General features: G+C 74.7%; 55 protein-coding genes and 2 tRNA genes (1 of these 57 running past the window's edge). 13 read left to right on the plus strand and 44 right to left on the minus strand.

What is annotated here, in order from left to right; genetic code table 11:
• Positions 1-137 precede the first annotated feature (137 nt).
• A tRNA-Thr gene (locus DQ240_RS15020) sits at positions 138-210 on the minus strand.
• 133 nt (positions 211-343) lie between these two features.
• Between DQ240_RS15020 and DQ240_RS15025 the strand changes: the two genes are divergently transcribed.
• Positions 344-679: a DUF2695 domain-containing protein gene (locus DQ240_RS15025; protein ID WP_113840438.1), complete on the plus strand. Its 336-nt coding sequence runs from the start codon at positions 344-346 to the stop codon at positions 677-679.
• A gap of 4 nt (positions 680-683) precedes the next feature.
• Here DQ240_RS15025 and DQ240_RS15030 read toward each other — a convergent pair whose 3' ends face one another.
• On the minus strand, positions 684-1355 hold the full coding sequence (locus tag DQ240_RS15030) for a hypothetical protein (protein WP_147262002.1): 672 nt from the start codon (positions 1353-1355) through the stop codon (positions 684-686).
• Between the two features lie 266 nt (positions 1356-1621).
• Between DQ240_RS15030 and DQ240_RS15035 the strand changes: the two genes are divergently transcribed.
• Genes DQ240_RS15035 through DQ240_RS23330 form a run of 3 tightly spaced genes read left to right on the plus strand, consistent with a single transcriptional unit; the run spans position 1622 to position 4408 of the window.
• Positions 1622-2869 (plus strand): S1C family serine protease, encoded by a 1248-nt coding sequence (locus DQ240_RS15035; RefSeq protein ID WP_113840440.1) that lies wholly within the window; start codon positions 1622-1624, stop codon positions 2867-2869.
• Positions 2870-2913: 44 nt separating this feature from the next.
• Positions 2914-4194, plus strand: a complete 1281-nt coding sequence (locus DQ240_RS15040) for a DUF445 domain-containing protein (protein ID WP_113840441.1) — start codon at positions 2914-2916, stop codon at positions 4192-4194.
• A gap of 43 nt (positions 4195-4237) precedes the next feature.
• The gene (locus DQ240_RS23330; RefSeq protein ID WP_158548737.1) at positions 4238-4408 is read left to right on the plus strand and encodes a hypothetical protein; all 171 of its coding nucleotides are present in this window, start codon (positions 4238-4240) and stop codon (positions 4406-4408) included.
• A gap of 26 nt (positions 4409-4434) precedes the next feature.
• Here the strand turns inward: DQ240_RS23330 and rlmB are convergent, their stop codons facing one another.
• The 5 genes from rlmB to DQ240_RS15065 are packed head-to-tail and all read right to left on the minus strand — an operon-like array spanning position 4435 to position 8480.
• Positions 4435-5388, minus strand: coding sequence for a 23S rRNA (guanosine(2251)-2'-O)-methyltransferase RlmB (gene rlmB, locus DQ240_RS15045; protein WP_113840550.1), 954 nt, complete (start codon positions 5386-5388; stop codon positions 4435-4437).
• Positions 5388-6791: a cysteine--tRNA ligase gene (cysS, locus tag DQ240_RS15050; RefSeq protein WP_113840442.1), complete on the minus strand. Its 1404-nt coding sequence runs from the start codon at positions 6789-6791 to the stop codon at positions 5388-5390. Before cysS ends, rlmB begins: the two co-directional genes overlap by 1 nt.
• Positions 6788-7297 (minus strand): 2-C-methyl-D-erythritol 2,4-cyclodiphosphate synthase, encoded by a 510-nt coding sequence (ispF, locus tag DQ240_RS15055; RefSeq protein WP_113840443.1) that lies wholly within the window; start codon positions 7295-7297, stop codon positions 6788-6790. Before ispF ends, cysS begins: the two co-directional genes overlap by 4 nt.
• Positions 7294-7956 (minus strand): 2-C-methyl-D-erythritol 4-phosphate cytidylyltransferase, encoded by a 663-nt coding sequence (ispD, locus tag DQ240_RS15060; RefSeq protein ID WP_113840444.1) that lies wholly within the window; start codon positions 7954-7956, stop codon positions 7294-7296. Before ispD ends, ispF begins: the two co-directional genes overlap by 4 nt.
• 41 nt (positions 7957-7997) lie before the next feature.
• The gene (locus tag DQ240_RS15065) at positions 7998-8480 is read right to left on the minus strand and encodes a CarD family transcriptional regulator (protein WP_113840445.1); all 483 of its coding nucleotides are present in this window, start codon (positions 8478-8480) and stop codon (positions 7998-8000) included.
• Between the two features lie 156 nt (positions 8481-8636).
• Here DQ240_RS15065 and DQ240_RS15070 point away from each other — a divergent pair, with 156 nt between their 5' ends.
• Entirely contained in the window at positions 8637-9461 is an 825-nt protein-coding gene (locus DQ240_RS15070) for a UbiA family prenyltransferase (RefSeq protein WP_233498732.1), read from the plus strand.
• 17 nt (positions 9462-9478) lie between these two features.
• On the opposite strand, the gene DQ240_RS15075 is transcribed toward DQ240_RS15070, so the two are convergent.
• The 3 genes from DQ240_RS15075 to DQ240_RS15085 all read right to left on the minus strand — a co-directional run bounded on the left by DQ240_RS15075 (position 9479) and on the right by DQ240_RS15085 (position 12705).
• Positions 9479-10405 (minus strand): hypothetical protein, encoded by a 927-nt coding sequence (locus DQ240_RS15075; protein ID WP_233498733.1) that lies wholly within the window; start codon positions 10403-10405, stop codon positions 9479-9481.
• 8 nt (positions 10406-10413) lie between these two features.
• Entirely contained in the window at positions 10414-11043 is a 630-nt protein-coding gene (locus tag DQ240_RS15080) for an RNA polymerase sigma factor (RefSeq protein ID WP_113840447.1), read from the minus strand.
• 87 nt (positions 11044-11130) lie between these two features.
• Positions 11131-12705 carry a cryptochrome/photolyase family protein gene (locus tag DQ240_RS15085; RefSeq protein WP_113840448.1) on the minus strand — a complete coding sequence of 525 codons (1575 nt, stop codon included), beginning with the start codon at positions 12703-12705 and terminating at the stop codon, positions 11131-11133.
• A gap of 104 nt (positions 12706-12809) precedes the next feature.
• Here DQ240_RS15085 and DQ240_RS15090 point away from each other — a divergent pair, with 104 nt between their 5' ends.
• The 3 genes from DQ240_RS15090 to disA all read left to right on the plus strand — a co-directional run bounded on the left by DQ240_RS15090 (position 12810) and on the right by disA (position 16203).
• Entirely contained in the window at positions 12810-13631 is an 822-nt protein-coding gene (locus DQ240_RS15090) for a hypothetical protein (protein ID WP_113840449.1), read from the plus strand.
• A gap of 42 nt (positions 13632-13673) precedes the next feature.
• Positions 13674-15038: a DNA repair protein RadA gene (gene radA / locus DQ240_RS15095; RefSeq protein ID WP_113840450.1), complete on the plus strand. Its 1365-nt coding sequence runs from the start codon at positions 13674-13676 to the stop codon at positions 15036-15038.
• Positions 15039-15117: 79 nt separating this feature from the next.
• Complete coding sequence (gene disA / locus DQ240_RS15100; protein ID WP_113840451.1) at positions 15118-16203, plus strand: DNA integrity scanning diadenylate cyclase DisA; 1086 nt, start codon at positions 15118-15120, stop codon at positions 16201-16203.
• Positions 16204-16221: 18 nt separating this feature from the next.
• Here disA and DQ240_RS15105 read toward each other — a convergent pair whose 3' ends face one another.
• Positions 16222-16914, minus strand: a complete 693-nt coding sequence (locus tag DQ240_RS15105) for a MucR family transcriptional regulator (protein ID WP_113840452.1) — start codon at positions 16912-16914, stop codon at positions 16222-16224.
• A 77-nt stretch (positions 16915-16991) separates the two neighbouring features.
• Here DQ240_RS15105 and DQ240_RS15110 point away from each other — a divergent pair, with 77 nt between their 5' ends.
• Positions 16992-17903, plus strand: coding sequence for an A/G-specific adenine glycosylase (locus tag DQ240_RS15110; protein ID WP_304550445.1), 912 nt, complete (start codon positions 16992-16994; stop codon positions 17901-17903).
• A gap of 133 nt (positions 17904-18036) precedes the next feature.
• Here DQ240_RS15110 and DQ240_RS15115 read toward each other — a convergent pair whose 3' ends face one another.
• The 9 genes from DQ240_RS15115 to DQ240_RS15155 form a co-directional block, all read right to left on the minus strand.
• The gene (locus DQ240_RS15115; protein ID WP_113840453.1) at positions 18037-20574 is read right to left on the minus strand and encodes an ATP-dependent Clp protease ATP-binding subunit; all 2538 of its coding nucleotides are present in this window, start codon (positions 20572-20574) and stop codon (positions 18037-18039) included.
• A 375-nt stretch (positions 20575-20949) separates the two neighbouring features.
• Positions 20950-21303 (minus strand): Lsr2 family protein, encoded by a 354-nt coding sequence (locus DQ240_RS15120; protein ID WP_113840454.1) that lies wholly within the window; start codon positions 21301-21303, stop codon positions 20950-20952.
• Between the two features lie 157 nt (positions 21304-21460).
• Complete coding sequence (gene lysS, locus DQ240_RS15125; RefSeq protein ID WP_113840553.1) at positions 21461-22918, minus strand: lysine--tRNA ligase; 1458 nt, start codon at positions 22916-22918, stop codon at positions 21461-21463.
• A gap of 59 nt (positions 22919-22977) precedes the next feature.
• The gene (locus DQ240_RS15130; RefSeq protein WP_113840455.1) at positions 22978-23799 is read right to left on the minus strand and encodes a type III pantothenate kinase; all 822 of its coding nucleotides are present in this window, start codon (positions 23797-23799) and stop codon (positions 22978-22980) included.
• A 3-nt stretch (positions 23800-23802) separates the two neighbouring features.
• The gene (nadC, locus tag DQ240_RS15135) at positions 23803-24711 is read right to left on the minus strand and encodes a carboxylating nicotinate-nucleotide diphosphorylase (protein WP_233498735.1); all 909 of its coding nucleotides are present in this window, start codon (positions 24709-24711) and stop codon (positions 23803-23805) included.
• 52 nt (positions 24712-24763) lie between these two features.
• Positions 24764-26461: an L-aspartate oxidase gene (locus DQ240_RS15140; RefSeq protein ID WP_233498736.1), complete on the minus strand. Its 1698-nt coding sequence runs from the start codon at positions 26459-26461 to the stop codon at positions 24764-24766.
• Complete coding sequence (panD, locus tag DQ240_RS15145) at positions 26458-26883, minus strand: aspartate 1-decarboxylase (protein ID WP_113840457.1); 426 nt, start codon at positions 26881-26883, stop codon at positions 26458-26460. The genes DQ240_RS15140 and panD overlap by 4 nt, the downstream gene beginning before the upstream one ends.
• Positions 26880-27725, minus strand: a complete 846-nt coding sequence (panC, locus tag DQ240_RS15150; RefSeq protein ID WP_233498737.1) for a pantoate--beta-alanine ligase — start codon at positions 27723-27725, stop codon at positions 26880-26882. Before panC ends, panD begins: the two co-directional genes overlap by 4 nt.
• A gap of 37 nt (positions 27726-27762) precedes the next feature.
• Positions 27763-28731, minus strand: a complete 969-nt coding sequence (locus DQ240_RS15155) for a Rossmann-like and DUF2520 domain-containing protein (RefSeq protein ID WP_113840459.1) — start codon at positions 28729-28731, stop codon at positions 27763-27765.
• Positions 28732-29016: 285 nt separating this feature from the next.
• On the opposite strand from DQ240_RS15155, the gene DQ240_RS15160 reads away from it, so the two are divergent.
• A complete protein-coding gene (locus DQ240_RS15160) occupies positions 29017-29769 on the plus strand; it encodes an SDR family oxidoreductase (protein ID WP_113840460.1) in 753 nt (250 codons plus the stop codon).
• A gap of 21 nt (positions 29770-29790) precedes the next feature.
• Here DQ240_RS15160 and DQ240_RS15165 read toward each other — a convergent pair whose 3' ends face one another.
• The 4 genes from DQ240_RS15165 to DQ240_RS15180 all read right to left on the minus strand — a co-directional run bounded on the left by DQ240_RS15165 (position 29791) and on the right by DQ240_RS15180 (position 34018).
• Positions 29791-31233: a DUF6779 domain-containing protein gene (locus tag DQ240_RS15165; RefSeq protein WP_113840461.1), complete on the minus strand. Its 1443-nt coding sequence runs from the start codon at positions 31231-31233 to the stop codon at positions 29791-29793.
• A 168-nt stretch (positions 31234-31401) separates the two neighbouring features.
• Complete coding sequence (locus DQ240_RS15170) at positions 31402-32415, minus strand: glycine betaine ABC transporter substrate-binding protein (protein ID WP_113840462.1); 1014 nt, start codon at positions 32413-32415, stop codon at positions 31402-31404.
• 146 nt (positions 32416-32561) lie between these two features.
• Positions 32562-33299 carry an ABC transporter permease gene (locus tag DQ240_RS15175; protein ID WP_113840556.1) on the minus strand — a complete coding sequence of 246 codons (738 nt, stop codon included), beginning with the start codon at positions 33297-33299 and terminating at the stop codon, positions 32562-32564.
• Positions 33296-34018, minus strand: a complete 723-nt coding sequence (locus DQ240_RS15180; protein WP_233498738.1) for an ABC transporter permease — start codon at positions 34016-34018, stop codon at positions 33296-33298. The genes DQ240_RS15175 and DQ240_RS15180 overlap by 4 nt, the downstream gene beginning before the upstream one ends.
• Before the next feature lie 3 nt (positions 34019-34021).
• On the opposite strand from DQ240_RS15180, the gene DQ240_RS15185 reads away from it, so the two are divergent.
• Positions 34022-35188, plus strand: coding sequence for an ABC transporter ATP-binding protein (locus DQ240_RS15185; protein WP_113840463.1), 1167 nt, complete (start codon positions 34022-34024; stop codon positions 35186-35188).
• On the opposite strand, the gene DQ240_RS15190 is transcribed toward DQ240_RS15185, so the two are convergent.
• The 10 genes from DQ240_RS15190 to dacB form a co-directional block, all read right to left on the minus strand.
• The gene (locus DQ240_RS15190; protein WP_113840464.1) at positions 35189-35722 is read right to left on the minus strand and encodes a DUF3180 domain-containing protein; all 534 of its coding nucleotides are present in this window, start codon (positions 35720-35722) and stop codon (positions 35189-35191) included.
• Entirely contained in the window at positions 35719-36222 is a 504-nt protein-coding gene (gene folK / locus DQ240_RS15195; RefSeq protein ID WP_113840465.1) for a 2-amino-4-hydroxy-6-hydroxymethyldihydropteridine diphosphokinase, read from the minus strand. Before folK ends, DQ240_RS15190 begins: the two co-directional genes overlap by 4 nt.
• Positions 36219-36593: a dihydroneopterin aldolase gene (folB, locus tag DQ240_RS15200; RefSeq protein WP_113840466.1), complete on the minus strand. Its 375-nt coding sequence runs from the start codon at positions 36591-36593 to the stop codon at positions 36219-36221. Before folB ends, folK begins: the two co-directional genes overlap by 4 nt.
• Entirely contained in the window at positions 36586-37449 is an 864-nt protein-coding gene (folP, locus tag DQ240_RS15205) for a dihydropteroate synthase (RefSeq protein ID WP_233498739.1), read from the minus strand. The genes folB and folP overlap by 8 nt, the downstream gene beginning before the upstream one ends.
• Complete coding sequence (gene folE, locus DQ240_RS15210) at positions 37446-38054, minus strand: GTP cyclohydrolase I FolE (RefSeq protein WP_233498749.1); 609 nt, start codon at positions 38052-38054, stop codon at positions 37446-37448. The genes folP and folE overlap by 4 nt, the downstream gene beginning before the upstream one ends.
• A 40-nt stretch (positions 38055-38094) precedes the next feature.
• A complete protein-coding gene (ftsH, locus tag DQ240_RS15215) occupies positions 38095-40083 on the minus strand; it encodes an ATP-dependent zinc metalloprotease FtsH (RefSeq protein ID WP_113840468.1) in 1989 nt (662 codons plus the stop codon).
• A gap of 333 nt (positions 40084-40416) precedes the next feature.
• A complete protein-coding gene (hpt, locus tag DQ240_RS15220) occupies positions 40417-41004 on the minus strand; it encodes a hypoxanthine phosphoribosyltransferase (RefSeq protein WP_113840469.1) in 588 nt (195 codons plus the stop codon).
• A complete protein-coding gene (tilS, locus tag DQ240_RS15225; protein ID WP_113840470.1) occupies positions 41001-42029 on the minus strand; it encodes a tRNA lysidine(34) synthetase TilS in 1029 nt (342 codons plus the stop codon). The genes hpt and tilS overlap by 4 nt, the downstream gene beginning before the upstream one ends.
• 7 nt (positions 42030-42036) lie before the next feature.
• Positions 42037-43128 carry a zinc-dependent metalloprotease gene (locus DQ240_RS15230; protein ID WP_113840471.1) on the minus strand — a complete coding sequence of 364 codons (1092 nt, stop codon included), beginning with the start codon at positions 43126-43128 and terminating at the stop codon, positions 42037-42039.
• 39 nt (positions 43129-43167) lie between these two features.
• Positions 43168-44595 carry a D-alanyl-D-alanine carboxypeptidase/D-alanyl-D-alanine-endopeptidase gene (gene dacB, locus DQ240_RS15235; RefSeq protein ID WP_233498740.1) on the minus strand — a complete coding sequence of 476 codons (1428 nt, stop codon included), beginning with the start codon at positions 44593-44595 and terminating at the stop codon, positions 43168-43170.
• Between the two features lie 55 nt (positions 44596-44650).
• Here dacB and DQ240_RS15240 point away from each other — a divergent pair, with 55 nt between their 5' ends.
• Positions 44651-45145 (plus strand): inorganic diphosphatase, encoded by a 495-nt coding sequence (locus DQ240_RS15240; RefSeq protein ID WP_113840473.1) that lies wholly within the window; start codon positions 44651-44653, stop codon positions 45143-45145.
• 144 nt (positions 45146-45289) lie between these two features.
• Here the strand turns inward: DQ240_RS15240 and DQ240_RS15245 are convergent, their stop codons facing one another.
• The 6 genes from DQ240_RS15245 to tmk all read right to left on the minus strand — a co-directional run bounded on the left by DQ240_RS15245 (position 45290) and on the right by tmk (position 50344).
• Entirely contained in the window at positions 45290-45742 is a 453-nt protein-coding gene (locus DQ240_RS15245; protein ID WP_147262003.1) for a hypothetical protein, read from the minus strand.
• Between the two features lie 142 nt (positions 45743-45884).
• The gene (locus tag DQ240_RS15250; protein ID WP_113840475.1) at positions 45885-47156 is read right to left on the minus strand and encodes an amidohydrolase family protein; all 1272 of its coding nucleotides are present in this window, start codon (positions 47154-47156) and stop codon (positions 45885-45887) included.
• A gap of 73 nt (positions 47157-47229) precedes the next feature.
• Positions 47230-48099 carry an LLM class F420-dependent oxidoreductase gene (locus tag DQ240_RS15255; protein WP_113840476.1) on the minus strand — a complete coding sequence of 290 codons (870 nt, stop codon included), beginning with the start codon at positions 48097-48099 and terminating at the stop codon, positions 47230-47232.
• A gap of 234 nt (positions 48100-48333) precedes the next feature.
• Positions 48334-48406: transfer RNA gene (locus tag DQ240_RS15260), tRNA-Thr, on the minus strand.
• A 49-nt stretch (positions 48407-48455) separates the two neighbouring features.
• Positions 48456-49631 carry a DNA polymerase III subunit delta' gene (locus tag DQ240_RS15265; RefSeq protein ID WP_113840477.1) on the minus strand — a complete coding sequence of 392 codons (1176 nt, stop codon included), beginning with the start codon at positions 49629-49631 and terminating at the stop codon, positions 48456-48458.
• On the minus strand, positions 49628-50344 hold the full coding sequence (gene tmk / locus DQ240_RS15270; protein WP_113840478.1) for a dTMP kinase: 717 nt from the start codon (positions 50342-50344) through the stop codon (positions 49628-49630). The genes DQ240_RS15265 and tmk overlap by 4 nt, the downstream gene beginning before the upstream one ends.
• A 47-nt stretch (positions 50345-50391) precedes the next feature.
• Between tmk and DQ240_RS15275 the strand changes: the two genes are divergently transcribed.
• Positions 50392-51171, plus strand: a complete 780-nt coding sequence (locus tag DQ240_RS15275) for a methyltransferase domain-containing protein (protein WP_113840479.1) — start codon at positions 50392-50394, stop codon at positions 51169-51171.
• Between the two features lie 20 nt (positions 51172-51191).
• Here DQ240_RS15275 and topA read toward each other — a convergent pair whose 3' ends face one another.
• From topA to DQ240_RS15295, 4 genes are all read right to left on the minus strand, one after another.
• Entirely contained in the window at positions 51192-54038 is a 2847-nt protein-coding gene (topA, locus tag DQ240_RS15280; RefSeq protein WP_113840480.1) for a type I DNA topoisomerase, read from the minus strand.
• A gap of 186 nt (positions 54039-54224) precedes the next feature.
• Positions 54225-55751, minus strand: a complete 1527-nt coding sequence (locus tag DQ240_RS15285; protein ID WP_113840481.1) for an alpha/beta hydrolase — start codon at positions 55749-55751, stop codon at positions 54225-54227.
• Entirely contained in the window at positions 55748-56062 is a 315-nt protein-coding gene (locus tag DQ240_RS15290; RefSeq protein WP_113840482.1) for a hypothetical protein, read from the minus strand. The genes DQ240_RS15285 and DQ240_RS15290 overlap by 4 nt, the downstream gene beginning before the upstream one ends.
• Positions 56063-56230: 168 nt before the next feature.
• A protein-coding gene (locus DQ240_RS15295; RefSeq protein WP_113840483.1) for a sodium-translocating pyrophosphatase crosses the window boundary here: on the minus strand, positions 56231-56861 show its 3' portion. The gene runs 1631 nt beyond the window's last position; 631 of the gene's 2262 nt are visible here — the last part of the coding sequence; its start codon lies off the right edge, out of view; it ends in the stop codon at positions 56231-56233.

Genomic DNA, 56861 nt, shown 5'->3' on the forward strand with positions numbered 1-56861 from the left:
TCCGCCACGCTCAACTCCCTCATCGAGGGAGCGTCAAGGATCAGCCGAAACAGCTGTCAACCATCAACCGCAACACTGTCGCGCCTCACCCGAAGCCCCGTGGTCAAGCATCAGGCGAGACAACACAGCTTCGACTGAGCCGACGAGGGGACTCGAACCCCTAACCGCCCGATTACAAGTCGGGTGCGCTACCAATTGCGCCACGTCGGCGGGACGCGGGAGCCCGCGCCGGCACAAGGATAGGGACAGCCCCCTCGTCGACCCGCGGGCCGCCGACCACCGGCGTCGTCCGATCAGGCGATCCGCGTGGCGGGGCGCCGCGCCCCCGTCCCATGCTGCGCGGATGACGACGGAGGACGAGAAGGCCCGGCGCAAGCAGCTCAAGGACGACTACCTGCGCGCGGAGCAGGCCGCGAACGCCGCGCTCATGCCGATCGACCGCGACCAGCTGGAGTCGCTGCTCGACCACGTCGACGCGGCACTGGAGGAGGCGGGCGGGTGCGACGACAGCCCGCGCTTCACCGACGAGTGGGCCGAGCAGCACGGCGTCGACGTCGACCGGCTGCACGAGGGGCTGCTCGAGTGGGGCGGCGGCTGCGACTGCGAGGTCGTCGCTAACGTCGAGCCCGAGCTGGTCTTCGACCCGGTCCGCCAGCCGCGGGAGCGGCCGGACCGGTAGGCACTCAGGCGGCGTCGGTGCCCGTCGCGCCGGCGCGCAGGTACCGCGCCGGATCGGTGGCCGACAGCGGCCCCGCGGCGAGCCAGCGCGCGAAGCCGGCCGGGTCCCGCCGCTCCAGCTCGTCGAGCACCGCCTCGCGGCGGCGGACGATCGCCGCCCGCGACCGCGGGTCCAGCGTCAGGCCGAGCGCGGCCGACGTCGACGTCCACTCCTGCGCCAGCGCCTCGATGCGCAGCCCCGCCAGCGGAGTGGCCGGCGAGGAGCTCGCGGCGACGTTCCCCGTCACGACCGTCGGACGCGCCGCCGGGGCCGGCGAGGGCGAGGGCCGCGCGGGCGGAGCCGCCGCGACGGACGGCGACGGCTTCGCGGCCGGGCCGGTGCGCACCATCCAGTAGGCCAGACCGGCGACCCCGGCCGCCGCCCCGACCAGCGTCGTCACCAGCGCGCCGGCGATCGCGGCGACACCGGAGAGCACGAGCAGCACCGCCACGGTCGCGGCCGCGGTCTGCCAGGTGGCCTCCAGGGTGGCCCGCAGGTCGTCGTCGGAGGACTCCCGGGTGATGCCGGCCGCCAGGGCACCGGTGACGACGGCGGCGAGGCCGACCGCCAGGAGGCCGGCGGGTCGCAGCGACAGACCGCCCACGAGGGCGACCACGCCGACGACGACGAGCGCCACGCAGGCGAGGCAACGGACGAGCAGACCGCGGGACGACACGGGACGGCCTCCGGGACGGGCGGGTCGGGCAGGGGCGGCGCCACCGGGACGGTCGCTCGCCGCCGCCCCCTACCCACCACGTCCGGGGCCACACCGCGGCGGCGGCGTGTCGGGACCCTCGGCGTGTCGTCCCAGGGACCTCACAGCCGCCGTCCAGCCCGGCCCGAGCACGCGCGCCGACCGTGGTCCCCGGGCAGCGAACGGCTGCGTCGGAGGAGGAGACCGAGATGGACCAGCAGGACCCGCAGGACACGACCGGCCACGGCATGCAGCACCCGGGGACCCCGGGCCCCGTCCCGCCGGCGTGGGCCCCGCCCGCTCCCCCGCCCGTCTGGCAGCCGGCGCCCGCCCTCGCCACGGCCGTGCCCGCTCCGGACCGCCGGGCCGGGAAGCTGCGGATCGGCATCGCCGGCCTCGTCGCGGGGGCGCTGATCGGCGGCGGCGCGGGTGCCGGTGTGGTCGCGCTGACCGGCGACGACGGCGGCGCCGGCGGGACCACCCCCGTGGCCGCCCAGGCGGTCACCATCACCGATCCGGAGAACGCGACCGCGGTGACGGCGGCCGCCGCCAAGGCCAGCCCGAGCGTGGTCACCGTGTACGTGAGCAGCGGCTCGGCCGGCGGCAGCGGCTCGGGCGTCGTCCTCACCGACGACGGCTACGTCCTCACCAACGACCACGTGGTGTCGCTGGACGGCAGCACCACCACCGCGGAGGTCCAGGTGCGCACCTCCGACGGCACGTTGTACGACGCCACCGTCGTCGGCACCGACCCCACCTCGGACCTCGCGGTCCTCCGGCTGGACGGTGCGAGCGACCTGACGGCGGCCACGTTCGCCGACTCCGACGACGTCCAGGTCGGCGACCTCGCCGTGGCCATCGGCGCGCCCCTCGGCCTGTCCGACACGGTGACCGACGGCATCGTCAGCGCGACCGACCGCGCGGTCGCCACCGGCTCCACGCAGGACGACGCCACGGTCATCGACGCGCTGCAGACCGACGCGGCCATCAACCCCGGCAACTCCGGCGGGGCGCTGGTCGACGCGGCCGGCGAGGTCATCGGGATCAACACGGCGATCGCCACCGTGGCCTCGGGCGCGCCCGGGTCCAGCCAGAGCGGCAGCATCGGCGTCGGGTTCGCGATCCCCAGCAACACCGCGCAGCGGATCGCCGAGGAGATCATCGCCGACGGGACCGCCGACACGGCCTACCTCGGCGTGAGCGCCCGGACCGCCGGGGACGAGGAGGTCGGCACCGGCGCCCAGGTGGTCCAGGTCCAGCCCGGCTCACCGGCGGCCGAGGCGGGCCTGACGGCCGGCGACGTCGTCACCGCGGTCGGCGACCGGCCGGTCACCACCTCGACCGAGCTGACGGCGGCCGTGCGCAGCTACGCACCCGGCCAGGAGGTCGCGCTCACCGTCGAGCGCGACGGTCGGACGAGCACCGTCGATGTCACGCTGGCCACCGCCGCGGGCTGAGGGAGCGCGGCGCCGATCGGGCGGGGTGCCTAGGCTCGGGGACGATGCCGGCACCCCGCCCGACCGCACCCCTCACGGGCTCGCTCGACGACCCCCAGCGGGCGCGCGACCTCGCTCGGATGAAGCGGCTGGCGACCGGGCTCTTCCTGCTGGCCGCCGCCGTCTTCCTCGCGTGCGTGCTCATCGGCGAGGACGGCGGCGCCTGGGTCGGCTACGTGCGGGCCACCGCCGAGGCCTCGATGGTCGGCGCGCTGGCCGACTGGTTCGCCGTCACCGCGCTGTTCCGGCACCCGCTGCGGCTGCCGATCCCGCACACGGCGATCATCCCGCGCAAGAAGGACCAGATCGGCGCGAGCCTGGGCGCGTTCGTGCAGGAGAACTTCCTGACCCGGGCGGTGGTCGAGGAGAAGCTCGCCACCGTCGACGTCCCCGGCCGGCTGGGCGCGTTCCTGGCCGCCCCCGGCCGGGCCGAGCGCCTCGCCGGTGACGCCGCGGCCGCCCTGTCCGGTGTGACCGACCTGCTGCGCGACGAGGACATCCAGCCCGCGGTGGCCGCCCTGGTCGACCGCAAGCTGCACGAGACCCCGGCCGCCCCGGTCCTGGCCCGGGTGCTGGAGCTGGTCGTCGAGGGCGACCGGCACCAGGAGGTGCTGTCGGCGGCGCTGCGCTACATGGCCCGCTTCCTGGAGGAGAACCGGGTCGTCTTCCGCGCCCAGCTCGGCGATGCCTCCCCCGCCTGGGTGCCCGACTGGGTGGACGACCGGATCTTCACCCGCGCCTTCGCCGGCCTGCAGGAGTTCCTCGAGGAGGTCGGCGCCGACCGGCACCACGAGCTGCGCCGGGTGTACGACGCCCGGCTGCGGGACTACGTGCACCGGCTGCGCACCGACGAGGCGACGGCGGCGCGGGTCGAGGAGTTCAAGAAGGACCTGCTGGAGCACCCGGCGATCCGCACCTGGTCGGCGTCGCTGTGGACCAACGCCAAGGACTCGTTCCTCACCGCGGCCGCCGACCCCGACTCGGCGCTGCGGGCGCGGGTCACCGGGCTGATCCGCGACGGCGCCCAGCTGCTCCAGACCGACCCGACGGCCCGCGAGCTGGTGCAGCGGCAGACCCGCCGCGCGGTCGGCTACCTGGTGGAGCGGTTCTCCGGGGACCTCGCCGACGTCGTCGGCAGCACCGTCGCCCGGTGGGACACCGAGGAGACCAGCCGGCGCATCGAGCTCCAGGTCGGCCGGGACCTGCAGTTCATCCGGATCAACGGCACCGTCGTCGGCGGTCTGGCCGGCCTGGTCATCTACTCGGTCGCGCAGCTGCTCGGCTGAGTCGCGACTCGTCCGGTCCGGCCGGACCTGCCACGCTGGGGTCGTGGCCGAGTCCAGGTACCGCCTCCCCGAAGACGAGTTCCTCTCCGGCGCCCGGGTGCCGGTGGACGACCAGGTCGAGGTGCAGTCCGACCCGGTGCCACCACCCGCCGGCTGGCGCGCGGACACGGCCCCGTGGGCCGACGGCGCCGGCGCGGACACCGACGGCGACTGACCGGGCGCGGCCGGCAGCTGCGGCCGTCAGCGTCGGGCGGCGCCTGCGGCGTACAGCGCGATGCCGGCGGCGACGCTGACGTTGAGCGACTCGGTGTCGCGGGTGATCGGGATGCGGACGACGACGTCGCAGCGCTCCCGGACCAGCCGCGACAACCCGGTGCCCTCGGCGCCGACCACGAGCGCGACCGGGTCGGCGAAGCCGTCGTAGTCGTGCAGGTCGACGTCGCCGTCGCCGGCCAGGCCGACGGTCTGCAGGCCGGCGTCCTGGTAGGAGCCCAGCGCCCGGGCCAGGTTGACCGCGCGCGCCACCGGCAGGCGGGCGGCGGCACCGGCGCTGGTGCGCCAGGCCGAGGCCGTCATGCCCACCGAGCGCCGCTGCGGCACGACGACGCCGTGGGCGTCGAACGCCGCGGCCGAGCGGACCACGGCACCGAGGTTGCGCGGGTCGGTGACGCCGTCCATCGCGACCACCAGCGGTGGCCGGCCGGAGTTGCGGGCGAGGTCGAGCAGGTCGTCGGGGTGCGCGTACTCGTACGGCGGCACCTGCAGACCGATGCCCTGGTGCAGCGCGTGGTTGGACATGCGGTCGAACTCGGCCTTGCCCACCTCGAGCAGCGGCAGCCCGCGGTCGGCGGCGAGGGTGAGCGCCTCGGTGATCCTCTCGTCGGAGCGGCCGGCGTCGGTGACCACGTAGAGCGCGGTCGCGGGGATCTCCGCCCGCAGCGCCTCCACGACCGGGTTGCGGCCCAGCAGCAGCTCCGGCGCCTCCTCGGCGCGCTGGCGGCTGCGGTCGCGCTCGGTCCGGCGCCGGGCCTCGGCCTGGGCCTTGCGCTGGGCGGGGTGCCCGTAGCGCTGCTCGGCGGGGGGCGTGGCGCCCCGGCCGGCGAGCGAGCGGCGGTTCTTGCCGCCGGTGCCGGCGGTCGCGGTCTTCTTGCCGGCGCCGGTGGGCCGGCCGCGGCGCTGACTGTTGCCGGCCATCAGCGGCTCAGCTCCCATCGGGGTCCGGCCGGGGTGTCCTCGACCTGCACACCGAGGGCGGTGAGCTGGTCGCGGACCGCGTCGGCGGTGGTGAAGTCCTTGCGGGCGCGGGCAGCCTGCCGCTGCTCCAGCGCCAGGCGCACGAGGCCGTCGGTCACCTCGGCCAGCTGGTCGTCCGAGCTGCCGCCGCCGGCCCACTGGCGGTCGAGCGGGTCGAGCCCGAGGACGTCGAGCATCCCTCGCACCGCGCCCAGGGCGGTCCGGGTCGCGTCGTCGTCGGCACGGTCGAGGGCGCTGTTGCCGTCGCGCACGGTGTCGTGGACGACGCCCACCGCGGCGGAGGTCCGCAGGTCGTCGTCCATCGCCGCGTCGAACGCCTCCGGGCGCTCCCCCGGCGCGACGTCCCCGACCCGCTCGACGGCCCGGCGGACGAAGGACTCGATCCGCCGGTAGGCGACCCCGGCCTCCTGCAGCGCGGCGTCGGTGAACTCGATGGTCGACCGGTAGTGCGGCGTGACCAGGTAGTAGCGCAGCTCGACGGGGCGGACCCGCGTGACGACCTCGTCGACCAGGGCGGTGTTGCCCATCGACTTGCTCATCTTCTCGCCGCCGAGGGTGACCCAGCCGTTGTGCACCCAGTAGCGGGCGAAGGCGTCGCCGGCGGCCCGGGACTGCGCCTGCTCGTTCTCGTGGTGCGGGAAGCGCAGGTCCAGCCCGCCGCCGTGGATGTCGAACTCGGCACCCAGGTACTTCCCGGCCATCGCCGAGCACTCCAGGTGCCAGCCCGGGCGCCCGCGCCCCCAAGGGGTCGGCCAGGACGCCGTCGGCGGCTCGCCGGGCTTCTCGGCCTTCCACAGCGCGAAGTCGCGCGGGTCGCGCTTGCGGTCGTCGGTGTCGGTGTCGGCCGCCGGCTGCAGGTCGTCGACCCGCTGCCCGGTGAGCGCGCCGTAGTCGGGGAACGAGCGGACGTCGAAGTAGACGTCGCCGTCGACCGCGTAGGCGTGCCCGCGCTCGACGAGCCGCTGCATCAGCTCGACCATCTCGGGCACGTGCCCGGTCGCGCGCGGCTCGTACGTGGGCGGCAGCACGCCGAGGACGTCGTAGGCGCGGGTGCAGGCGAGCTCGTTCTCGTAGGCCCAGGCCCACCACGGCACACCGTTGGCCTCGGCCTTGGCGAGGATCTTGTCGTCGATGTCGGTGACGTTCCGGACCAGCGTCACCCGGTGCCCGGTGGCGGTCAGCCAGCGGCGCAGGACGTCGAAGTTCAGGGCGGCCCGGACGTGCCCGATGTGCGGCGGCCCCTGCACCGTGAGCCCGCAGACGTACATCGAGACCTCACCCGCGCGCAGGGGTGCGAAGTCGCGGACCGCACGGGCTGCGGTGTCGTGGAGGCGGAGGCTCACCGCGCGGAGTCTACGGAGGACGCCGGGGTGGCCGTCCTCACCACCAGCGCGGTCGCCATCGCGGCGCGCCCCTCGCCCCGCCCGACCAGGCCCAGCCCGTCGGTCGTCGTGCCCGAGACGCTGACCGGTGCGCCGAGCGCGGCCGACAGCACCGCCTCCGCCTCGGCCCGCCGCGGGCCCAGCTTCGGCATCGGCGCGATCAGCTGGACGGTGGCGTTGCCGACCTGCCAGCCGGCGGCGGCGAGCACCTCGCGGACGTGCTCCAGGACCGCCACCCCGCGGGCACCGGCCCAGCGCGGGTCGTCGGTGCCGAGGAGCCCGCCGATGTCGCCGAGCCCGGCCGCGGAGAGGACGGCGTCGGTCAGCGCGTGGGCGACGACGTCGCCGTCGGAGTGCCCGGCGCAGCCGTCGACACCGGGCCACTGCAGGCCGGCCAGCCAGCACTCGCGGCCGGGTTCGACGGGGTGGACGTCGACGCCGCTGCCCACCCGCGGCAGCTCGGTCACCGGGCCACCTGCAGCTCGGCGAGGGCCAGGTCGTGGGCCACGGTGACCTTCGCGCACCGCTCGTCACCGGCGACCGTGCCGACCGGGACGCCGGCGGCACGGACCACCGCGGCGTCGTCGGTGAGCTCGGCGCCGGCCGGGAGACGGTCGTACGCGGCGGCCAGCGTGGCGCGGTCGAAGCCCTGCGGGGTCTGCACGCGGCGGAGGGTGGCGCGGTCGGGCGCCGCGGCGACCACACCGGCGTCGTCCACCACGACGGTGGTGTCGACGACCGGGAGCACCGGGACGACCGCGGGGGCACCGGCGGCGAGCGCGGCGAGCACCCGCGCGACGACGTCGGGCGGGGTCAGCGGCCGGGCGGCGTCGTGCACGAGGACGGCGGTCGCGGCCGGGTCCACGGCGGCCAGCGCGGCGCGGACCGAGGCGGTGCGGGTGGCCCCGCCGTCGACCAGCCGGCTGCCGGCGGGGAGCGCCGCGGCGAACGCGTCACGCTCCTCGGCCGGGACGGCGACGACGACCTCGTCCACGCCGCCGTCGAGCAGTGTCGCCACCGCCCAGGCGACGAGCGGGCGCCCGCCGAGCGGGACCAGCGCCTTCGGGCGATCTGCCCCCAGACGCAGACCACTCCCGGCCGCTGCGACGATGCCGACAGCGTGCACGGGAGTGGTCCGGTGGTTCGGGGAGAGCGCGGGGCTGACGCTCAGCTGGCGAGGACCTCGTCGAGGAGGATCTCGGCCTTGTCCTCGTTGGTGCCCTCGGCGAGTGCGAGCTCGCTGACCAGGATCTGACGGGCCTTGGAGAGCATCCGCTTCTCGCCGGCGGACAGGCCGCGGTCCTTGTCGCGACGCCACAGGTCACGCACGACCTCGGCCACCTTGTTCACGTCGCCGGAGGCGAGCTTCTCGAGGTTGGCCTTGTACCGGCGGGACCAGTTGGTCGGCTCCTCGGTGTGCGGGGCGCGGAGGACCTCGAAGACCCGGTCCAGCCCCTCCTGACCGACGACGTCACGGACGCCGACGATCTCTGCGTTGTCGGCCGGCACGCGCACGGTCAGGTCGCCCTGGGCGACCTTCAGCACGAGGTAGGCACGCTCTTCGCCCTTGATGACGCGAGTCTCGATCGCCTCGATCAGAGCGGCACCGTGGTGCGGGTAGACGACGGTCTCGCCGACAGTGAAGCCCATGTGGATGTGACCCCTTTCGCTGTCCCCAGCCTACCACGGCAGACTGACTCCAGGGACCGTCCGCGAGTAGCAAAGGCGCAGGTCAGAAGGCACATGAGATACCCGGGAGGGGTTGACAGCGGCATGGTGGGTGTGCCTGCGGAGCCCCTCCGGAGGGTGCCGTCGGCCCGTGCGCTGGTGCTCGCGACGCACCCCGGTCCGGCGGTCGCGGTGACCACCGTGGCCACGCTCCTCGCCGTCGCCGCGGACGTGCCGGCGGGGCGCGTGGTGCTGGTGTGCCTGGCAGTCCTCGCAGGTCAGGCGTCCATCGGGTGGAGCAACGACTGGCTCGACGCCGACCGCGACCGGGCCGTCGCGCGGGCCGACAAGCCCGTCGTGCAGGGCGCGGTGGCCCCCTCCCTGCTCCGCTCCGCGGCGCTCGTGAGCGTCGTCCTGGCCGTCGTCCTGTCGCTGCTGCTGGGCCCGGCCGCCGGCACGCTCCTGCTCGTCCTGGTGGCCAGCGGATGGGCCTACAACGCCGGGCTGAAGCGCACCGCGGCGTCCGTGGTGCCCTACGTGACCGGGTTCGGGCTGCTGCCGGCCGGCGTCGTCGCCGCCGCGCCGGGCACCCCCGCGGCGCCCTGGTGGCTGATCGCCGCCGGCGGGGCGCTGGGAGCCGCGGCACACCTGGCCAACGTCGCGCCCGACATCGAGGAGGACCTGGCGACCGGGGTCCGGGGGCTGCCGCACCGGATCGGGGCGGCGGCGTCGGCGGTCACCGGCGCGGTGCTGCTGTTCGCCGGCTCCCTCGTGCTCGTCTTCGGACCGGCGGGACCCCCGTCGGCCGCGGCCTGGGTGGGGCTGGGCCTGGCGGCGCCGGCCGTCGTCGTCGCGGGCCTGTCGGGGTCGGAGCGGTCCCGGCGGCTGGCCTTCCCCGCCGTGATGCTCCTGACGGTGCTGGACGTCGTCCTGCTGCTGCTGGGCGGGGCCGCGCTCACCTGAGCGCGGCCCCGCACCCGTCAGCGGGGACCGCCGCCGTTCCCGTGGCCGTTGCCACCGCCGTTGCCGTTCCCGGAGCCGTTCCCGGCGCCGTTGCCGGAGCCGTTGCCACCGCCGTTGCCGTGGCCGCCCCCGGTCGTGGTGGTCGACGACGGAGCCACCGGAGCCGGGGCGGGCTCGGTGCCGGTCGTGTCGTCCTCGACCACGGGCATCGGCTGCTCGTGGACCGGGGCCGGAGCGACCGGCGCGCAGTCCTCGGCGGCCCGGTGGCCGTTGCGCACCTGCGCGAAGCAGCTCACGACCTCACCCCGGATGACCCCGGCCCCGGCACCTGCGCTCACCCACTGGCCGAAGCTCTGCGTGCCCTGCGGACCCTGCGCCCAGGTCTCGGCGGTGACGGGGACCTGCCCCGGGTCGGGGGTCGGCTCCTCGCCGGTCGCCTCCTCGTCGATCGCCTCCGCGCCGGTCGCCTCCTCGCCGCCGCCCGCCGGGAGGCCGTCGGTGGTGTCGTCCTCGTCCACCACGACGGCGCCCTCGTCGGCCGGCACCGGCTCGGAGGTGGCGCCGCTCGTGACGACGGCCGGGTCGTCGCCGGGCAGGGGCAGGACGTCGGTCGCCGCGCCGGTCAGGGCCAGGGCCGCGACGGCGCCCCCGGCGACGGACGCCTTGGCGACGGCGCCGGCGGCGGCGAACTTGGCGACGAGCGAGGTGAGGATCATGGGGCGTCTCTTCCGTGAGGCGGGTGCGGAGCGGCCGACCGTCGTCCGGGACGGATCGGCGAGCAGACCGGTCGCCAGCAGCTCGGCCAGGGCCGCGGTGGGCCGCCCGGGCGTGGTCGCCTCGGCCCGGAGCGCGTCGGTGAACGCGGTCAGGGCACGGGCGTCCGCGGATCCCGGGCGGCCGGCGAGGGCGGCCTCGAAGGCCTCCTCGGCGGCTCGGTCGTCCATCGGCGTGGTCATCTCGCTCCCGTCATCGCCGGACGGGCGGAAAGGGGTGCGCGGACCGGCCCGGTGCCACCCGCCGGGGTGGTCCCGGCCGGCGCCAGCTCCTCCCGCAGGCGGCGCAGACCTCGGCGCTGCAGCGCCTTGACCGAGCCGACCGACCGCCCCATCACCTCGGCCACCTGCTCGACGGTGAGGTCGGCGAGCACCCGCAGCAGCACGACCGACCGCTGGTCGGCCGGCAGCGCGGCGCACAGGCGGTGCACGGACTCGGTGCCCAGCCGCGTCAGGACGTCGTCCTCCACGTCGCCGCCGACCGAGTCGGCCGCCACGTCGCCGTCGTCGGCCAGCTGCGGACGACGGCCGCGCCGCCGCCAGTCGTCCACCAGCCGCCGGTGGGCGATCGTGAACACCCACGACCGCAGGCCCTGCTCGTCGCCGGTGAACCCGCCCAGTCCGCGGAAGACGTCCAGGAACGTCTCGCTCGCCAGGTCGTCGGGGTCGAGGGCGCCGTGCACGCGCAGGTAGCCGGTGACCGCCGGGGCGAGGTCGCGGTAGAGGACCTCGAAGGCCCACGCCGCACCCGCCCGGGCCGCCGCGAGGACCTCCTCGAACACCGGGCCCACACCTGGTCCCCTGGCCATCCGCACCTCCCGCCGCCTCCCCGTGGCAGGGAAGGCATCGGCAGGCCGACGCCGGAGCTGGACGACGTGTCGCCCGGACGGGGGCCGTCAGAGCGCGGTGGTGCCCCGGTCCCGCTCCTGCTCGACCACCAGCGGCAGGTCCTTCAGCCGGTCCAGGCCCTGCAGCGGGCGCCGCATCCGCTGGTTGCCGGCCAGCCGCTCGCGGTTGCGGTCGAGGAAGGCCCAGTACCCGGCGGTGTAGGGGCAGGCGTCCTCGCCGGTGCGCTTGCGCGGGTCGTAGCGGCAGCCGCCGCAGTAGTCGCTCATCCGGTCGATGTAGGCCCCGCCGGCGGCGTAGGGCTTCGTCGCGAGGACGCCGCCGTCGGCGTGCTGGCTCATCCCGACGACGTTGCCGACCATCACCCAGTCGTAGCCGTCGACGAACGAGCGGTGGAACCAGTCGGTCATCTCGAGCGGGTCGATCCCCCGCTGCAGCGCGTAGTTGCCGAGCACCATCAGCCGCGGGATGTGGTGCACCCAGCCGTCACGCCGCAGGTCGGTGAGGACGTCGGACATGCAGGCGGCGTCCACCGCGTCGCCGTCCAGGTCGGCCAACCAGTCCGGCACGCGCTCGGTGGCGGCGAGGGCGTTGTTGTGCCGGTAGTCACGGCCGAGGTACCAGTAGAGGTGCCAGATGTAGTCCCGCCAGCCCATGACCTGGCGGACGAAGCCCTCGACGCTGTTGAGCGGGAGCAGGTCCCCGGCGGCCGCGCGGTCGCGGGCGTGCTGCTCGGTGGCGACGACCACCTCCAGCGGGTCGAGCAGCCCGAGGTTGAGCGCGGGCGAGAGCAGCGAGTGCGCGAGCCAGCGGTCGCCGGCGAGCATCGCGTCCTCGTGCGGGCCGAAGGCCCCCAACCGGTGGTCCAGGAAGTCCTCGAGCCGGCGCAGCGCCTCGGCGCGGGTCGCCGGGAACAGCCGCGGGCCGTCGTCGCCGACGAAGGACACCAGCCCCTCGGCCTCCCACCGGTCGAGGTCGGCGCGGACCTCCGCGTCGATCTCGTCCTCCTCCGGCCACCACGGCTCGGGGACGCCGACCCGGCCGTCGGCCGGCGGGGGCTCCCGGTTCTCGGCGTCCAGGTTCCAGCGCCCGCCGACGGGCTCGGCGCCGTTCATGAGGACGTCGTGGCGCCGTCGCGAGTCCCGGTAGAAGTCCTCCATCAGCAGCCGTCTGCGCCGTCCACCCGCCCCGCCACCCCCGTCCGCCCTCCCGTCGGCCCAGGCGGCGAACTCCTCCTGGGTGGTCACGAAGCCGCGGGCGGCGAGCACCTGCAGGTCCCGACGGCGAAGGACGTAGTCGCGGCTGGACCAGGTCGTGGGCGCGCAGACCGACAGCGGCTCCCCCACCCGGTCCAGCGCCTCGGCGTACGTCGTCACCCGGTGCAGCTCGGCCTGCTCGCCCAGCTCGGCCGCGCGGTGCCGGAGCGCCGACAGCACCAGGTGCGCCTTCTGCCGGTGGAACCGGCGGCGCGCGAGGACCGCCCGCGACTCGATCAGCAGCACCGGCTGGTCGGGGTCGTCGAGGAAGTGCGGGCCGAGCTGGTCGGCGAAGCACCAGCGCCGCGTGTCCGGCGCGCGCGCCGGGAACGGGGCCAGCGCCGGGTCGACACCATCCCGGAGTGCCACGGCCTCACCTCCCGGCGGACATCGTGGGTCGACCGTTAGGCTCGGCGCGAATCAGGCCACCAACTCCCGGTGGCCGGCACGTGCTCCGCTGGAGGTCGACGGCTGTGAACCGCGCACTGCGCGCCGCCACGATGGGGGCCCTGCTGCTCACCCCGGTCGTCCTGACCGCCTGCAGCGCGGGACAGGTCAACCAGACCAGCTCGCAGGACCGCGACAAGGTCGGTCCCTCCGTGTCGGTCGGTGACCTGACGCTGCGCCAGGTGACCGTCGTCCACCCCTGCGAGGCGGGCGACGAGGAGGCGACGGCCTACGAGCAGGGCGACGATCCGGAGCTCGTGCTGACGATCGTCAACTCCGGCCGCGAGGACGACGTCCTCTCCGGCATCGAGGGCGAGCTGTTCGACGGCGTCTACGTCGACGAACTGCCCGACGAGACCCCCACCCCCACCGCGCAGCCGACGCCCGCCGCCCCGACGACGAGTGCCCCCGGCAGCGAGGCCGAGGAGACCGGCGCGCCCGGCACCAGCGGCGCGCCCGGCACGGGCACCGTCCCCACGCCCGCCGCTCCCGCCGCCCCCACGGCTGCGCAGCCGACGGCGACCGACAGCCCCGACATCGAGATCCCCGCCCAGTCGTCGATCACCATCGGCCTGCGGCAGTACGAGGAGGGCTCCCCCTGCGAGCCCGAGGTCGCGGCCGACACCCCGCGCCTGTTCCTCGCCGACCTCGACGTCGACGCGGACGCCCCGCTCACCCCGAGCCAGACGGTCGTCATGACGTTCACGTTCGAGAACGCCGGCGAGGTCTCGGTGGCGGCGCTGGTCTCCGGCCCGAGCGGCGAGCTGCCCCGCGGCGAGGCCTACGACTTCCACGAGGGTGAAGAGGGCGCCGAGTCCGGCAACGAGCAGGACACCGAGGCGGAGTAGCGCCTGCGCGGAATCGTCGTACCGCACGGTTAGCGTCGGGACGTGCCTCCCGCCGTCCGTACCGCCCGGCCCGCCCACCGCTGCACCGAGTGCGGGTACGCCTCGGCGAAGTGGGTGGGGCGCTGCCCGGAGTGCCAGGCCTGGGGCACCCTGCAGGAGGTCGGCGCCGCCCCCTCCGGCGGCCTCCGCGCCGTGAGCGCCGGGCCGGTGACCGCTCCCGCGCGGCCGATCGCCCAGGTCGAGCTGACCGGGGCGCGGGCCGTCCCGACCGGGATCCCGGAGTTCGACCGGGTGCTGGGCGGCGGTCTGGTGCCCGGCGCGGTGCTCCTGGTGGCCGGCGAGCCGGGCGTGGGCAAGTCCACGCTGCTGCTGGAGGTCGCCCACCGCGTCGCCGAGGCGAACGGCCCTGCCCTGGTGGTCTCCGGCGAGGAGTCGGCCGGGCAGGTCCGGCTGCGTGCCGAGCGGATCGGCGCGCTGCACGACCGGCTGTACCTCGCGGCCGAGACCGAGCTCTCCGCCGTCCTCGCGCACGTCGAGCAGGTGCAGCCCACCCTGCTCGTCCTCGACAGCATCCAGACCGTCCGCTCCCCCGCCGTCGACGGCACCGACGGCGGGGCCAGCCAGGTGCGCGCGGTGGCCAGCGCGCTCACCGCGGTGGCCAAGAGCCGCGGGATGACCACGATCCTCGTCGGTCACGTCACCAAGGACGGCGCGATCGCCGGGCCGCGCACGCTGGAGCACCTGGTCGACGTGGTCGTCTCCTTCGACGGCGAGCGGCACTCGACCCTGCGCCTGGTCCGCGCCACCAAGAACCGGTTCGGCCCCGCCGACGAGATCGGCTGCTTCGAGATCGGTGACGCCGGCGTGGTCGGGGTGCCCGACCCCTCGCACCTGTTCGTGTCCCGGCGGTCGGCGCCGGTGCCGGGCAGCTGCGTCACCGTGACGATGGAGGGCAGCCGTCCGCTGCTCGCCGAGGTGCAGGCGCTGGTCGCGCCCAGCGGCGGCGGCTCCCCGCGCCGGGCGGTGAGCGGCCTGGACCCGCAGCGGGTGGCGATGGTCAACGCCGTCCTGGAGCGACGCGGCGGCGTGCGGCTGGCCGAGGCCGACGTCTTCGCGGCCTCGGTCGGCGGGGTGAAGATCGCCGAGCCCGCGGCCGACCTGGCGCTCGCCCTCGCCATCGCGTCGGCGTCCCGGGACACGCCCCTGCCGGCCGGGATGGTCGCGGTCGGCGAGGTGGGGCTGTCCGGGGAGATCCGCCGCGTCGGCGGTACCGGCCGGCGGCTGGCCGAGGCGGCCCGGCAGGGCTACCGGGTGGCACTGGTCCCCGAGGACGCCGGCGCTCCCCCGGCGGGCATGCGGCTGATCGAGGTCCCCGACCTCGGCACCGCGCTCACCCGACTGAGCTGATCACCGACCGAGCCGCACCAGTACCGTTGCCTGCCACGTAGACTCAGCCGCCGCACCACGTCGACCGTCAGGAGCGCTCGTGCCCCCCGCTGTGGACACCGAGGCCGCGCTGCGCGAGCTCCTCGGCCGCATCGCCCCCGGCACGGCGCTGCGCGACGGCCTGGAGCGGATCCTGGCCGGCCGCACCGGGGCGCTGATCGTCCTCGGGTACGACCGGGTGGTCGAGTCCATCTGCACCGGCGGCTTCGCCCTCGACGTCGCGCTCTCGGCCACCCGGCTGCGCGAGCTCGCGAAGATGGACGGCGCGGTGATCGTGTCCTACGACGGTCTGCGGATCGTCCGGGCCGGCGTGCACCTCATGCCCGACCCCACCGTCCCGACCGAGGAGTCGGGCACCCGGCACCGGACCGCGGAGCGCGTCGCGATCCAGACCGGCTTCCCGGTCATCTCGGTCAGCCAGTCGATGCACATCATCAGCGTCTACGTGGCCGGCCGCCGGTACACCCTCGAGCACCCGACCACGATCCTCGCCCGCGCCAACCAGGCGCTGGCCGCGCTGGAGCGGTACAAGCTCCGCCTCGACGAGGTCGCCAGCACGCTGTCGGCGCTGGAGATCGAGGACCTGGTCACCGTCCGCGACGCGATGAGCGTCAGCCAGCGGCTGGAGATGGTGCGCCGCATCGCCGACGAGATCGAGGGCTTCGTCGTCGAGCTCGGCACCGACGGCCGCCTGCTGGCCCTGCAGCTCGACGAGATGCTCGCGGGGGTCGAGGAGGACCGCGGCCTGCTGGTGCAGGACTACGTGCCGGCCAGCGGGCGCCGGTCCCGCACCACCGAGCAGGTGCTCACCGACCTGCGCGCCCTGTCGGCCACGGAGCTGCTGGACCTGTCCGCCGTGGCGCGCTGCTACGGGCTGCCGACGTCGGCCGAGGCCCTCGACTCCCCGGTCAGCCCCCGCGGCTACCGGCTCCTCGCCCGGGTCCCGCGCCTCCCCGCCGGGATCATCGATCGGCTGGTCGACCACTTCGGCGGGCTGCAGAAGCTCCTCGCCGCCACCATCGAGGACCTGCTCGCGGTGGAGGGCGTCGGCGAGGCGCGGGCCCGCGGGATCCGCGAGGGCCTGTCCCGGCTGGCCGAGACCTCGATCCTCGACCGCTACAGCTGAGCGCGGCGCCGTCCCCGCTCAGGCGATGGTGAGCGGGGTGTCCGGGCTCGGGCGGGTGTCCAGGCGGCCGCGCAGAACGTACTGCCCCGCCGGCATCGCCGTTCGCGGCGCAGCGCAGCCCGGCTCGCTGGACAGCCCGCTCCAGACCAGCGGGAAGACGGCCTGCTCGCCCGGCGCCAGGAGCCGGACGTCGTCGCTGGACTCCGGCTGGCAGTCGTTGCTGCCCCACCGGCGTGCGCCGTCGCTGTCCAGCAGGACGATCTCCTGCAGCTCCGCGTCCAGCACCCGCGAGCAGGGCGCCGGGGACACGTTGGTGACCACGAGCTCCACGGTGGGCCCGCTGCCGACCGGCACGCTGGCCGGTGCACGGACCTCGACGGCGATCATCTCGTCGCTGCACGGGCCGCCGGGCTGCGGGCCGGTGTCGACCGGCACCTCCGGCGCCGGCGGGGGCACGGAGGCAGCCGCGGGGGGCGTGGGGGTCTGGACGCTGGCCAGCGAGGGGACGACCCGTTCCAGGGCCGGCGGCTCGGCCGGCTCCGGCGCCGCGGAGGAGCTGCTGGCGGCCGGCCGGGTCCCCTCGGGCTCCCGGGTGGCCAGGGCGACGCCCAGCCAGCCCCCGCCGCCCAGGACGGCGAGGAGCAGCGTCAGCACCATCAGCCGCCGCCGCCAGTAGACGGCGGCGGGGAGGGGCCCGACCGGGTGCAGCACGGCGAGAACCGTAGTGCGGCGCCGGACCGACCGAGCCCCCGGCGCGCCGGGTCCGGCGGACGGCACACTGGACCCCCGTGGAGAGCACCGCCCCGCCGTTCGTGGCACCCCCCGGCCTCACCGGTCCGGCCCTCGGGGAGGCGCTCGTGGACTGGTTCGCCGTCGCCGCGCGGGACCTCCCCTGGCGCCGGCCCGACACCGATCCGTGGGCGGTCCTGGTCAGCGAGGTGATGCTGCAGCAGACCCCGGTCGCCCGCGTGGAGCCCGTCTGGCGGGACTGGATGGCCCGCTGGCCGACCCCCGCGGACCTGGCCGCGGTCTCCCCCGCCGAGGTCATCCGCGCTTGGGGGAAGCTGGGCTACCCCCGGCGGGCGCTGCGGCTGCGCGAGACCGCCGTCGCCCTGGTCGAGCGGCACGGCGGCCAGGTGCCCGCCGACGTCCCCGCGCTCGAGGCCCTGCCCGGCATCGGCACGTACACCGCCCGGGCTGTCGCCTGCTTCGGTCACGGCCGGCCCCAACCGGTCGTCGACACCAACGTCCGCCGGGTGGTGGCACGGCTGGTGCACGGCCGGGCCGAGGCGCTGCCGGCACGCAGCAGCGACCTGGCCGACATCGCCGCGCTGACCCCTGCCGACACCGACCGCGCCGTCCGCTTCTCGGTGTCGGCGATGGAGCTCGGCGCCCTCGTGTGCGTGGCCCGGACGCCACGGTGCTCGGCGTGCCCGGTGCGGCTGTCGTGCGCCTGGCGGTCGGCCGGCTGTCCCGACGCCGAGGGGCCACCGCGGCGGGTGCAGAAGTTCGCGGGCACCGACCGGCAGGTCCGTGGGCGGCTGCTCGACGTCCTCCGGGCTGCGCACGAGCCGGTCCCCGCCGCCGAGCTGGACGCGGCCTGGGGCGACGCCCACCAGCGCTCGCGCTGCCTGGACTCGCTGCTCGCCGACGGGCTCGTCGAGCAGACCCCTGACGGCAGGTTCCGCCTCCCCGACTGACTCGACGAGATCTGCACAGTCGTCACCATCAGGCGCTGATGCCGACGAGTGTGCAGATCTCGTCGAGGGCGACGGGACGGCGAAGGGGCCGCCTCCCGGGTGGGAGACGGCCCCTGTCGTCGTGCTGGAGGAGTTACTCGGCGGCGGCCGCCGGGCCCTCCTCCTCGCCGTCGGCGCCCGAGAGGGCCACCGGCGGGGTGTCGGGCAGGTCGATCGGCTTGGCCTCGCCGCGGAAGGTGAACTTCTGCGCCGGGCCCTCGGCGTCGTCGACGTCCACCACGATGATCTGACCCGCGGTCAGCTCGCCGTAGAGGATCTTCTCCGACAGCGCGTCCTCGATCTCGCGCTGGATGGTCCGGCGCAGCGGCCGGGCACCCAGCACCGGGTCGAAGCCCCGCGCCGCCAGCAGCCGCTTGGCCGCCGGGGTGATCTCCAGCGACATGTCCTTGTTCGCCAGCTGGCTCTCGACGCGAGCGACCATCAGGTCGACGATCGTGATGATCTCGTTCTCGGTCAGCTGGTGGAACACGACGATGTCGTCGATGCGGTTGAGGAACTCCGGCCGGAAGTGCTGCTTGAGCTCCTCGTTGACCTTGAGCTTCATCCGCTCGTAGTTGCTGGTGTCGTCGTTCCCGGCCTGGAAGCCGAGGCCGACGGCCTTGGAGATGTCCCGCGTACCGAGGTTGGTCGTGAGGATCAGGATCGTGTTCTTGAAGTCCACGATCCGGCCCTGGCCGTCGGTGAGCCGGCCGTCCTCCAGCACCTGCAGGAGCGTGTTGAACACGTCCGCGTGCGCCTTCTCGATCTCGTCGAAGAGGACCACCGAGAACGGCTTGCGCCGCACCTTCTCGGTCAGCTGGCCACCCTCGTCGTAACCGACGTAGCCGGGAGGGGCACCGACGAGGCGGGAGACGGTGAAGCGGTCGTGGAACTCGCCCATGTCGATCTGGATGAGGGCGTCGTCCTCGCCGAACAGGAAGTTGGCCAGCGCCTTGGCGAGCTCGGTCTTACCGACACCCGAGGGGCCGGCGAAGATGAACGAGCCACCGGGGCGACGCGGGTCCTTGAGGCCCGCGCGGGTGCGCCGGATCGCCTGGCTGACGCTCTTGATGGCCTCTTCCTGGCCGATGATCCGCTTGTGGAGCTCGTCCTCCATGCGCAGCAGCCGGGAGGTCTCCTCCTCGGTCAGCTTGAACACGGGGATGCCGGTCCAGTTGGCGAGGACCTCGGCGATCTGCTCGTCGTCGACCTCGGCGACGACGTCCATGTCGCCGGCCTTCCACTGCTTCTCGCGCTCGGCCTTCTCGGCGAGGAGGGTCTTCTCCTTGTCGCGCAGCGACGCGGCCTTCTCGAAGTCCTGCGCGTCGATCGCCGACTCCTTCTCGCGGCGGACGCCGGCGATCTTGTCGTCGAACTCGCGCAGGTCCGGCGGGGCGGTCATCCGCTTGATCCGCATCCGGGCGCCGGCCTCGTCGATCAGGTCGATCGCCTTGTCCGGCAGGAAGCGGTCGGAGATGTACCGGTCGGCCAGCGTCGCGGCGGCGACGAGGGCGCCGTCGGTGATGCTGATCCGGTGGTGCGCCTCGTAGCGGTCGCGCAGGCCCTTGAGGATCTCGATGGTGTGCTGCAGCGTCGGCTCGCCGACCTGGATGGGCTGGAAGCGGCGCTCGAGAGCGGCGTCCTTCTCCAGGTGCTTGCGGTACTCGTCGAGCGTCGTGGCACCGATGGTCTGCAGCTCGCCACGGGCCAGCATCGGCTTGAGGATGCTGGCGGCGTCGATCGCGCCCTCCGCGGCACCGGCCCCGACGAGGGTGTGGATCTCGTCGATGAACAGGATGATGTCGCCGCGGGTGCGGATCTCCTTGAGGACCTTCTTCAGCCGCTCCTCGAAGTCACCGCGGTATCGGGAACCGGCGACGAGCGCACCGAGGTCCAGCGTGTAGAGCTGCTTGTCCTTGAGCGTCTCGGGCACCTCGCCCTTGACGATCGCCTGGGCCAGACCCTCGACGACGGCGGTCTTGCCGACGCCGGGCTCGCCGATGAGGACCGGGTTGTTCTTCGTGCGGCGCGACAGCACCTGCATGACCCGCTCGATCTCCTTGGCCCGCCCGATGACCGGGTCGAGCTTGGAGTCGCGCGCGGCCTGGGTGAGGTTGCGGCCGAACTGGTCGAGCACCAGGGAGGTCGACGGCGTGCCCTCGGCGGGGCCACCGGCCGCGGCCGGCTCCTTGCCCTGGTAACCCGAGAGCAGCTGGATGACCTGCTGGCGGACGCGGTTGAGGTCGGCGCCCAGCTTCACGAGGACCTGGGCGGCGACGCCCTCGCCCTCGCGGATCAGGCCGAGCAGGATGTGCTCGGTGCCGATGTAGTTGTGGCCGAGCTGCAGCGCCTCGCGCAGGGACAGCTCGAGCACCTTCTTGGCGCGCGGGGTGAAGGGGATGTGACCGGACGGGGCCTGCTGGCCCTGGCCGATGATCTCCTCCACCTGCTGACGGACGCCCTCCAGCGAGATGCCGAGGGACTCGAGCGCCTTGGCGGCGACACCCTCACCCTCGTGGATCAGGCCCAGGAGGATGTGCTCGGTGCCGATGTAGTTGTGGTTGAGCATCCGGGCCTCTTCCTGGGCCAGGACAACAACGCGGCGGGCTCGGTCGGTGAACCGTTCGAACATCTGCTGCTTCTCCTTCGACCGGCTGGTCCGGCACTGTCCTCCCCGTCTGTGGGGAGGAGCACCCGACATCCGTCGGCGCGCTGGGGCACCGGTCTTTCCACTGTAGTCGCGGACTCCGACTCCCCGTCGGCGCACGGCCGGGGGTGGGGAGGAGGAGTTGTCCGGTCCAACTGATGCGGACGGGACGGTGTTCCGCTCCCGTTACGCCGACAGCGGACGGCTCCGCACACCGTCGGCCTGCCGGCCTCCCACCGCGGCCAGGTGCCGGCGTGCGCTGCGTGGAGCCGAAACGCATCGACCCGCGGGAGGAGGACGCTGCGCGCCCCCCGCCACGCGGGTCGACCGCCGGCTCCGCCGGCGTGGTTCACCTGGTGCTCAGTGCGCGGCCTCGTAGGCCTCGACGACGCTGGCCGGGATGCGGCCGCGGTCGCTGACCGCGTGGCCGTTCTTGCGGGCCCAGTCGCGGATGGCACCGGCCTGCTCGCGGTCCATCCGGCCGCCGCCACCGGTCGCTCGCGAGCGACCGCCACCGGAGGCCCGCCCGCCGCCGCGACCGACCTTGCGCGCGGCCTGCACGTAGCGGGAGAACGCGTCGCGCATCTCCCCGGCGTTCTTCTCCGACAGGTCGATCTCGTAGTTCGTGCCGTCCAGCGAGAAACTCACCGTCTCGTCGGCGGGGAGGTTCTCATCGAGGTCGTCACTGAGGATGACCTGGACCTTGCGCGCCATTCACGTTCCTCACTTCTGTTTTCCCAGCCCCGTGTTTTCGGATGGGTGCGTCACCGTGGGCGACGAATCCATTACACCACACTGCCCGACAATTCGCAGACATGAATGTGGGGCTTGCTCGGAATGGGTGATAAGTGAGACGGCCGTTCTCGGTATTTCAGGAACTGAGCGGCCGCACCAACGGGAAGAGGATCGTCTCGCGAATTCCGAGACCGGTCAGCGTCATCATGAGCCGGTCCATGCCCATTCCGACGCCACCGGTCGGCGGCATGCCGTACTCGAGGGCCTCGAGGAAGTCCTCGTCGAGGACCATCGCCTCCGGGTCGCCGGCGGCGGCGAGCAGCGCCTGCTGGGTGAAGCGCTCCCGCTGCACCACGGGGTCGACGAGCTCGGAGTAGCCGGTGCCGCGCTCGATGCCGCCGATGTACAGGTCCCACTTCTCGGCCAGGCCCGGGACGGAGCGGTGCGCGCGGGTCAGCGGGGAGGTGTCCACCGGGTAGTCCACGACGAACGTGGGCGCCTGCAGGTCGGACTGGACCAGCGCCTCGAAGATCTCCTCGACCACCTTGCCCGGCAGCCAGGCCGGGTCGACGCCGACGTCGTGCCGCTCGGCCAGCGCCCGCAGGTGCTCCACCGGCGTCTCCGGGGTGACCTCCTCGCCGACCGCGGTGGACACCAGGTCGTAGAGGCGCACCCTGGGCCAGTCGCCCGAGAGGTCCACCTCCGTCCCGTCGTGGTGGCGCGCCACGTGGTCGCCGAACAACGCCGCGCAGCACTCCTGGATCAGTTCGCGCGTGATGTCGGCGACATCGGAGTAATCGGCGTACGCCGCGTAGAACTCGAGCATCGCGAACTCCGGCGAGTGCGAGCTGTCGGCGCCCTCGTTGCGGAAGTTGCGGTTGATCTCGAAGACGCGGTCGAGCCCACCCACGATGCAGCGCTTGAGGAACAACTCGGGCGCGATGCGCAGATAGAGGTCGAGGTCGAACGCGTTCATGTGCGTGCGGAAGGGCCGTGCCGCGGCACCGCCGTGGATGGTCTGCAGCATCGGCGTCTCGACCTCGAGGAAACCGCGGGAGGTCAGCCCCGAACGCAAGGTCGCGTTGACCGTCGCCCGCTGCCGCACAGTGCGCCGGGCCTCGTCGCGGACGATCAGGTCCACGTAGCGACGGCGGACCCGCAGCTCCTCGCTCATCGGCTTGTGCGCCACCGGCAGCGGCCGCAGCGACTTCGCCGTCAGCTGCCAGGAGTCGGCGAACACCGAGAGCTCCCCGCGCCGGGACGTCCCCACCTCACCGGTGACGAGCACGTGGTCACCGAGGTCGACGTCGGCCTTCCACGCGGCGAGGGGCTCCTCGCCCACCCGGTCGCGGGAGAGCATCACCTGGAGTTCGGCGTCCCCCTCGCGCAGGGTCGCGAAGCAGAGCTTGCCGGTGTTGCGGGAGAAGATGACGCGCCCGGTGACGCCGACGGTCCGGCCGGTCATCGTGTCCGGCGCCAGGTCGGGGTGGGTGGCCCGCACCTCGGCCAGGGACGTCGTCCGCCCCACCTCGACGGGGAAGGGGTCGACGCCGGCCTCGCGGAGCCGGTCGAGCTTCGCCCGCCGCACCCGCATCTGCTCGGGGAGTTCGTCGTCCTGCAGACCCGGCGGTTCCTCGCTCACGGAGGGTGAGCCTACGGGGCTGCCGACCGGCGCCCGGCCGGGGAACGGTGCGCCGCCTGCTGTCGCTCGAACGCCAGGCGCAGCCCGTGCACCGTGAGGTCCGGTTCGCGGGCGGAGACGGTTCGGCAGCTGTCGGCCACCAGCGGCGCCAGACCACCCGTGGCGACGACGACCGGAGCGGCGCCGAACTGCTCCACGATCTCGGCCGAGATGCGGGAGACCAGCCCGTCCACCAGGCCGGCGAACCCGAGGACCAGACCCGACTGCAGGGCCGCGACGGTGTTCTTGCCGATGGCGTGGGTGGGCACGGTCAGCTCCACCGAGCGCAGCTGCGCCGCCCGGCTGGCCAGCGCGTCCAGGCTGACCTCGACACCGGGCGCCAGGGCACCGCCGAGGAACTGCCCGTCGGGGCCGACGGCGTCGACGTTGGTGGAGGTGCCGAAGTCGACGACGACCACCGGCCGCCCCCGGCCGGCGTCGTCGCGACCGTGCAGCTCGTGGGCGGCCAGGGCGGTCACCACCCGGTCGGCGCCGACCTCCCGCGGGTTGTCCACGTGCAGCGGCACCCCGGTCCGCACGCCGGGGCCGATCAGCACGACCGGCACGTCGAGGGAGTCCAGCAGCTCGCGCAGCGCCGGCAGGAGCGCCGGGACGGTGGAGCAGGCGGCCACCCCGGTGACCTCGGTGTCGCGCAGCAGCCCCCGCCAGACCATCCGCAGCTCGTCCGCGGTGACCTGCGGCCGGGTGGTCACCCGCCAGCTGCCGACCCGCCGGTCGCCGTCGAAGGTGGCCAGCACGGTCTGGCTGTTCCCGACGTCGACGGTCAGCAGCACCGGTCAGCCCTCCCGCAGGTCGAGGGCGAGGTCGAGGATCGGCGAGGAGTGCGTCAGCGCCCCCACCGACAGGTAGTCCACGCCGGTCTCGGCGACCTCGCGGGCGACGGCGAGGGTGAGCCCGCCGGTGGCCTCGAGCTCCGCCCGGTCGCCGACGGCGGCCACGACCTCGCGCAGCTGCGCGGGCGTCATGTTGTCCAGCAGCAGGAACTGCGCGCCCGCCTCCACCGCCTCGACCGCCTGGGCGGGGGTGTCGGCCTCGACCTGCACCGGCACCCGGGGCGCCCGCTCGCGCACGGCGGCGACCGCGGCGGCCACCGAGCCGGCGGCGGCCACGTGGTTGTCCTTGACCATCGCGACGTCGTACAGGCCCATGCGCTTGTTGGACCCCCCGCCGCAGCGCACCGCGTACTTCTCCAGCGGCCGCAGCCCCGGCGTCGTCTTGCGGGTGTCGAGCACCGTGGCCCCGGTGCCCTCGACGGCGTCGGCCCACGCCCGGGTCGCGGTGGCGATGCCGCTGGCCCGGCTGGCGATGTTGAGGGCGCTGCGCTCGGCGGCCAGCAGGGCCCGGACCGGTCCGCGGACGGTCAGCAGCACGTCGCCGCGCCGTACCCGGTCCCCGTCCGAGGCGCCCACGGTGAGCGTGGCGCCGGGCGCCAGCCGGGTGAAGACGCGGGCGGCGACCGGCAGCCCGGCGACGACGCCGTCGGCGCGGGCGACCAGGTCGGCGGTGCCCATCTGGGCCGGGGGCACCGTGGCGGCGCTGGTGACGTCGTAGGACACGGCCAGGTCGGGGGCGCCGGGCAGCACGGCGCCGCCGGTCAGGTCCTCGGCCAGGGTGCTCTCCACGAGGGCGTCGACCCAGGCCTCGTCCAGCCCGGTGCCCTCGAGCGAGCGGGGGTCGGCGTTCACCACGTCCTCCGTTCGCCCGCGCCCGGCGGAGCCGGATCGATCACGGAGCGGCTCACCACGGGACCACCACCGGCGTCCCCACCGGACGGCGGGTCAGGTGCAGCTCACCGGTGCTGTCCAGACGGACGTCGAGGTGCACCCGCCACTCCTCCGAGGTCTCGGGGTGGTCCTCGCGCCAGTGGCAGCCGCGGGTCTCCTCGCGGGCCGCGGCGGCGACGGTGACCGCCGACGCGACCGTGAGCAGGTCGGTGGCCTCCCAGCTGGGCACGCCGGGCGCGGCGCCGGGGCTCTCCCCCAGCGCCCGGGTGAGCTCGGCCATGGTCGCCAGCGCGCCGGCGAGACCGGCTCCGCTGCGCAGTGCCGCGACCGAGCCCGACATCGTGTCGGTGACCCGCGCCCGGCCGGCCGGGTCGAGCAGTCCGGCGAGCGCCGGTGCCCCGGCCAGGGGGGCGGCGGGCAGCGGCAGCGACCGGGCCAGCTCCGCCCCGATGCGGGCGGCGAAGACCAGTCCCTCCAGCAACGAGTTGGACGCCAGCCGGTTGGCGCCGTGCACGCCGGTGCTGGCCACCTCGCCGCAGGCGTAGAGCCCCGGCACGGTGGTGCGCCCGGCGAGGTCGGTGACGAGGCCGCCGGAGGCGTAGTGGGCGGCCGGTGTCACCGGCACCAGCTCGGTCACGGGGTCGATGCCGGCCTGCCGGCACCGGGCCACGATGGTCGGGAAGCGCTCGGCGAGGCCGGGGATGCCGCGGGCGTCGAGCCAGACGTGACGGACGTCGTCGCGCAGCTGGACGCGGGTGATGGCCTTGGCGACGACGTCGCGCGGGGCCAGCTCCGCGAGCGGGTGGACGCCGACCATGAACCGCTCCCCCGCGTCGTCGCGGAGCACGGCGCCCTCGCCGCGCAGCGCCTCGCTGACCAGGGGCTGCTGGCCGCGGGCGTCCGGGCCGAGGTACAGCGCGGTCGGGTGGAACTGGACGAACTCGAGGTCGGTGGCGACCGCGCCGGCACGGAGGCCGAGCGCCACGCCGTCGCCGGTGGAGACCGAGGGGTTGGTGGTCGCGGCGTAGACCTGGCCCATCCCGCCGGTGGCCAGCACCACCGCGCGGGCCCGGACGGCACCCACGCCGTCGGCGCTGCCCTCGCCGAGCACGTGCAGGGTGACGCCGGCGGCGCGGCCCTGCCCGTCGCGCAGCAGGTCCAGGACCATCGCGTGCTCGACGAGCGTGACGCCGGGGTCGGCGCGCACCGCCTCGTGCAGCGCGCGCTGCACCTCCCAGCCGGTGGCGTCGCCGCCGGCGTGCACGATCCGGTCGGCGGAGTGCCCGCCCTCGCGGGTCAGCAGCAGCCGGCCCGTGGCGTCGCGGTCGAAGGCGGCGCCCCAGCCGATCAGCTGGGCCAGCCGCTCCGGGCCCTCGGTGACCAGCGCGCGCACGGCGTCGGGCTCGCACAGGCCCACGCCGGCCACCTCGGTGTCGACGGCGTGCGCCTCGGGGCTGTCGGCGGGGTCGAGCACCGCGGCGATCCCGCCCTGGGCCCACCGGGTGGAGCCGTCGTCCACCCGCACCTTGGTGACGACGGCGACCGAGAGCCCCGCCGCGCGGGCGTGCAGGGCCACGCACAGCCCGGCGATCCCGGAGCCGACGACGCAGACGTCGGCCGCCAGCTCCCACCCCGGGTCGGGAGCGGCCAGCCGCAGCGGGAGCCCGGGAACGGTGCCGCGTGTGGCCGCTGTTCCGCGAGCCAGGGTCACCGAACCGGGACGCCGAGGTCGCTGCGCCGCTGGTCGGTCGCGCCGGGCACCGGGGCCGACGGGTCCCCGCCGAGGTCGACGATGCGGTTGGCCCCGTCGACGTGCACGACCTTGGGGATGTAGGCCTTGGCCTCGGTCTCGTCCATGAGGCCGTAGCTGATCAGGATGACCATGTCCCCCGGGTGGACCAGGTGCGCGGCGGCACCGTTGATCCCGATGACACCGCTGCCCCGCTCGCCGGGGATGACGTAGGTCTCCAGGCGGGCGCCGTTGGTGATGTCGACGATCGCGACCTGCTCGCCGGCGATGAGGTCGGCGGCGTCGAGGAGGTCCTCGTCGACGGTCACCGAACCGACGTAGTGCAGGTCGGCCTGGGTCACCGTCGCCCGGTGGATCTTGGACTTGAGCATCGTGCGCATCATCGGGTGCCTCCGAGGGTGACCGGGACGTTGTCGAGGAGTCGGGTGCTGCCGGCGCGCACGGCGACGAGCAGGCGGGCGGGACCGGCGGTGGGCGCCGGCCCCAGATCGGTATCGGTGAGTTCGAGGTAGTCCTGAACCAGCGCGGGGTGCTCGGCGAGCACGGCGCGGGCCGCCGCGAGGACGGCGTCGGCCCCCTGCGGACCGGCGGCGGCCCCGGCACGCAGCGCGGCGGAGACGGCGGCGGCGGTCGACCGCTGCTCCGCGGACAGGTAGCGGTTGCGCGAGGAGAGCGCCATGCCGTCCTCCTCCCGCACGGTGGGGACACCGGTCACGGTGACCGGCAGCGCCAGCTCCCGGGCCATGGCCCGGATCAGCACCAGCTGCTGGTAGTCCTTCTCCCCGAAGAACGCCTCGTCGGGGCGGACCATGCCGAACAGCTTCGCGACGACGGTGAGGACGCCGGCGAAGTGGCCCGGCCGGACCGCGCCCTCGAGCACGGCGCCCACCGGGCCCGGCTGGACGGTCACGCCGAGCGACGAGGGCGGGTACACGTCCTCGACCCGCGGGTGGAAGACGACGTCGGCACCCTCCTCGGCGAGGGCGGCCAGGTCGGCGTCCCAGGTGCGCGGGTAGCGGTCGAAGTCCTCGCCCGGGCCGAACTGGGTCGGGTTGACGAAGACCGAGACGACGACGCTGCCGCCGCGGGCCCGGGCGGCGCGGACCAGCGTGCGGTGGCCCTCGTGCAGGGCGCCCATGGTGGGCACCAGGGTCACCGGAGCCGGCAGCGTGGCCCGCAGCCGTGCGAGGTCGGCCGCCGTCTCGGCGACGGCGGGACCGGTCACGGCGGTCACCGGGACCCGGCCGGGAGAACGACCACGGTCACCCCTCCGCTCGCTCGCTCGCGAGGGAACCCGGACCGTGGCCACGGGCGGCGTCCAGGAGGTCCAGCAGCGGGGCGCCCTCGTGCCGCTTGAGCCGGCCGGCGGCGAGCGCGCGCTCGGTGGTCCGCTGGGCCATGGCGACGTAGGCGGCGACCGACTGAGGCGAGCGCTCGGCGAGGGTCTCGAGGTGGTGGCGGACGGTGCCGACGTCGCCCCGGCTGACCGGACCGGTCAGCCCGCGGTCGCCGCGGCGCAGGCCGTTGTCCAGCGCGGCCGTCAGCAGCGGGCCGAGCACGCGGCCGGGCTCACCGACCCCGGCGGCGCGCAGCAGGTCGGCCGCCTCGGCCACCAGCGTGACCAGGTGGTTGGCCCCGGTGACCAGGGCGGCGTGGTAGAGCCCGCGGTCGCCCTCGGCGACGAAGAACGGCTCCCCGCCCATCTCCAGCACCAGGGTCTCGGCGACCGGGCGGAACTCCGGCGCGCTGGTCACCCCGAACGGGGCGCCGGTGAGCCGGTCGGCGTCCTCGGCGGCGCCGGTGAAGGTCATGGCGGGGTGCAGCGCGAGCGGAAGGACGCCGGCGCGCGTGGCCGGCTCCAGCACGGCGAGGCCGTGGGCGCCGGAGGTGTGGAACGCCAGCTGGCCGGCGCGCCAGCCACCGGTCCCGGCGAGGCCGGAGACCAGGCCGGCGAGCGTGTCGTCGGGCACGGCGAGGACGACGAGGTCCGCGGCGGCGACGACCTCGTCGGTCGGGAGCAGCGGAACGCCGGGCAGCAGCCGGGCGGCGCGCTCGGCGGAGGCGGCGGAGAGGCCGGCGGCGGCGACCACGTCGTGGCCGGCGGCGGCGAGGGCCGCGCCCAGCACGGCGCCGACCCGTCCGGCGCCGACGACGCCCACGCGCAGGCGCGCCGGGGCGTCGGAGGCCGCGGGGAGTCCGGCGGCGTGGGGTGTCCTGCGGGCAGCAGGCATGGGGTGTGCTCCTCGTTCCAGTCCCAGTGCGGGTACCGGACGTCGGTCGGTCTCCTCCGGTGGAGGCCGGCGGGGCGGTGCGGCGGTGCGGGCGGTGCCGTGGCCGGCCCCCGCTGCGACCTGCTGTGTCACGCGGGTGACGTGCCGATGGCGAGTGTGTGACCGGTTCCCGCCCGCCGCAACGCAACGCGCCTGTGGGGTCGATCACGCCGAACCGGCCGGACGGTCCCCGGAGCGGTCCACCTACCGTGACGCGGCACCCACCGACGGGAGAGGCAGGAGCACATGAGCGAGTTCGAGGGACGTACCGCGCTGGTCACCGGCGCGAGCCGGGGCATCGGCCTGGCGATCGCGCAGAGCCTGGTCCGGCGGGGGGCCCGCGTGGTCGTCACCGCGCGCAAGCCCGAGGCGCTGACCGAGGCGGTCGCCGCCCTGGGCGGTCCGGACGTCGCCGTCGGGGTCGCGGGCAACGCCGGTGACCCGGCGCACCGCGCGGAGGCCGTGCGCACCGCCGTCGACACCTTCGGCGGCCTCGACATGCTGGTCGGCAACGTCGGCATCAACCCGGTCTTCGGCCCGATGGTGGACCTCGACCTCGACGCCTTCCGCAAGATCCTCGACACGAACGTCGTCGGCACGCTCGGCCTGGTGCAGGAGGCCTGGCGGGCGTGGATGGCCGAGCACGGCGGATCGGTCCTGATCGTCGCGTCCGTGGGTGGGCTCAAGGCCTCGCCCGGGATCGCCGGCTACGGCGTCAGCAAGGCCGCTCTGATCAACATGGTCACCCAGCTGGCGGTGGAGCTCGGCCCGACGGTCCGGGTGAACGCGGTCGCGCCCGCGGTGGTCAAGACCCGCTTCGCCGGCGCCCTGTACGAGGGGCGCGAGGCAGAGGCGGCCAAGGGCTACCCGCTGGGCCGGCTGGGCGAGCCGGAGGACATCGGCGAGGCCGCGGCCTACCTGCTCGGCGACGGCGCCGGCTGGGTCACCGGCCAGACGCTCGTGCTCGACGGCGGCACCCTCTCCCGCGGCCCGGCGTAGGAGCCGTTCGGCCCCGTCCTCCTAGTGGCGGCCGAGGACCCGGCCGAGGACGTCGTCGTCCTCGTCGTCCTCCCGGTAGCGGTGCCGGCGGCGGCCACCGGACCGGGGAGCCGCCGTCCCGCTCTCGGCGAGGATCTGCGCGAGGCGGGCCTCGCCCGGGGTGGGGACCGCCGGGGTCTGCACCGTGAGCGGCTCGGGCCGCGGGGGCTCCGGCGGCAGCGGCGCCGGCGGTCGCGGCCACGCCTCGGCCAGCAGGTCGGCACGCGCGGCCGGCGCCGGCTCGTCCCACCCGTGCCGCTCGGCCGGCGCGGAGGCGGGGCGCTCCACCGTCAGCTGCTCGGCCGTGGCGGCGTCGTCGCTGCGGCGGCGCCGGCGGGGCGCCTCCGCCGGCTGGGCGGGTGCCGGGGCGGCCTGCCAGGACGGCGCCGGCTCGGCCTGCCGCGCGCGGATGCCCTGCAGGGCCTCGTACCCCCGCGTGGCCGGGGCGGCGGGCGCCGGCGGCGCCACGGGCCGCTCGGCCGCCCGCGACACCTCCACGGGGGGCTCCAGGCGCACGGCCGGCCAGCCGCCGGTCACCTCGCGGGGCGGCTGGTCCGACCAGCTCACCGCGTCGATGGCACGGGTGGAGGGCCCCTCCACGGGAGCCGCCACGGGGGTCGTCACGGCCCGGGAGGACTGCGTCCGCATGACCACGCGCTCGAGGAACATCTCGTTGGACAGCTGCTCGGTGAGCTCGGTGCGCAGCCGGCCGACGTCGGCGCGGAGCTCGGTGAGCTGCCCCAGCTCCGCGCGCATCGCGGAGATGCCGGCCAGCTGGTCGCGCAGGCCGCCGGGCCCGGAGACGTCGTCGCGCAGTCCGCCGAGAGCGGTGAGCTCGGTCCGCATCGTCCCCAGCGCGGCGACGTCCTGGCGCAGCGCCCCGAGGGCGGTCACCTCCCGGCGCAGCTGCTCGACGGCGGCCAGGTCGTGCCGCAGGGCGCCGAGGGAGACGACGTCCTGGCGGAGGGCGTCCAGGGCGGCCACCTCCTGGCGCAGCGCGCCGAGCGCGGCCAGGTCGTTGCGCAGCCCGCCCAGCGCCGCCACGTCGCGGCGCAGCGCCGCCAGCTCCGCGCGCATGCCCTCCTCGGACTCGCGGCGCAGCCGGCTCTCGGTCTCCAGCTCGTACTGGCGCCGGCCGGCGACCTCGCGGGCGAGCTCCAGCTCGTGCGCACGGCGCAGCTCGGCGCTGTCGGCGGTCGGGTCCGCGCGACGCCGGCTGGTGGCCAGCAGCGCGAGGACGAAGCCCCACGCGCCGGCCACGACCGCCAGCCGGAGCACCCGCGGGTCGTCGCTCAGGAAGACCACGACCGTGGCGGCCACGGCCAGCAGGGCGCCGACCGCGATGCCGGCGCCCCCCCAGGACCGGGGATCGAGCGCGGACGGACGTCCGGGCACGTCGTCCCGCTCGACCGATCCCCCGCGCATGCCCTCCAGCGTAACGGCGGACGACCCTCCGCTCACGCTCCGAACTGCATCCGTGACACAGACGTCCACGGGCCCCGACGGAGCATCCGCCGGGGCCCAGGAAGGACCCCCGTGCCCCCCGACGCTCGCGAGCTCGCGTCGGGCCCCTGCACGAGGGCCGGTCCGACGTCAGCCCTGGGCGAGGGCCCCGTCGGAGCTGAAGACCAGGCCGAGGGAGACCTCACCCTGCTCGATCGCGCTCTTGGTGAGCGGGCCACCGGCGTCCAGCGGGACGAACTCGGCGAACTGCAGGCCGTAGGTGTCCTCGAGACCGGGCTGGCAGAACGGCCGGGTCGGGCACTCCTCGGGGCCACCCAGCACCAGCGAGTTGTCGCCGCAGGCGTCGGCGAGCTCGGAGAGCGAGGTCACACCCAGCTCGTCGGCGAAGGCCTGGGTCACGGCGAAGGCGTTCTGGTCGGCGGCATCGGACGGCTCGCCGAAGGTCAGCCCCACCTGGTCGGCCAGTGGCCGCAGCGCGTCGAGGGTGGCCTGCACGTCGCCGCTGGCGACCGGCTCCGGATCGGCGCCGTTGACCTGCGCATTGAGCGCCTCGGTGACGGTGGCCAGGTACTCGGGGAAGACCTGGAGGTCCGAGCCGGAGATCAGCGCCGGCAGGTACAGGTCGCGGTTGCCCACCGTCCGCACCGTCGCGTCGAAGCCCGCGGCGTCCAGCACGTCGGCGTAGATGTTGCCGAGGATCGTGGACTCGCTGAAGTCGGCGGCGCCCACGGTGATCGGGCCGCTGCCCTGCTCCAGCCCGTCGGTGACGCCACTCTCCTCGACCCAGGCCGCGGCCACGTCCTCGGGGCTCTGGCGCTCCAGGTCCACCGCGGCGTTGAGCTCGACGAGCTGGTCGGTGGTGAGGGCGGCGGACACGGCGTCCAGCGCCGGGAGCAGCGCCGGGTTGGCCGAGGCCGTCGCGGTCGTGACCGCGGGGACGATGTTGTCCGCGTTCTGCAGCCCCAGGTCGTCCTCCAGGACGACGAGCTGGTCCCCGGCGACCGGCGCGCAGGCGTCGCCGCTGGCCGAGCTGCCGCCGGCGTCGTCGCCGCCGGTGCCGGAGGAGCCGGAGTCGCCGCAGGCGGCGGTGACCAGGGCCAGGGCGATCGCGAGGGGGGTGAGCACCCGGGTACGCCGTGTCATAGCGCCCGCCTTCTGTGTCCCGTGCGGCACCGGGCCGCACGCGTGTCTGGCGGGAGGTCTCCCGCGTCGGCCATGCAACCCCTGCGCCGCCGCCCGCTCCAACCCGGCGGCGGATGTGTTGTGCGCTTGTTACCTCGTTCCGCCGGTCACAGCGGGACACCCGACGCCGTCGGCTCCGGCTGCCCACGCTCCACGGACGCCCTGGTCACGGGCCGGAAGGGCAGCCGTCTCTGCCCCGGGGTGACCGCCCAGGACGCGACGACCAGCAGGAGTTCGGTGAGCAGGGCGAGGGCCGCGACGAGGAAGGCCCCGGCGTACATCACGCCGTAGTCGCGCTGGCCGAACCCGAGGTTGATCAGCCGGCCGAGACCCGAGCCACCGACCAGCGCGGCGAGCGTCGCGGTGGCCACGACCTGCACGGCCGCCGTCCGGATGCCGGTCAGCACCAGGGGCGCGGCCAGCGGCGCCTCCACCCGGCGCAGCAACTGACCGCCCGACATCCCCATCGCCCGGGCCGCCTCCCGCACGTCGGCGTCCACACCGCGGAACCCGACGAACGTGTTGGTGAGGATCGGCGGGATGGCGAAGACGGCGAGCGCGATCATCGTCGCCCGGTCACCGAAGCCGACGGGCGTGACGGCGAAGACGGTCAGCAGAGCCAGCGTCGGGATGGCCCGGCTGACGTTGGACAGGACGACGACGGCGCCCGAGCCGCGGCGAGCCCGGCCGAGCACCACGCCGAGCGGGAGGGCGACCACCATGGCGGCGAGCACCGCCACGGCGGAGACGACGAGGTGGTCGTGCAGCAGGTCGAGGATCCCGCCGCGGCGGGTCCAGTTGAACGGGTCGTTGAGGTACTGGAACGCCCGCTGGAGGTCGTTCACGACCGGCCCGCCCGCGCCCACGGCGTGAGGACCCGTTCCAGCCCGGCCAGCAGCAGGTCGGCGACCAGGGCGAGCAGCACGCACCCCAGCGCCCCGGTGACGATCTCGGCGCGGTACTCGTTGGCGGCGAACCCGCCGGTGATCAGCTGCCCCAGACCGCCGTGGCCGACCAGGACGCCGACCGTGACCAGGGCGACGGTCGACACCGTGGCGACCCGCAGCCCGGCCATGAACGCCGGCAGCGCCAGGGGCAGGTCCACCTTCAGGAACAGCTGCAAGGAGCCGAGCCCCATGCCCCGGGCGGCCTCGCGCACGTCGTCGGGGACCCCGCGCAGTCCGGCCAGGAAGTTGCGGACCAGGATCACCAGCGAGTACGCGGTCAGACCGACGAGGACCGTGGTGGCCGACAGGCCCGTCACGGGCAGGATGAACGCGAACATCGCCAGCGACGGGATCGTGTAGACCACTGTCGACAGGCCGAGGACGGGCCCGGCCAGCCAGCGGCTGCGGCGCGCCAGCAGGGCCGAGGGGAGCGCGATGAGGGCGCCGAGCGCGACCGCGGCGACGGTCAGCCAGACGTGCTCGCGGAGGTGGCCCAGAATGGTGTCCCAGTTGTCCGAGACGTAGGACGGGTCGAACCAGGGGTTCGGCGCCTCGTCCACCGCGAGCACGACGTCGCTCGCCGCGCCCAGCAGGGGGCGCACCGACAGGAGGGCCACCTCGTGGACGCTACCGCCGAGACCGTCCGCTCTGCTGCTCCTCCGCAGGTGGACGCGGGGACCGCCGCCCCGGAGATCCGGCTGGAGGGCGTCGGCAAGGTCTACGCGGACGGGACCGTGGGCGTGGCCGAGCTGGACCTCACCTTCGCGGCCGGGGAGCTCACCGTCCTCGTCGGCCCGTCCGGCTGCGGCAAGACGACGACCATGAAGATGGTCAACCGGATCATCGAGCCGACCAGCGGCCGGATCCTGCTCGACGGCGAGGACGTGACCCGGGTCGACCCCGACCGCCTGCGCCGTCGCATCGGTTACGTCATCCAGAACGTGGGGCTGTTCCCGCACCGCACCGTGCGGGCGAACGTGGCCACCGTGCCGAAGCTGCTGGGCTGGGACCGCCGCCGCATCCGTGCCCGCGTCGACGAGCTGCTGACGACGGTGGGCCTGGACCCCGCCGTCCACGGGGACCGCTACCCCGCCCAGCTGTCCGGCGGGCAGCGCCAGCGGGCCGGGGTGGCGCGGGCGCTGGCCGCCGATCCGGGGGTGCTGCTCATGGACGAGCCGTTCTCCGCCGTCGACCCGGTGGTGCGCGAGCGGCTGCAGGACGAGTTCCTCCGCCTGCAGGCCGAGGTGCGCAAGACGATCGTCTTCGTCACCCACGACATCGAGGAGGCGGTGCGGCTCGGCGACCGCATCGCGGTGATGAGCGCCGGGGGGCGGGTCGAGCAGTTCGCCCCGCCGGCCGAGCTGCTGGGCCGGCCGGCGACCCCCTTCGTCGCCGACTTCGTGGGCGCCGACCGCGGGCTCAAGCGTCTGGCGGTGACCTCGATCGACCCCGCCGGCCTGGCCCCGGCGCCGGTCGTGGCGCAGCACCAGTCCCTCGAGGAGGTGCGCGGCCAGCTGTCCGGCGCCGCCGGTGCGGTCGTCCTCGACGCCGGCGGCCGGCCGTGCGGCTGGCTGCCGGCCGACCGGGCCGGTGGACCGGGCACCGTGGCCGTCGCGATGCGCCCGGTCGAGCCGGTGCCCGTCACCGCCACCCTCAAGGACGGGCTGTCGCTGCTGCTGCGGTCCGACGTCGACGCGGTCCCGGTCGTCGACGGCGGGCGCTGCGTCGGCGTGCTGACGGCGGGCACGGTGCACACGACGCTGCGCCGGTCGATCAGCGCCGGCTGACTAGGCGCGGACGCCGTCGGCCGGTCCGTCCTCTGAGGGCGGCACCCGGCAGACGTGCTCCAGCCACAGGGCCGCCCCGGTCAGGGCGGCCGACGCCAGGACGCCGATGACCGCGGTGACCGTGTCGCTGCTCGCGGCGTCCAGCCGGCCGAGGGCCGGCACGACGTGCAGCAGGACGCCGGCCCAGACGCCGACGAAGACCGCACCGACGTAGGCGCTGGCCTGCGCCAGGACGGCGGCGCGGGCGACCAGCATCGGCTCGACCGGACGCGCCTGCCCCGGGCGGGCGGCCGCGCCGGTCGTGGCGGCCGGCGCGCGGCCCCGGGCGGTGCGCCGGGCCTCCCGGAGGACGGCGAGCCGGCTCCCGAGGGTCCGGGCGGCCAGCGCCTCGGCGACGGCGAGCAGTGCCAGGGGCACCGGCATCCACCAGCGCAGCGGCGGCAGGTCGCCGTAGGCGGAGCGGACGACCAGCCAGGAGGCCAGCGCCAGCCCCACGGCGACGACGGCGAGGTCGCGGCGGCTGACCGGCGTCACGGCCGGCCCTCCCAGCGCACCACCGCGTCGACCTCCCCCGGTGGCAGGGCGGCGAGCAGATCGGCGACCGGGCCGCGCCCGGGGAGCACGGCGGCCGGGTCCAGCGCCGCCCACGGGACCAGCACGAACGCCCGCTCGTGCGCCCGGGGGTGCGGCAGCGTGAGGGCCGGGTCGTCGGAGACCACCGGCGCGCCGTCGTCGTAGCTCACCAGGACCACGTCGACGTCGAGGGTGCGCGCTCCCCAGCGGACCTCGCGGGTGCGCCCGGCGGCCTGCTCGAGCTCGTGGGCGCGGGCCAGCCAGCCGGCGGCGTCCCGCGGACCGTCGACCAGGGCGATCGCGTTCAGGTACGGCGGCTGCTCGACCGGACCCCACGGCGGCGTCTCGTAGAGCGCGGAGACAGCCACCAGGCCGTCGGCGGCCAGGCCGTCGATCGCCTCGGCGAGCGTGGCGGCGCGGTCGCCGAGGTTGGCGCCCAGCGACAGGACCGCCCGCGTCACACGCGCTCCCGCCGGATCGCGACGGTGACGTCGGCGAAGGGCACCCCGAGCTCGGCGTCGGGCTTGTGGACGGTGATCTCGACGGCCTCCACCAGGGCGTTGGCCAGGCAGGCGTCGGCCATCCGCTGCGCGAGGGTCTCCAGGAGGTCCACCGGCTCCCCGGTGAGGATCCCGTGCAGCCCCTGGGCGAGCTCGGCGTAGTTGACGGTGCGCTCGAGGTCGTCGTCGGCCGCCGCGGCGCGGGTGTCGAGCTCGAGGACGACGTCCACGGAGAACGTCTGCCCCTTCTCGCGCTCCCAGTCGTACACGCCGTGGTGCGCGTGGGCGGTGATGCCGGTGACGGTGATGCGGTCCGGGTGGGTGTCAGCCACGGGTTCGGCTCTCCTGTCGGGCTCGCTGGACGGCGGCGACCGTGCGGACGGCGTCGGCGGAGGCGGCGGCGTCGTGCACCCGCACGCCCCAGGCGCCGGCCTCGGCGGCCAGCACGGTGGTGGCGAGGGTGGCGGCGTCCCGCTGCTCGGCCGGCCGCACCTCGCCGTCGGGTCCGGCCAGCTCGCGGCCGAGGAAGGTCTTGCGGGAGGCGCCGACGAGCACCGGCAGACCGAGCCCGACGACGCGGTGCAGCCCGGCCAGCACCCGCCAGTTGTGCTCGGCGTTCTTGGCGAAGCCCAGCCCGGGATCGAGCACCAGCTGGGCGGGATCGACCCCGGCGGCGACGACGTCCTCGACCCGGGCGGTCAGCTCGGCGCAGACCTCGGTGACCACGTCGCCGTAGCGGGCTGCGGCGTACATCTCGCGGCTGTGGCCACGCCAGTGCATGAGCACCCACGGCACGCCCGCCTCGGCGACGAGATCGGCCATGTTCTTGTCGGCCAGGCCACCGCTGACGTCGTTGACCAGCACCGCGCCGGCACCCAGCGCGGCCTCGGCGACCTCGGCGCGGGTGGTGTCGACGCTGACCCGCACGCCCCCGGCGGCCAGCTCGCGGACCACCGGGACCACCCGGCGGCACTCCTCGTCGGCGTCCACCCGGTCGGCCCCGGGCCGGGTGGACTCGCCGCCGACGTCGACGTAGTCGGCGCCGGCGGCGTGCAGGGCCAGCCCGTGCGCGATCGCCGTGGGGGCGTCGGCGAAGCACCCACCGTCGGAGAACGAGTCGGGCGTGACGTTCAGGACGCCCATCACCACGCAGCGCCCGGGCTGCGGGAGGTGGATCCGGTCGTTCACTTCCCCAGCACGAGGCTCATCGCCTCGGCACGGGTCGCGGCGCTGTCGCGGAACATCCCGCGGACGGCGGAGGTGACCGTGGAGGAGCCGGGCTTGCGGATGCCGCGCATGCCCATGCACAGGTGCTCGGCCTCGATGACGACGATGACGCCGCGCGGCTTGAGGACGTCGTTCAGGGCGTCGGCGATCTGCCGGGTCATCCGCTCCTGCACCTGCGGCCGGCGGGCGTAGATGTCCACCAGGCGGGCCAGCTTGGACAGGCCGGTGACGCGGCCGTCCTCGCCGGGGATGTACCCGACGTGCGCGACGCCGTGGAAGGGGACCAGGTGGTGCTCGCAGGTCGAGTACATCGGGATGTCCTTGACCAGGACCAGCTCGTCGTGGTCCTCGTCGAACACCGTGGCGAGCACCTCGGCCGGGTCCTGCCAGAGACCGGCGAAGGTCTCGCCGTAGGCACGGGCCACCCGGGCCGGGGTGTTCTGCAGGCCCGGACGGTCGGGGTCCTCCCCGACGGCGATCAGCAGCTCGCGGACGGCGGCCTCGGCGCGGGCCTGGTCGACCTTGCCCGGGACGGGGCGGACCTCGTCCTCGGGTTCCTCGGGGATCTCGCTCACGGTGTCTCCTCGCGCAGCGGCAACGACCGGGTCACCGTTGCACGGGCGCGCCGACGTCGCCCACCGGGCTCGCCCCACCCGTGACGTGGCCGTTCCCGTTCCCGTTGGAGAGCTGGGCGCGCTCGGTCGGGGTCAGGATCGGCGGCTGGTCGGAGGGGGTCCGCTTGCCGAAGCCGTTGTAGGGCGCGAGGGAGGGCCGCTTGGTGACCGGCGCGCAGATGCGGGCCATGTCCTCCTTGGACAGCGTCTCCTTCTCCATCAGCTCGAGGACGAGCTGGTCGAGCACGGCCCGGTGCTCGACCAGGATCTCCCAGGCCTCGTCGTGAGCGGCCTCGATGAGGGCGCGCACCTCCGCGTCGATGTCGGCGGCGACGGCCTCGGAGTAGTCCGGCCGCGAGCCCATGTCCCGGCCGAGGAACGGCTCGGAGTCGGTGCTGCCGTACTTGACCGCGCCGAGCTTGGCGCTCATGCCGTACTGGGTGACCATCGCCCGGGCCATGGAGGTGGCCTTCTCGATGTCGTTGCCCGCACCGGTGGTCGGCTCGTGGAAGACCAGCTCCTCGGCCGCGCGCCCGCCGAGGGCGTAGGCGAGGGTGTCGATCATCTCCGACCGGGTCTGGGTGTACTTGTCCTCGGTCGGCAGCACGAGCGTGTGCCCCAGCGACCGGCCGCGCGGCAGGATCGTCACCTTGTGCACCGGGTCCAAGTTGGGCAGTGCGTGCGCCACCAGGGCGTGCCCGCCCTCGTGGTAGGCGGTGACCTTCTTCTCCTTCTCGCTCATCGCCCGCGTCTTGCGCTCCGGGCCGGCGATGACGCGGTCGATCGCCTCCTCGAGGCTGGCGTCGGTGATGACCGTGCCGCCGTGGCGGGCGGTGAGCAGCGCGCCCTCGTTGAGGACGTTCGCCAGGTCCGCGCCGGTGAAGCCGGGGGTGCGGCGGGCGAGGGTCTCCAGGTCGACGTCCGGTGCGAGCGGCTTGCCCTTGGCGTGGACGGCCAGGATCTCCTTGCGACCGTTGAGGTCGGGCCGGTCGACGGCGATCTGCCGGTCGAAGCGGCCGGGGCGCAGCAGCGCCGGGTCGAGGATGTCGGGCCGGTTGGTGGCGGCGATCATGATGACGCCGCCCTTGACGTCGAAGCCGTCCATCTCGACGAGCATCTGGTTCAGGGTCTGCTCGCGCTCGTCGTGCCCACCGCCCATGCCCGCGCCGCGGTGCCGGCCGACGGCGTCGATCTCGTCGACGAAGATGATCGCCGGCGCGTTCTGCTTGGCCTGCTCGAAGAGGTCGCGGACCCGGCTGGCGCCGACGCCGACGAACATCTCGACGAAGTCCGAGCCGGAGATGGTGAAGAACGGCACGCCCGCCTCGCCGGCCACCGCGCGGGCCAGCAGGGTCTTGCCGGTGCCGGGCGGGCCGAACAGCAGCACACCCTTGGGGATCTTCGCGCCGACGGCCTGGAACTTCACCGGGTTGGCGAGGAAGTCCTTGATCTCCTGGAGCTCCTCGATCGCCTCGTCGGCACCGGCGACGTCGGCGAAGGTCGTCTTCGGGGTGTCCTTGGTGATCTGCTTGGCCTTGGACTTGCCGAAGGCCATGACGCCGCGGCCGCCGCCCTGCATGGAGTTGAACAGCCAGAACAGCAGGAGCAGGAGGATGACGAACGGCAGGAAGCTGATGAGGACGCTGACGAAGACGTTCTCCTGCGTCACGTTCGTGTCGAAGTCGACGCCGTCCTGCGCGGAGAGCAGCTCGAAGACGTCGTCCGCCGCGCCGGTCGAGAAGGAGGCCGTGATCTGGTCGCTGCCCTCGACCGGGTTGGTCAGGTCGAGGTCGAGCGTCTGTTCCCGGTCGTTGATCGTGGCCTTCTCGACGTTGCCGTCGTCGATCTGCTCGAGGGCCGTGGCCGTGGAGACGTCCTGACGGTCACCACCGCCGCTGAACAGCGTGGAGAACCCCACCGCCAGCAGGACGACGAGGACGACCCAGAACCACACGGAGCGGAAGATCTTCTTGCGTTCCATACACCGATGCCGGGCGGCCCGGACGGGCCTGCCCGTCGACCCTCCTGATCGTCCCGGGGACGCCCCCTGCGCGGCGGGCGGGCACCCGTGCGCGTCGGTGCAGCGTCGTTGCGTTCGACGGTACACCGGGGCCCCTGTGCAGACCCTGGGAGAAAGGCACGGACCACCCGTATGCGCAGGAGTCGGGCGAGGCCACGGTCCCGCTCAGGTCAGGACGGCTCCGAGCGGGGGTGGTCGGGTCGCGGGGCCGGGGAGGATGAAGGACCTCGTCGCCCCCCGCACCTCGCAGGCTCGGCGCGGGCCACTGCGACGAGGCCGTCGGGATGGGACCCCCTAGCTCGAGTACACCTCGGGCTTGAGGGTCGCGATGTAGGGCAGGTCGCGGTAGCGCTCGGCGTAGTCCAGCCCGTAGCCGATGACGAACTCGTTCGGGATGTCGAAGCCGATGTACTTCACCGGCACCTCGACCTTGACCGCGTCGGGCTTGCGGAGCAGGGCGCAGACCTCCAGCGAGGCGGGCGCGCGGCCGCCCAGGTTCTTGAGCAGCCAGGAGAGGGTCAGGCCCGAGTCGATGATGTCCTCGAGGACGAGGACGTGCTTGCCGGTGATGTCCCGGTCGAGGTCCTTGAGGATCCGCACCACGCCCGAGGAGCTGGTGGCGCTGCCGTAGGAGGAGACCGCCATGAACTCCATCTGGGTGGGCAGCTGGAGGGTCCGGGCGAAGTCGCTCATGAAGAGCACCGCGCCCTTGAGGACGCCGACCAGCAGGACCTCCTTGCCCGCGTAGTCGCGGGCGACCTGGGTGGCGAGCTCGGTGATCTTCTCCTGGATCTGCGCCTCGCTGAGCAGGACGTGGTCGATGTCGGGCCCGTATCCGTGGTCGGGACCGAGTCCCGCAGTGCTGCTGGCGGGGTCCGTCACGCGCGTGGCTCCTCGAGGGGTGCAGGTCCAGGGGCGCTGCCCCGGCGGACCGGCGGCAGCAGGACCAGCCTGCCAGACGTCCGGACCACACCCGCCCCTCCGGGTAGGTCCACCCGCCCCTGGCCGCGCCAGCGGGTGACGAGCGTCTCGACGGCCCGCAGGTGGACGGCCTGGAGGTCGGGGACCCCCGCCGTGCGCAGCCAGCCGCGGAGCACCCGCCGTCGCACGGCGGCGGGCAGCGGGTCCAGGGGCCGGGCCGGCAGGCTGCCGTCGCCCGCCTCCCCCGCCAGCCTCGCCAGCTCGGTGGCGGCCAGCGCGTCGAGCGCGTCGAGGTCCTCGCGCAGCAGGTCGGCGGTGCGTGCCAGCGCCGGGGCCACCCCGCCGCCGAGGACGTCCTCCATCAGCGGCAGCACCTCGCCGCGCAGCCGGACCCGCGTGTAGGCCGGATCGTCGTTCCACGGGTCGTCCCAGACCGGTAGGGCCTGGTCGGCGCACGCCCGGCGGGCCGTCTCCCGGCGCACGCCGAGCAGCGGCCGCCACCAGAGGACGCCGTCGTCCTCCCGCTCGGCGACCATGCCCGCGACCGAGCGCGGACCCGAGCCGCGTCCCAGGCCGAGGAGGACGGTCTCGGCCTGGTCGTCGAGGGTGTGCCCGAGCGCCACCCGCGCACCGCGCCCGGCGGCGGCTGCCGCCAGCGCCGCGTACCGGGCGGCCCGGGCCGCCCCCTCGGGTCCGCCCTCGGCCGGGACGTCCACGGGTAGGACCAGCACGGGGTCCAGGCCGAGGTCGCGCAGCAGCGCCGCGGTCCGCTCGGCCCGGTCGGCCGAGCCCGGCTGGAGGCCGTGGTCGACGGTCACCCCGCCGATCCGGACCCCGGCGTCCCGGGCCTCGAACGCGAGTGCCGCGGCGAGGGCGACGGAGTCCGCTCCCCCGCTGCAGGCGGCCAGCACCGGCCGGGAGGACGAGCGCAGCCCGGGCCGGACGGCGGACCGCAGGACGGCGACCGCGCGGGGAGGCCCGCTCATCCGGGGCTCAGGCGGGGATGGCCGGGCGGCCGATCACGCGGTCCACCCAGCGAGCCGGGTCGGTGAGCTCCTCGATCCGCGGCAGGGCCTCGGGCCCGGACCACACCCGGTTGAAGCCCTCCATGCCGACGAGGTCGACGACCCCGCCGACGAAGACCCGCCCGTCGGCGTACTGCTTCATCTTCTGCTCCAGGCCCAGCAGCCGGCGCAGCACGCGGTCGACCGGGCCGCGGCCCTTGCGACGCTGGGCGAACCGCTTGCGCAGGGTGCGCACCGAGGGGACGACGTCGGGGCCCACGCCGTCCATCACGTACTCGGCGTGCCCCTCGACGAGGCTCATGACGGCGGTGACGCGGTCGAGCACCGCCCGCTGCGCGGGGTCGCCGACCAGCGCCATGAGGCCCTGGGGCTCGTCGCCGTCGCCGTCCCCGCCGCGCACCGCGTCACCGAGGCTCCGGACGACGTCGCGGAGCCGGTCGCGGAGGACGTCGGCGTCCAGGTCCGTGGCCTCGACGAACTCCGCGATCAGCGACTCGAGGTGGCCCTGCAGCCAGGGGACGCCGGTGAACTGCAGCTGGTGGGTGACCTCGTGCAGGCAGACCCAGAGCCGGAAGTCGCTGGGGTCGACGCCCAGCCGGCGCTCCGCGTCCACGATGTTCGGGGCCACCAGCAGCAGCCGCCCGCCGGTGCCGAAGACCTCGTACTGGCCGAGCACCCGGGAGGAGAGGAACGACAGCACCGCGCCGGCCTGCACGCCGGTGGCGCGCGAGCCGATGGCGGTGGCGATGGCGCCCGGCCGGGAGCCCTGCTTCTCGGCGAGGGCGTCGACCAGCGGGTCCAGCAGCGCCGACATGCCCGCGGTGTTCGCGTCGACCCAGCCCGGCCGGTCCACGACGGCGACCTCGGGCACGGGCCCGCCCGGCGCCGGGCGCAGACCGGTGAGCCCCTCGACGTGCGCGATCGCGGTCGCGGCGGCCTCGTGCAGCTCGCGGACGACGGCAGCGGCCTCCTCCCGCGTCGTCTGCGGACCCGGGCTGACCAGCCGGCGGGCGGTGCGTCCGGCGAGGTCCCAGTCGACCATCGAGGAGGCGCTGCTCATCGCCTCACCGTACGCGGGGACGGGCGGCCGCCGCCGGGCTCAGGAGCAGCCGCAGGCGGCGAGGGCGGCGGCTGCGTCGTCGAGGGCGGCCTCGGCCGGCGCCTCGCCCCCGGAGACCGCGTCGGCCACGAACGCGAAGGCCAGCAGCCGCCCGTCGGCGGTGACGACGGTGCCGGCGAGGGCGTGCACACCGAGCAGCGTCCCGGTCTTGCCGCGCACGGCACCGGGAGCGGTCGCCGGGTCGTCGTCACCGCGCTCGGCGAGGGTGCCGTCGTACCCGGCGACGGCCAGCCCGGAGACGATCGCCGACAGGTCGGGGACCGAGCCGTCCGCGGCGGCGGTCAGCAGGCGGCCGAGCAGCGATGCCGGCAACCGGTCGGCGGAGGAGAGGCCGCTGCCGTCGGCGAGGGTCACCCCGTCGGTGGCGAAGCCCGCCTCGTCGAGGGCGGCGGGGACGGCCTCGGCCGTCCCGTCGAACGTCGCCGGGAGGCCGCGGGCCAGCGCCACGTGCCGGCCGAGCGCCTCGGCGAGCAGGTTGTCCGACTGCGCCAGCATCTGCTCCACGAGACGGGCGACCGGGGCGGACCGGACCTCGCCGAGCACCCGCGCCCCGGCCGGGGCCTCGCCGAGCCGGACGGCCGCGCCGGGGGCGCCGAGGGCCGTGGCGAGGGCCCGGCCGGCGTCGGTCCCGGGGGCACCGCTGCGCTGGGCGTTCCCCGGGGAGATCCGCGCCCCGTCCACGGCGGTCGCGGTGACCGGTGCGGCGTAGCTGGACGGGGCGTCGCCCGGGCCCCAGCCGGGAGCGGTGAGCGGTCCGGTGAAGAGCCCGTTGTCGACGACGACGCTCGTCACCGGGGTGCCGCCGAGGGCCTCGCGCACCCGGTCGGCCAGGTCGGCCACCGTCGGGGCGCCCGGGTAGACCAGCGACGGCGCGGTGGTGGACAGCGTCGGGTCGCCGCCGCCGACCAGGACCACCTCCCCGGGGGCACCAGCGGCCACCACGGTGGTGGCGAGCGTCTCCTCGGGCCCGAGGGTGGTGAGGGCCGCCACGGCGGTCAGCAGCTTGGCGGTGGAGGCCGGCACCGCGGACCGGTCGCCGTCGCGGTCGAGCAGGACGTCGCCGGTCGCGACGTCCACCACCACGGCGGCGGGCGCCGCCCCGAGCGCGGGGGTGCCGAGCAGCGGCGTGAGCTCCGCCTCGAGCGTGGCCGGGTCCGGCGCCGGCGCGTCGGCGGCCAGGGCCGCGAGCACGGGGGCGGGGTCGCTGATCTCGGGCAGCTGCGCGCCGGCCGTGGGGGCGCTGTCGGGCTGCTCGTCGCCGTCGCCCCCGCCGATGGCGCGCACCGCCCAGACGACGACGAGCGCGAGCACGCAGACGAGCGCCAGACCGGCCAGGACCAGCCGCCGGCGGAACCGCGAGTACTTCGGAGTGATGGTCGTCGACCCGCTCGACGCGATGCTGTCCACCCCCTGGAACCACCTCCGGCGAGCGGCCGGGGCGTCGTGCGCCACACTACGACTCGTGCAGTTCGACGTGACGGTAGAGATTCCCAAGGGCCAGCGGAACAAGTACGAGCTGGACCACGCCACCGGCCGCATCCGCTTGGACCGGATGCTGTTCACCTCCACCCGCTATCCGGCGGACTACGGGTACATCGAGAGCACCCTCGGTCAGGACGGCGACCCGCTCGACGCCCTGGTGCTCCTGGAGGAGCCGACCTTCCCGGGGTGCCTGATCACCTGCCGGGCGATCGGCATGTTCCGGATGACCGACGAGGCCGGCGGGGACGACAAGGTCCTCACCGTCCCCGCCACCGACCCGCGGATGTCGCACCTCAAGGACATCACCGACGTGTCGGAGTTCGACCGGCTGGAGATCCAGCACTTCTTCGAGACCTACAAGGACCTCGAGCCGGGCAAGTCGGTCGAGGGCGCGGAGTGGGTCGGGCGCGCCGAGGCCGAGGCCGAGATCGAGGCCTCCATCCGGCGTGCCGCCGAGGCCGAGCCCCACCACTGAGTAAGGACCACCCTTCCCCCCACGCGCAGGCGGAGGGCCCCTGAAGGGTGGCCGAACTGACCGGACCGAGCGCACGACGGACACCGACGGCGGTGCACCCACCCGGGTGCACCGCCGTCGCAGTCCGCGGGCCGTAGCCCGGCGTCAGCAGTTGGCCTGACCCCACTCGTCGATCGCGGTGCCCGCCTCGGTCAGCTCGGGCTGCAGGTCCTGCACCTGCTCGGCCAGCTCGGGGTCGGGCGTCGGGTCGGTGGGGTCGACGGTGGCGAGCAGATCGCGCATGTCGCTGATGGCGGTGATGAACCGCTCCCACTCGTCGGCGACGTCGCTCGGGGGCTCCAGCTCCTGCATGCGGCCCACGACGTCGTCCAGGGTCTCCACCGCCGACGCCGGGTCGGTGGCCGTCGCCCCGAGGTCGGTGAGGATGTCCTGCAGCAGCACCGGGGCGTCGCTGCAGAAGGCCTCCTGGAGCTCGGCGTCGGGCAGCGCCCGCGGCTCGCCGCTGAACGAGGCGCTGCCCTCGACCTCCGAGGTGCAGCCGGTCAGCAGGGCGGCGGCGGCCGTTCCCAGGGTCAGCATGATGGCGCGTCGTCTCACGCCGGAACCGTAACGGCCAGATGCCACGGCGGTCGCGCGACGGGCGGCGTCCCCGCAACGACGACGCCGCGCCGGCGCGCAGCCCTGGGGACTGCGCGCCGACGCGGCGCAGGACGTCAGCGGCTCGGGGCCGCCGGCTCGCTCAGGCGTTCTGGGCGGCCTTCTGACGCAGGTCGTACAGCTTCCGCCACTCGTGCTTGGAGCGGATGGTGGTGTCCACCTCGGGGCTCCGCGCACGGAGGGCGCCGACCGTGGCGTCCTCCTTGGCGATGTGCTTGAACGGGTCGAGGCCGAAGAACCGCGTGGTGTTCTCCCACAGGATCTTGTGGACCTCGTCGTCCGGGACGCCGGAACCCTTCATCTCCGCGTTGACGAACTCGGGGGCGTTGGGCCAGATCGAGTCCGAGTGGGGGTAGTCGCACTCCCAGGCGATGATGTCGACGCCGATGTCGTGGCGGACCTTCAGAGCCGTCGGGTCGGTGACGTAGCAGGCCAGCGAGTGCTCGCGGAAGATCTCGCTGGGGAGCTTGCCGCCGAAGTCGTGGCCCAGCCAGCGCTGATTGGTGTAGTGCCGGTCGCAGCGGTCCAGGTAGAACGGGATCCAGCCGATGCCGGCCTCGGACCAGGCGATCTTCAGGTCCGGGTACTTCGTCATCGCGCCGCCCCACAGCAGGTCCTGCGCGGCGAACGTCGACACCTGGGTGGCCAGGATGATCATGTTGTCGATCGGGGCGTCGGGCGCACCCTTGATGGCGCCGAAGCCCTGGCCGATGTGCAGGCACATGACGACCTCGAGCTCCGAGATCGTCTCGAAGAACGGGCCCCAGTACTCCAGGTCGTGGTAGCTGGGCAGGCCCTGCAGGTGCGGCAGCTCCGGCATGGTCACGGCCTTGACGCCCTTGGCGGCGACCCGCTTGACCTCGTCCACGAGGTCCTGCGGGTTCCACACCGGGAGGATGGCGCAGGGGATCATCCGGCCCGGGTAGGCGGTGCACCACTCGTCGATGTGCCAGTCGTTGTAGGCCTTGAGCATGATCAGGGCGAGGTCCTTGTCCTTCGCCTCCTGGAAGTACCGGGCACTGAAGCCGGCGAAGGAGGGGAAGCACATCGAGGACAGGATCCCGTTGCGGTCCATGTCCTTGATCCGCTCGTGGATGTCATAGGCACCCGGGCGCATCTCGGCGAAGGTCGCCGGGTTCAGGCCCCACTCCTCGTTCGGCCAGCCGACCACGGCGTTGAGGCCGACGGTCCCCATCGAGTTGCCCTGGAACCACCACTTCTCGTAGCCGTTCTCGTCCGGGATCGACTTGGGGGCCTCGTCCTTGTACTTCTCCGGGACGTGGTTCTTGAACATGTCGGGCGGCTCGACGACGTGGTCGTCGATGCTGATCATGATCATGTCTTCGACGTTCATGCCCGTACCTCTCTCATCTGCGACATCTCTGGGAAACCGGGTGCTGGTGGGCGTGCGGTGGGGACCTCTGCGGTCACCAGGAGCTGACCTCCGGGACGACCTTGGAGCCGAGGACCTCCAGCTGGGCCTCGGAGCCGAGGTCGGGGACCCACCCGTAGACGGTGGTGAAGCCCAGGCCGTGCAGTCGCTCGAGGTCCTTCAGGACCGCGTCCACCCCGCCCGACCCCTCGACGTCGAACGTGACGAGCGCCGTCTTCTCGATCTCGTCGGGGTCGCGGCCGACCTCCTCGCACCGCTCCCGCAGCCGCACGATCTTCTGGCCGGCCTCCTCGCCACCCCAGACGTTCATCGCGTCGGCGTACCTGGCGACGAGCTTCAGCGTCCGCAGTTCCCCGCCGCCGCCGATGAGGATCCGCGGGCGGGGCTGCGACACCGGACGGGGCTCGTTGAGCGTCTGCCCCAGCTGGTAGTGCTCGCTGACGATCGGGTCGTCGCTGTCGCTCCACATCTGCAGGCAGATGCGGATGGTCTCCTCCATGCGCTGGTAGCGACCGTCGTGGTGGTCGTACGGCAGGCCGAGGCCGGTGGCCTCCTGCTCGTTCCAGCCCTGGCCGATCGACAGCCAGGTGCGCCCACCGGACAGCACGTCCAGCGTGGTGATCATCTTGGCGAGCAGCCCCGGGGCGCGGTAGGTCGCGGCGGTGACCAGGGGCTGCAGCTCGATGGTGGACGTGTGGCCGGCCAGGAAGGCGAGCGTCGTGTACGCCTCCAGCATCGGCTCGTTCTCCTCGCCGATGAGGCTGATCTGCCAGAGGTGGTCGGTGACGCTGAGCCGCGCGAACCCGGTGTCCTCCGCCGACCGCGCGATGCGGGCGAGGGCCGGCCCCATGTCCTTCGGCTCACCGAGGTGCGAGTAGTCGTTCAGGTGGAGACCGAGTCTCATGCAGCGCTCCTCGGCACCCGGCGGAACTCGCGGATGCTTCGACGTGTTGACATCGGTCACATCATCGCTGGTCGATGTGCGGTTGGCAATCGTAGGGCTTGCGATACCTGAGTGTGACCCAGCTCAGCCGCGCACGGCAAGGGCCTGTGCTGCGGGGGGGGGGGGGGGAGGCACGCCGTCCGGCGGCAGATACGACACGACCGGTGTCCGCGGACACCGGTCGTGGAGGAGGAGAGCCGCCTGTCGGAATCGAACCGACGACCTTCTCATTACGAGTGAGATGCTCTACCGACTGAGCTAAGGCGGCGACGTGCCCGACCAGCCTACGACACCGGGGACCGGCGATCGTGCACCGGTCAGGAGCGGTCGGCCGGGAGTCGCAGGGCCACGGTGAGCGCCTCGACGGCGATCTGCGGCTTCACGTTCTGCTCCAGCGCCGTCCGGCAGGCCAGGACGGCGTCGATCCGCCGCAGCGCGCCCTCGGCGCCGATCCGCGCGGCCAGCTCGGCCGCGTCGGCCCGCCGGTCCGGGTGGGCCAGCGGCGGCGCCTCTCCCCCGGCCTCCCGCTCCGCGGCGAGCACCAGCGCGTCCCGGTACAGCGCGGCGAGATCGACCAGGGCGCGGTCGAGCGAGTCGCGGCCGAGCCGGGTGGCCCGGGACTTCTGCCGCTTCTCCAGCTCCTTGAGCTGCCCGGCGCCGCGGCTGGCCGCGGCGACGCCCGGCCCGCGGGCCCCCACCCCGAGGCTGGCCTTGACCGCCTCGGTCTCCGCCCCGTCGAGGGCTGCACTGGCCTGGTCGGACTCCTCCTTGGCGGCGGCGACCAGATCGTCGGCGGCGTTGAGGCAGGCGGCCAGCGACACGAGCGAGAGCGGGACGTCCAGCACCGCCTTGCGGGAGAGCCGGGCGTTCTCGTCGCGGGCCAGGTGCCGGGCGCGTCCGACGTGCCCACCGGAGGCCGCGGCCGCCCAGGACGCCATGGCCGCGTCGATGCCGTCACGCTCCACGAGGACGTCGGCGATCGCGTCGACCGGTGGCGTGCGGAGCGCGACGACGCGGCACCGCGAGCGGATGGTCACCATGATGTCGTCGGGGTGCAGGCTCGGCGTGCAGAGCATCACCACCGTCCGCGGCGGCGGCTCCTCCAGCATCTTCAGGACGGCGTTGGCGGCGTGCTCGGTCATCCGGTCGGCGTCCTCGACGACGATGACCTGCCAGCGGCCCTGCGACGGGGCCCGGCCGGCGAGGCGCACCAGCTCGCGGGCCTCCTTGGCACCGATCGACAGCCCGTCGGGGACGATCACCGCGACGTCGGCGTGCGTGCCGGCGAGCACCGTGCGGCAGGCGTGGCAGGTGCCGTCACCGCCGTCCGGGCACTGGAGGGCCGCGGCGAACGCCCGGGCGGCCACCGACCGGCCGGAGCCCGGCGGTCCGGTGAACAGCCAGGCGTGGGTCATGGCCGCCGGGTCCTCGATCGCGCCGCGCAGCACCGCGATGACGTCGTCCTGACCGACCAGGCCGTTCCAGACGGTCACCGGGACGCCGCCGGGTCCAGCAGCGCGGCCACGCGGTCGCGGACGTCGGCGGCGAGCTCCTCGGCACGGCGGGTGGCGTCGAGCACGAGGTAGCGGCCCGGCTCCGCGGCGGCCAGCTCGAGGAAGGTCTGCCGGACCCGCTCGTGGAAGTCCAGCGACTCGGCCTCCATGCGGTCGGCGGCGGCCCGGCCGCGGGCGCGGGCCAGCCCGGTCTCCGGCGGGAGGTCGAGCAGCACGGTCAGGTCGGGGACGAGACCCTCGGTGGCCCAGCGGGAGAGCCCGGCCACCTCCTCGCGCGCGATCTCCCGGCCGGCGCCCTGGTAGGCCAGCGAGCTGTCGACGAAGCGGTCGGTGATCACCACCTCGCCGGCGGCCAGGGCCGGGAGCAGGACGGCGGCGGTGTGCTGCGCCCGGTCGGCGGCGTAGAGCAGCGCCTCGGCGCGGGGCCCCAGCGCGAGATCGGCGCGGTCCAGCAGGAGCTGCCGGATGACGCCTCCGGCGGGGGTGTCGCCGGGCTCGAAGGTGGCCCGGACCGCGTGCCCGGCCGCGGTCAGCCACTCCGTGAGCAGCCGCACCTGCGTGGACTTGCCCGCGCCCTCGCCGCCCTCGAAGGCGAGGAACGCACCCGGTCGGTCGGCGGTGCGGATGGCGGGCTCCCGGGGGTGCGGCGGATCTCGGGCGCGGGCCGGGCGGGCCGGTCGCGCGGGCGCCACGGTACCGGCCGGCGGTGACGGTCCCGGTCCGCTCGTAGGGTCGGCACGTGACCGACGCGGACGCGTGGGACCCCGTCCAGTACCTGCGGTTCGGCGACGAGCGGGCCCGGCCGTTCGTCGACCTGCTGGCCCGGGTGGGGTCGGTCGATCCCGGGGTGGTCGTCGACCTCGGGTGCGGTGAGGGAGCGCTCACGGCCGGGCTGGCGCAGCGCTGGCCGCGGGCGCGGGTGACCGGGATCGACTCCTCCGCGGAGATGCTCGCGGCCGCGGCGGTGCACGCGGTGCCGGGACGGGTCGACTTCGTGGCCGGCGACGTGCGGGAGTGGCGTCCGGCGGGACCGGTCGACGTCCTCGTCACCAACGCCGTCCTGCACTGGGTGCCCGGCCACGAGGAGCTGCTCGGCCGCTGGGCGCAGCAGCTGGCCCCGGGTGGCTGGCTGGCGCTGCAGGTGCCGGGCAACCACGCGGCCCCCACGCACCGGCTGCTCGCCGAGCTGTGCACGGACGAGCGGCTCGCCGGGGCCGCTCCCCCACCCCGGCCGGTGCTCGACCCCGCCGGGTACCTGGCGGTGCTCGAGGCGGCGGGGTTGCGGGCCGAGGCGTGGGAGACCACGTACCTGCACGTGCTGTCCGGCCCGGACCCGGCGCTCGGCTGGGTGCGCAGCACCGTCCTGCGTCCGGTGCTCGCCCGGCTGGACGACGGCGAGGCCGCGGAGCTGACCGCCGCGTACGCCGCGGCCCTCCGGCTGGCCTACCCACCACGGGCGGACGGGACGACGGTGCTGCCGTTCCGCCGCGTCTTCGCCGTCGGCCGGCGCGACGGGTAGCCGCGCCGGCTCCGACGGGGTCAGGCCAGCGGCACCGCGTCCGACGGTGCGGCGGCCTTCTTCTTGGCGGGGGCCTTCTTCGCCGCGGTCTTCTTCGCCGTCGTCTTCTTGGCCGTCGACTTCTTGGTGGCCTTCTTCTTGGCCGGACCGGCGGCGCGGCGGTCGGCGAGGAGCTCGGCGGCGCGCTCCAGTGTGATCGTCTCGACGTCGTCGCCCTTGCGGAGGCTGGCGTTGGTCTCGCCGTCGGTCACGTAGGGACCGAAACGGCCCTCGCGCACGGTGATCGTGCCCTCGGTGACCGGGTCGTTGCCCAGCTCCTTGAGCGGCGCCTTCGCCGCCGCGCGCCCCCGCTGCTTGGGCTGGGCGAAGATCGCCAGCGCCTCCTCGAGCGTGGTGGTGAACAGCTTCTCCTCGCCCTCGATCGAGCGGGAGTCGCTGCCCTTCTTGAGGTAGGGCCCGTAGCGGCCGTTGAGGGCCTGGATCTCCTCGCCGTCGGGCGCGACGCCGACGGTCCGCGGCAGGCTGAGCAGCTTGAGCGCGTCCTCGAGGGTGACCGTCTCCGGGGACATCGAGGCGAACAGGCTCCCGGTCCGCGGGGACTCCTTGCTGCCCTCGGGGACGACGGTGGTGACGTAGGGCCCGTACCGGCCGGCCTTCACCACGACGGGGTGGCCGGACTCCGGGTCGGTGCCCAGCTCGCGGTCGCCGGACGGGGCCTCGAGCAGCTCGCGGACCTTCTCGTCGGTGAGCTCGTCGGGGGCGAGGTCCTCGGGGATGCTGACCCGGCCGCCGTCCTCACCGGCCTGCAGGTAGGGACCGTAACGGCCCACCCGGACCACGACCGGCTCGCCGCCGGGTCCGGTGGCGCGCAGCGGGATCGAGTTGACGCCGCGGGCGTCGATCTCCTCCAGCCGCTGACCGATGACCTGCTTGAGCCCGCCGGCCTGCGCGATGGCGCCGGCGTGGCCGCCCTCGCCGCCGAAGTAGAACTCGGTCAGCCAGGTGACGCGCTGCAGGTTGCCGCCGGCGATCTCGTCGAGCTCCTCTTCCAGCGAGGCGGTGAAGTCGTAGTCGACGAGCTGGGCGAAGTGCTGCTCGAGCAGGTTCACCACCGCGAACGCCACGAACGAGGGCACCAGCGCGGCGCCCTTCTTCCAGACGTACCCGCGGTCCTGGATGGTCTGCATGATCGACGCGTAGGTCGACGGGCGGCCGATCCCGAGCTCCTCCAGCCGGGCGACCAGGCTCGGCTCGGTGTACCGGGACGGCGGGCTCGTCGTGTGCCCCTTGGCGTCGAGCTGCTGGGTGTCCAGCTGCTGACCGCGCTCGACGCGGGGCAGCCGGCGCTCGGCGTCGTCGCTGCCCTGGTCGTCGTCGCCGGTCGAGCTGCCCTCGTCGCGGGACTCGACGTAGGCGCGCAGGAACCCGGGGAAGGTGATGGTGCGGCCGCTGGCGGTGAACTCGACGGCCTCGTCGGTGGCGCTGCGGCCGGCCAGCCGGATGCTCACCGTCTGGCCCACGGCGTCGGCCATCTGCGAGGCGACCGTGCGCTGCCAGATCAGCTCGTAGAGCCGGAACTCGTCGCGGGCGAGCTGGCCGGAGAGCTGGCCGGGGGTGCGGAAGCTGTCGCCGGCGGGGCGGATGGCCTCGTGCGCCTCCTGCGCGCCCTTGGCCTTCTTCGCGTACCGCCGGGCCTCGGCCGGGACGTAGGCGTCGCCGTACAGCTCGCGGGCCTGGGTGCGCGCGGCGTTGATCGCCTCGTTCGACAGGTTCGTCGAGTCGGTGCGCATGTAGGTGATGTGGCCGTTCTCGTACAGCCGCTGCGCCACCCGCATGACCTGCGCCGACGACCAGCCGAGCTTGCGGCCGGCCTCCATCTGCAGGGTCGAGGTGGTGAACGGCGCGTACGGGCGGCGCCGGTAGGGCTTCTCGTCGACCCGGCTGACGGTGACCTGGCGGCCCTCGAGGCGGGCCGCGAGCCCCCGTGCGCCGGCCTCGTCGAGGTGCACGACCTCACCGGTGACCCGGCCGGTCGCGGGGTCGAAGTCGCGGCCGGTGGCGACCCGGCTGTCGTCGACGCTGACCAGCTTGGCGCGCAGCGTCGTCGGCTCGCCCGCGTCGGCGCCGGTGGTCCTCCCGGGGACGGCGAAGGTGCCCTCCAGGGACCAGTAGTCCGCGGCGTGGAAGGCCATCCGCTCGCGCTCCCGCTCGACCACGATGCGGGTGGCGACCGACTGCACGCGGCCGGCGGAGAGCTTCGGCAGCACCTTCTTCCACAGCACGGGGCTGACCTCGTAGCCGTAGAGGCGGTCGAGGATGCGGCGGGTCTCCTGCGCGTCGACCAGGGCGGTGTCGAGCTCGCGCGGGTTGGCGACGGCGCGGGCGATGGCCTCCGGGGTGATCTCGTGGAAGACCATCCGGCGCACCGGGACCCGGGGCTTGAGGGTGTCGACCAGGTGCCAGGCGATGGCCTCGCCCTCGCGGTCCTCATCGGTGGCGAGATAGACCTCGCTGGCCTGCTTCACCAGCTGCTTGAGCCGGCTGACCTGCTGCTTGCGGTCAGGGCTGACCACGTAGAGCGGCTCGAAGGAGTTGTCGACGTCCACCCCGAGCCGCGCCCACGCGGCTCCCTTGTGCTCGGCCGGGACGTCGGCCGCGTTGCGCGGCAGGTCGCGGATGTGCCCGACGCTGGCCTCGACGACGTAGCCCGCGCCCAGGTACCCGGCGATCTTGTTCGCCTTGGTCGGCGACTCCACGATGACCAGCGGGCGACCACCGGCCGCGGCGGTACGCCTGCGGGCAGGGGTGCTCGTCCCGCCGGCGGTGTCGCCGGCGGTCTCGGTCGTCTCGGTCTTCGTGGGGGCCACGGTGCTCCTGTCGGTGGTGCTCTGGCTGCGGGCTCCGGCGGTCGGGACACCGGAGGACGCGTGCTGCGCGTCCGCCCTCGGCGAGGCCACGGTAGGCCACGACCCCGTTACGACACCGGGTGGCGACCGTGCGTGGGCGTGCCGACACCCGGTCCAATGGACGGCGCGCGCTCCGTGTTCCCGGGCTCACCCGTCGTGGGTGCCGGCCACCACCTCCCCGATGGCGGCCAGCGTCGGACGGTCGGCGTCGTAGTAGTCGCCGTGCGTCATGTCCCCCTCGGTGGGCAGGCGGACGGCGTCGAGTCCGGTGTCCGGGTCCCACGTCTGGCCGCCGTGGATCTCCGCCCAGGTGACGACGTCCAGGCCCCCCGACGCCTCGTAGATCTCGTCGACCTCGAACCCCTCGCGGTCGTTGTCGACGCCGGGGCTGCCCATCAGCACCACGGCGTCCGCGGCCAGGTCACCAGGCCGGTACGCCGCCTCGTCGGTCACCACGGTCCCGTAGCTGTGCGCCACCACCGTCACGCGCGCCGGGTCCGGCGACCGGGTGGCGGCGAGGCCGTCGAGGGCGCGGTCGAGCGCCGCTCCGCCGGTCTGCGCCGCCTGCTGCTCCACGCCGAGCGGGGCGTTCACCGGCGGCCGGTAGCCGAGGTAGGCGACGGTCGCGACCGCCAGTCCGGGTGCCGCGGCGACCGCGGCGTCCCGGACGGCAGCCGCGTCGTCGGCGACGTCGTCCAGCTCCCCGATGGGGTCGTTGCCCACGCCGGGGACGAGGACGCCGATGGCCTCGGCGGTGTCGAGATCGCCCACGGACAGCGCGACGAGCTCCTGCTCGGGCGCGAACTGGAGGAGCTGCACCACCTCCCCGGCCTCCTCCCGCGCCCGGATCTCGTTCTGCGTCGCATGGGCCACGGCCCGGGTCGTGTCGTCGAGGAGCGCGTCGTCGAGCAGCAGCCGGTTCGCCCGGTCCCGCGCCCAGGCCGGGACGCCGTCGAGCACCCCGACGAGGCCGGGCTCGGCGTCGATCCAGTGGTGGCGCTGCTCCTCGGACAGCGCTGCCCACCACGCCGCCACCTCCGGCGGTGACACCGGCGGTCGGGGCGTGGCCGCGGGGACCCCGATCCCCGCCGCGAGGTCGCCGGGGGTCGCCGGGACCGCCCCGCCGACGACGCCCACGGCACCCAGCAGCGCGAGGGCCTCGCCGGCCTGGTCGGTGGCGACGCGGGCCCAGCTCCGGGCGGCGGCGGCGTCCTCCGCCGCCCGGGCAGCGGCCGCCGCCTGCTCGCCGATCTGGGCATACTGCCGGGCGAGAGCCACCGCGGGGTCGGGCCCGACCTCGAGGGCGACCGGTGGCAACGGTCCGGGCACGCCCTGCTCGTCCAGGGCGACCGGCACGGCCGCCGCGGCGGCTCGGGCCAGGAGGGCCTGTTCGGCGGCGCGGGTGGCGGAGAGCACCACCAGGTCGGCGAGCGGCCTCGTCCGGCCCAGGGCGGCGGTGACCTCGGTGACGACGGTGGAGAGGCGGACGAGGGTCTCGGCGGCCACCCGACCGGCGTCGCCCGACCAGCAGTCGGTGGCCCGCAGCGTCCGGCCCACCAGCTCCATCCGCGCCCGCCAGGACACCAGCCGCTCGCCGACCGAGTCCAGGGTCGTGACCGCGTTGCCCAGCAGCCGGGTGTCCCAGGCCGCGATCGCCGACAGCCCGCTGCTCACGAGCCCCGGACCCCGGCCGTCGCGTACAGGTTGCGGTCGGACAGGGCCGCCTCCAGCTCGCGGTAGGAGAGCACCGCCGCGCGCAGGCCCTGACCCACCGCTGCGGCGTCCTGACCGAGCAGGTCCACCAGCCCGGCCCAGGCGTGCCCCAGCTGCCCGGTCCGTGCAGCGAGCTCGCCGTCGACGGCGGCGCCGAGGGTGTACGCCGCCGACCGGCAGAGCTCGGCCTCGCCGGCGAGTTCGGTGCCGAGGGAGCGGAGCTCGTCGGCCAACTGCTCGAGGGCGTCGAACTGGACGGAGATGGTGGACATGATGGACCTCCCGGCGGTGCGGAGCCGGTCTGGTCGACCGGCGCCGCGGCACGTTAGGCAGCCGTCCCGACACCGGGCCGGTCGTCGTCCACACCCGGCCGGACCGTCCACAGAGCCCGCGCTCCGACCCTGCGGCGCCCCCGGTCGCCGCAGGATCGGGGCGTGCGGTCAGGGAGCGGTGGTGGTCAGCTCGCCGGAGGTCTCGGTGCTCGCGCCACCGACGACCACCGAGCGCCGCTTGGAGACGACGACGGCCGCCACGATCACCGCGGCCGCGGCGAGGGCGATGAGCACCCGGATCCCGGTGTTCTCGTCCTCGCCGAACGACAGGCTGACGACCGCCGGCGAGATGATCAGCGCCACCAGGTTCATGACCTTGATCAGCGGGTTGATCGCCGGGCCCGCGGTGTCCTTGAACGGGTCGCCGACGGTGTCGCCGATGACGGTGGCCGCGTGGGCCTCGCTCCCCTTCCCGCCGTGGGCGCCGTCCTCCACCATCTTCTTGGCGTTGTCCCAGGCACCGCCCGAGTTGGCCAGGAACACCGCCATCAGGGTGCCGGCGGCGATGGCACCGACCAGGTACGCCGCCAGTGGTCCGACCCCGAGGCCGAAGCCGACCGCCACCGGCGCCAGGACCGCCATGAGCCCCGGGGTGGCCAGCTCCCGGAGCGAGTCCTTGGTGCAGATGTCCACGACGCGGCTGTAGTCGGGGCGCTCGCTGAAGTCCATGATCCCGGGGCGGGTGCGGAACTGCTCCCGCACCTCGAACACGACCCGGCCGGCCGCGCGCGACACCGCG

Origin of the sequence: Blastococcus sp. TF02A-26, assembly GCF_003319125.1 — a bacterium.
Classification (GTDB): Bacteria; Actinomycetota; Actinomycetes; order Mycobacteriales; family Geodermatophilaceae; genus Trujillonella.

Coding starts and splice junctions, on each gene's coding strand:
- ftsH (WP_113840468.1), bottom strand. CDS start 40,083: ATGGAACGCAAGAAGATCTTCCGCTCCGTGTGGTTCTGGGTCGTCCTC.
- DQ240_RS15040 (WP_113840441.1), top strand. CDS start 2,914: ATGCCGGCACCCCGCCCGACCGCACCCCTCACGGGCTCGCTCGACGAC.
- DQ240_RS15115 (WP_113840453.1), bottom strand. CDS start 20,574: ATGTTCGAACGGTTCACCGACCGAGCCCGCCGCGTTGTTGTCCTGGCC.
- tilS (WP_113840470.1), bottom strand. CDS start 42,029: ATGAGCGGGCCTCCCCGCGCGGTCGCCGTCCTGCGGTCCGCCGTCCGG.
- DQ240_RS15080 (WP_113840447.1), bottom strand. CDS start 11,043: ATGGCCAGGGGACCAGGTGTGGGCCCGGTGTTCGAGGAGGTCCTCGCG.
- DQ240_RS15035 (WP_113840440.1), top strand. CDS start 1,622: ATGGACCAGCAGGACCCGCAGGACACGACCGGCCACGGCATGCAGCAC.
- DQ240_RS15155 (WP_113840459.1), bottom strand. CDS start 28,731: ATGCCTGCTGCCCGCAGGACACCCCACGCCGCCGGACTCCCCGCGGCC.
- DQ240_RS15255 (WP_113840476.1), bottom strand. CDS start 48,099: ATGAGACTCGGTCTCCACCTGAACGACTACTCGCACCTCGGTGAGCCG.
- DQ240_RS15170 (WP_113840462.1), bottom strand. CDS start 32,415: ATGACACGGCGTACCCGGGTGCTCACCCCCCTCGCGATCGCCCTGGCC.
- lysS (WP_113840553.1), bottom strand. CDS start 22,918: ATGCGGGTGCGGCGGGCGAAGCTCGACCGGCTCCGCGAGGCCGGCGTC.
- DQ240_RS15065 (WP_113840445.1), bottom strand. CDS start 8,480: ATGGGCTTCACTGTCGGCGAGACCGTCGTCTACCCGCACCACGGTGCC.
- rlmB (WP_113840550.1), bottom strand. CDS start 5,388: ATGGCCGGCAACAGTCAGCGCCGCGGCCGGCCCACCGGCGCCGGCAAG.
- panD (WP_113840457.1), bottom strand. CDS start 26,883: ATGATGCGCACGATGCTCAAGTCCAAGATCCACCGGGCGACGGTGACC.
- DQ240_RS15160 (WP_113840460.1), top strand. CDS start 29,017: ATGAGCGAGTTCGAGGGACGTACCGCGCTGGTCACCGGCGCGAGCCGG.
- DQ240_RS15290 (WP_113840482.1), bottom strand. CDS start 56,062: ATGTCCACCATCTCCGTCCAGTTCGACGCCCTCGAGCAGTTGGCCGAC.
- DQ240_RS15165 (WP_113840461.1), bottom strand. CDS start 31,233: ATGCGCGGGGGATCGGTCGAGCGGGACGACGTGCCCGGACGTCCGTCC.
- DQ240_RS15230 (WP_113840471.1), bottom strand. CDS start 43,128: ATGAGCAGCGCCTCCTCGATGGTCGACTGGGACCTCGCCGGACGCACC.
- DQ240_RS15075 (WP_233498733.1), bottom strand. CDS start 10,405: ATGGACGACCGAGCCGCCGAGGAGGCCTTCGAGGCCGCCCTCGCCGGC.
- DQ240_RS15120 (WP_113840454.1), bottom strand. CDS start 21,303: ATGGCGCGCAAGGTCCAGGTCATCCTCAGTGACGACCTCGATGAGAAC.
- DQ240_RS15025 (WP_113840438.1), top strand. CDS start 344: ATGACGACGGAGGACGAGAAGGCCCGGCGCAAGCAGCTCAAGGACGAC.
- DQ240_RS15250 (WP_113840475.1), bottom strand. CDS start 47,156: ATGAACGTCGAAGACATGATCATGATCAGCATCGACGACCACGTCGTC.